Source organism: Bradyrhizobium nivariense (assembly GCF_029846695.2).
In the GTDB taxonomy this organism is placed as follows: domain Bacteria; phylum Pseudomonadota; class Alphaproteobacteria; order Rhizobiales; family Xanthobacteraceae; genus Bradyrhizobium.
In genome coordinates, this window is the sequence record NZ_JARWCR020000003.1 from 237,823 (window position 1) to 287,850 (window position 50,028).

At 64.7% G+C, this 50,028-nt stretch carries 43 protein-coding genes and 1 pseudogene (1 of these 44 only partly in view); 23 read left to right on the top strand and 21 right to left on the bottom strand.

Annotation, left to right across the window (positions count from 1 at the left end):
• Positions 1-482, top strand: the 3' portion of a protein-coding gene (locus tag QCM77_RS04625) for a hypothetical protein (protein ID WP_279665600.1). 100 nt of this gene lie to the left of the window's left edge; 482 of the gene's 582 nt are visible here — the last part of the coding sequence; the start codon falls outside the window, past its left edge; it ends in the stop codon at positions 480-482.
• 247 nt (positions 483-729) lie between these two features.
• Here QCM77_RS04625 and QCM77_RS04630 read toward each other — a convergent pair whose 3' ends face one another.
• The 5 genes from QCM77_RS04630 to QCM77_RS04650 all read right to left on the bottom strand — a co-directional run bounded on the left by QCM77_RS04630 (position 730) and on the right by QCM77_RS04650 (position 5,211).
• Positions 730-1,497, bottom strand: a complete 768-nt coding sequence (locus tag QCM77_RS04630) for an amino acid ABC transporter ATP-binding protein (protein WP_279684806.1) — start codon at positions 1,495-1,497, stop codon at positions 730-732.
• A 40-nt stretch (positions 1,498-1,537) separates the two neighbouring features.
• Positions 1,538-2,230 carry an amino acid ABC transporter permease gene (locus QCM77_RS04635; protein ID WP_279665598.1) on the bottom strand — a complete coding sequence of 231 codons (693 nt, stop codon included), beginning with the start codon at positions 2,228-2,230 and terminating at the stop codon, positions 1,538-1,540.
• Positions 2,227-3,063 (bottom strand): amino acid ABC transporter permease, encoded by an 837-nt coding sequence (locus QCM77_RS04640; protein ID WP_279665597.1) that lies wholly within the window; start codon positions 3,061-3,063, stop codon positions 2,227-2,229. The genes QCM77_RS04635 and QCM77_RS04640 overlap by 4 nt, the downstream gene beginning before the upstream one ends.
• A gap of 62 nt (positions 3,064-3,125) precedes the next feature.
• The gene (locus QCM77_RS04645) at positions 3,126-4,022 is read right to left on the bottom strand and encodes an amino acid ABC transporter substrate-binding protein (RefSeq protein WP_279665596.1); all 897 of its coding nucleotides are present in this window, start codon (positions 4,020-4,022) and stop codon (positions 3,126-3,128) included.
• Between the two features lie 28 nt (positions 4,023-4,050).
• Entirely contained in the window at positions 4,051-5,211 is a 1,161-nt protein-coding gene (locus QCM77_RS04650) for an aminotransferase class V-fold PLP-dependent enzyme (protein ID WP_279665595.1), read from the bottom strand.
• Positions 5,212-5,447: 236 nt separating this feature from the next.
• Between QCM77_RS04650 and QCM77_RS04655 the strand changes: the two genes are divergently transcribed.
• Both QCM77_RS04655 and QCM77_RS04660 read left to right on the top strand, forming a co-directional pair.
• Positions 5,448-6,242 (top strand): IclR family transcriptional regulator, encoded by a 795-nt coding sequence (locus tag QCM77_RS04655; RefSeq protein ID WP_279665594.1) that lies wholly within the window; start codon positions 5,448-5,450, stop codon positions 6,240-6,242.
• A complete protein-coding gene (locus QCM77_RS04660; protein ID WP_279665592.1) occupies positions 6,223-6,723 on the top strand; it encodes a hypothetical protein in 501 nt (166 codons plus the stop codon). Before QCM77_RS04655 ends, QCM77_RS04660 begins: the two co-directional genes overlap by 20 nt.
• Positions 6,724-7,095: 372 nt before the next feature.
• Here the strand turns inward: QCM77_RS04660 and QCM77_RS04665 are convergent, their stop codons facing one another.
• Complete coding sequence (locus tag QCM77_RS04665) at positions 7,096-8,259, bottom strand: patatin-like phospholipase family protein (RefSeq protein ID WP_279665590.1); 1,164 nt, start codon at positions 8,257-8,259, stop codon at positions 7,096-7,098.
• Positions 8,260-8,489: 230 nt separating this feature from the next.
• Between QCM77_RS04665 and QCM77_RS04670 the strand changes: the two genes are divergently transcribed.
• From QCM77_RS04670 to QCM77_RS04680, 3 genes are all read left to right on the top strand, one after another.
• On the top strand, positions 8,490-9,272 hold the full coding sequence (locus QCM77_RS04670; protein WP_279665588.1) for an acetoacetate decarboxylase: 783 nt from the start codon (positions 8,490-8,492) through the stop codon (positions 9,270-9,272).
• A gap of 109 nt (positions 9,273-9,381) precedes the next feature.
• The gene (locus tag QCM77_RS04675; RefSeq protein WP_279665587.1) at positions 9,382-10,398 is read left to right on the top strand and encodes a transporter; all 1,017 of its coding nucleotides are present in this window, start codon (positions 9,382-9,384) and stop codon (positions 10,396-10,398) included.
• A 22-nt stretch (positions 10,399-10,420) separates the two neighbouring features.
• Positions 10,421-11,824, top strand: a complete 1,404-nt coding sequence (locus QCM77_RS04680) for a carbohydrate porin (protein WP_279665586.1) — start codon at positions 10,421-10,423, stop codon at positions 11,822-11,824.
• Here QCM77_RS04680 and QCM77_RS04685 read toward each other — a convergent pair.
• From QCM77_RS04685 to QCM77_RS04695, 3 genes are all read right to left on the bottom strand, one after another.
• Positions 11,821-13,116: an MFS transporter gene (locus QCM77_RS04685; RefSeq protein ID WP_279665584.1), complete on the bottom strand. Its 1,296-nt coding sequence runs from the start codon at positions 13,114-13,116 to the stop codon at positions 11,821-11,823. The genes QCM77_RS04680 and QCM77_RS04685 overlap by 4 nt on opposite strands.
• 125 nt (positions 13,117-13,241) lie before the next feature.
• On the bottom strand, positions 13,242-14,438 hold the full coding sequence (locus QCM77_RS04690; protein ID WP_279665583.1) for an acetyl-CoA C-acyltransferase: 1,197 nt from the start codon (positions 14,436-14,438) through the stop codon (positions 13,242-13,244).
• 262 nt (positions 14,439-14,700) lie between these two features.
• Positions 14,701-15,471 (bottom strand): enoyl-CoA hydratase, encoded by a 771-nt coding sequence (locus tag QCM77_RS04695; protein ID WP_279665692.1) that lies wholly within the window; start codon positions 15,469-15,471, stop codon positions 14,701-14,703.
• 155 nt (positions 15,472-15,626) lie between these two features.
• Between QCM77_RS04695 and QCM77_RS04700 the strand changes: the two genes are divergently transcribed.
• Both QCM77_RS04700 and QCM77_RS04705 read left to right on the top strand, forming a co-directional pair.
• Complete coding sequence (locus QCM77_RS04700; RefSeq protein WP_279665581.1) at positions 15,627-16,160, top strand: PaaI family thioesterase; 534 nt, start codon at positions 15,627-15,629, stop codon at positions 16,158-16,160.
• Between the two features lie 64 nt (positions 16,161-16,224).
• Positions 16,225-16,845, top strand: a complete 621-nt coding sequence (locus QCM77_RS04705) for a TetR/AcrR family transcriptional regulator (protein ID WP_279665580.1) — start codon at positions 16,225-16,227, stop codon at positions 16,843-16,845.
• Between the two features lie 164 nt (positions 16,846-17,009).
• On the opposite strand, the gene QCM77_RS04710 is transcribed toward QCM77_RS04705, so the two are convergent.
• Positions 17,010-17,918 carry a LysR family transcriptional regulator gene (locus QCM77_RS04710; protein WP_279665579.1) on the bottom strand — a complete coding sequence of 303 codons (909 nt, stop codon included), beginning with the start codon at positions 17,916-17,918 and terminating at the stop codon, positions 17,010-17,012.
• A gap of 103 nt (positions 17,919-18,021) precedes the next feature.
• Here QCM77_RS04710 and QCM77_RS04715 point away from each other — a divergent pair, with 103 nt between their 5' ends.
• From QCM77_RS04715 to QCM77_RS04750, 8 genes and pseudogenes are all read left to right on the top strand, one after another.
• Entirely contained in the window at positions 18,022-19,518 is a 1,497-nt protein-coding gene (locus QCM77_RS04715; RefSeq protein ID WP_279665578.1) for a CoA-acylating methylmalonate-semialdehyde dehydrogenase, read from the top strand.
• A gap of 124 nt (positions 19,519-19,642) precedes the next feature.
• Positions 19,643-20,788, top strand: coding sequence for an isobutyryl-CoA dehydrogenase (locus QCM77_RS04720; RefSeq protein ID WP_279665577.1), 1,146 nt, complete (start codon positions 19,643-19,645; stop codon positions 20,786-20,788).
• A complete protein-coding gene (locus tag QCM77_RS04725; RefSeq protein ID WP_279665576.1) occupies positions 20,785-21,852 on the top strand; it encodes an enoyl-CoA hydratase/isomerase family protein in 1,068 nt (355 codons plus the stop codon). The genes QCM77_RS04720 and QCM77_RS04725 overlap by 4 nt, the downstream gene beginning before the upstream one ends.
• A 13-nt stretch (positions 21,853-21,865) precedes the next feature.
• A pseudogene (mmsB, locus tag QCM77_RS04730) lies at positions 21,866-22,774 on the top strand (3-hydroxyisobutyrate dehydrogenase); the annotation flags it as partial.
• Positions 22,774-24,492, top strand: a complete 1,719-nt coding sequence (locus QCM77_RS04735; RefSeq protein ID WP_279665575.1) for an AMP-binding protein — start codon at positions 22,774-22,776, stop codon at positions 24,490-24,492. The pseudogene mmsB and the gene QCM77_RS04735, both read left to right, overlap by 1 nt.
• Entirely contained in the window at positions 24,493-24,972 is a 480-nt protein-coding gene (locus QCM77_RS04740; RefSeq protein ID WP_279665574.1) for a MaoC family dehydratase, read from the top strand.
• Between the two features lie 119 nt (positions 24,973-25,091).
• Positions 25,092-26,009: an SDR family NAD(P)-dependent oxidoreductase gene (locus QCM77_RS04745; protein ID WP_279665573.1), complete on the top strand. Its 918-nt coding sequence runs from the start codon at positions 25,092-25,094 to the stop codon at positions 26,007-26,009.
• The gene (locus QCM77_RS04750) at positions 26,006-27,226 is read left to right on the top strand and encodes a BaiN/RdsA family NAD(P)/FAD-dependent oxidoreductase (RefSeq protein WP_279665691.1); all 1,221 of its coding nucleotides are present in this window, start codon (positions 26,006-26,008) and stop codon (positions 27,224-27,226) included. Before QCM77_RS04745 ends, QCM77_RS04750 begins: the two co-directional genes overlap by 4 nt.
• Before the next feature lie 31 nt (positions 27,227-27,257).
• Here QCM77_RS04750 and QCM77_RS04755 read toward each other — a convergent pair whose 3' ends face one another.
• Entirely contained in the window at positions 27,258-28,475 is a 1,218-nt protein-coding gene (locus QCM77_RS04755) for an MFS transporter (protein ID WP_279665572.1), read from the bottom strand.
• A gap of 91 nt (positions 28,476-28,566) precedes the next feature.
• Here QCM77_RS04755 and QCM77_RS04760 point away from each other — a divergent pair, with 91 nt between their 5' ends.
• Positions 28,567-29,469 (top strand): LysR family transcriptional regulator, encoded by a 903-nt coding sequence (locus QCM77_RS04760; protein ID WP_279665571.1) that lies wholly within the window; start codon positions 28,567-28,569, stop codon positions 29,467-29,469.
• Here the strand turns inward: QCM77_RS04760 and QCM77_RS04765 are convergent.
• From QCM77_RS04765 to QCM77_RS04775, 3 genes are all read right to left on the bottom strand, one after another.
• Entirely contained in the window at positions 29,466-30,545 is a 1,080-nt protein-coding gene (locus tag QCM77_RS04765) for a D-TA family PLP-dependent enzyme (protein ID WP_279665569.1), read from the bottom strand. The two genes, QCM77_RS04760 and QCM77_RS04765, sit on opposite strands and share 4 nt — an antisense overlap.
• Before the next feature lie 64 nt (positions 30,546-30,609).
• Positions 30,610-32,415 carry an ABC-F family ATP-binding cassette domain-containing protein gene (locus tag QCM77_RS04770; RefSeq protein ID WP_279665567.1) on the bottom strand — a complete coding sequence of 602 codons (1,806 nt, stop codon included), beginning with the start codon at positions 32,413-32,415 and terminating at the stop codon, positions 30,610-30,612.
• Between the two features lie 8 nt (positions 32,416-32,423).
• On the bottom strand, positions 32,424-32,915 hold the full coding sequence (locus QCM77_RS04775; RefSeq protein WP_279665565.1) for a YaiI/YqxD family protein: 492 nt from the start codon (positions 32,913-32,915) through the stop codon (positions 32,424-32,426).
• Between the two features lie 106 nt (positions 32,916-33,021).
• On the opposite strand from QCM77_RS04775, the gene QCM77_RS04780 reads away from it, so the two are divergent.
• Complete coding sequence (locus QCM77_RS04780) at positions 33,022-33,822, top strand: MaoC family dehydratase N-terminal domain-containing protein (protein ID WP_279665564.1); 801 nt, start codon at positions 33,022-33,024, stop codon at positions 33,820-33,822.
• A gap of 163 nt (positions 33,823-33,985) precedes the next feature.
• Here QCM77_RS04780 and QCM77_RS04785 read toward each other — a convergent pair whose 3' ends face one another.
• Positions 33,986-36,358, bottom strand: coding sequence for a xanthine dehydrogenase family protein molybdopterin-binding subunit (locus QCM77_RS04785; protein WP_279684809.1), 2,373 nt, complete (start codon positions 36,356-36,358; stop codon positions 33,986-33,988).
• 209 nt (positions 36,359-36,567) lie between these two features.
• Between QCM77_RS04785 and QCM77_RS04790 the strand changes: the two genes are divergently transcribed.
• Both QCM77_RS04790 and QCM77_RS04795 read left to right on the top strand, forming a co-directional pair.
• Positions 36,568-37,638 carry a Ppx/GppA phosphatase family protein gene (locus QCM77_RS04790; protein ID WP_279684810.1) on the top strand — a complete coding sequence of 357 codons (1,071 nt, stop codon included), beginning with the start codon at positions 36,568-36,570 and terminating at the stop codon, positions 37,636-37,638.
• A gap of 1 nt (position 37,639) precedes the next feature.
• Entirely contained in the window at positions 37,640-38,350 is a 711-nt protein-coding gene (locus QCM77_RS04795; protein ID WP_279684811.1) for an RlmE family RNA methyltransferase, read from the top strand.
• A 324-nt stretch (positions 38,351-38,674) separates the two neighbouring features.
• Here the strand turns inward: QCM77_RS04795 and QCM77_RS04800 are convergent, their stop codons facing one another.
• The 3 genes from QCM77_RS04800 to QCM77_RS04810 form a co-directional block, all read right to left on the bottom strand.
• The gene (locus QCM77_RS04800; protein ID WP_279684813.1) at positions 38,675-40,168 is read right to left on the bottom strand and encodes a peptidoglycan-binding domain-containing protein; all 1,494 of its coding nucleotides are present in this window, start codon (positions 40,166-40,168) and stop codon (positions 38,675-38,677) included.
• A 534-nt stretch (positions 40,169-40,702) separates the two neighbouring features.
• Positions 40,703-41,110 (bottom strand): hypothetical protein, encoded by a 408-nt coding sequence (locus QCM77_RS04805; protein ID WP_279684814.1) that lies wholly within the window; start codon positions 41,108-41,110, stop codon positions 40,703-40,705.
• 391 nt (positions 41,111-41,501) lie between these two features.
• Positions 41,502-42,992, bottom strand: coding sequence for an MFS transporter (locus QCM77_RS04810; protein ID WP_279684815.1), 1,491 nt, complete (start codon positions 42,990-42,992; stop codon positions 41,502-41,504).
• Positions 42,993-43,384: 392 nt separating this feature from the next.
• On the opposite strand from QCM77_RS04810, the gene guaB reads away from it, so the two are divergent.
• Entirely contained in the window at positions 43,385-44,875 is a 1,491-nt protein-coding gene (guaB, locus tag QCM77_RS04815; protein WP_279665552.1) for an IMP dehydrogenase, read from the top strand.
• 67 nt (positions 44,876-44,942) lie between these two features.
• On the opposite strand, the gene QCM77_RS04820 is transcribed toward guaB, so the two are convergent.
• Entirely contained in the window at positions 44,943-47,072 is a 2,130-nt protein-coding gene (locus QCM77_RS04820; protein WP_279665551.1) for a methyl-accepting chemotaxis protein, read from the bottom strand.
• Between the two features lie 137 nt (positions 47,073-47,209).
• On the opposite strand from QCM77_RS04820, the gene curA reads away from it, so the two are divergent.
• Both curA and QCM77_RS04830 read left to right on the top strand, forming a co-directional pair.
• Complete coding sequence (gene curA, locus QCM77_RS04825) at positions 47,210-48,232, top strand: NADPH-dependent curcumin/dihydrocurcumin reductase (RefSeq protein WP_279665549.1); 1,023 nt, start codon at positions 47,210-47,212, stop codon at positions 48,230-48,232.
• A gap of 151 nt (positions 48,233-48,383) precedes the next feature.
• On the top strand, positions 48,384-48,680 hold the full coding sequence (locus QCM77_RS04830; protein WP_279665547.1) for a hypothetical protein: 297 nt from the start codon (positions 48,384-48,386) through the stop codon (positions 48,678-48,680).
• 9 nt (positions 48,681-48,689) lie between these two features.
• Here QCM77_RS04830 and QCM77_RS04835 read toward each other — a convergent pair whose 3' ends face one another.
• Both QCM77_RS04835 and QCM77_RS04840 read right to left on the bottom strand, forming a co-directional pair.
• A complete protein-coding gene (locus tag QCM77_RS04835) occupies positions 48,690-49,754 on the bottom strand; it encodes a LacI family DNA-binding transcriptional regulator (protein ID WP_279665546.1) in 1,065 nt (354 codons plus the stop codon).
• Positions 49,755-49,931: 177 nt separating this feature from the next.
• Positions 49,932-50,028 (bottom strand): IS3 family transposase (locus tag QCM77_RS04840; RefSeq protein ID WP_279663917.1); only part of this gene is annotated, 97 nt, incomplete at its 5' end.

The window sequence follows — 50,028 nt, forward strand, 5'->3', positions numbered from 1 at the left end:
TCACGATGCCCTGCGACTTCTCGTATTCGCAAACGCGCCGCGAGCGGACTTCCAGGTTCTCACTCACTTCCAGATCCTCACTAACTTCAAAGTCCTCACTACAAGCCTATCGCGCGACGCAACTGACAGTGACCGACGCAGGTGGCGCCGCGACGGCGAGCATCTCCGGCGCTCGCATCGTCGGTGGTCGTCCGGCAGGTTGCCCGTCCTCCTTCTGCGGCTGCGGCGCGGCCTTGCGCGTGTTCGGCCGTATCGTGCCGGAATTGAATCTTGCGGCCAACTGGCTGCGCTTCCCGCGGACATCACCCGCACCGGGCATGGTCGCAGCGCGACGCGGACATGTGTTCGTCCTCGAGCAGCACCTGGGAGGAGATACCTGGATGGCGTACGACGCCAACTCGGGCGGACGCGCGACGCGAATGCATGTGCGTTCATTGCGTGGCTATACGATCGTCAACCCGCGCGGCGGCTCGGTCGCTTGAGAGACCAGCCGGCATAATTGCCGATGCATGAACATCCGCAAGGCGCCTGTTGACGGGTACGGCAGGTCCGCCTTGCGGATTTTCGATCTGCGCGGGGCAATCCAAAGCCTCGCCGCGGAGAAAGCAATGACGAGATTTCGACCCTTAGTTCGTTTTCGAGCGACGTGGATACCGGTTCGCGTGAAGAAAACGCGACGAAACAAGAATCTAGGGATTCGGTTCTGATTCAATCAGAACCGATAATGTTCTAGTGAATGATCTGGTTCAAAAAACCCTTCGCCCGTTCCGTGCGAGGAGCCCGGAAGAATGTTTCCGGATCAGCTTCCTCAATGATGCTCCCCCGATCCATGAAGACGACCCGGTCGGCGACCTCGCGGGCGAAGCCCATCTCGTGCGTCACGCACACCATCGTCATTCCCTCTTTCGCCAGCTCGACCATGGTTTCCAGTACCTCCTTGACCATCTCGGGGTCGAGAGCCGATGTCGGTTCGTCGAACAGCATGATCTTGGGCTGCATGCACAGCGCTCGCGCGATGGCGACGCGTTGCTGCTGACCACCCGACAATTGCGCGGGATACTTGTCTGCCTGATCCTGAATGCGGACCTTCCGCAGCAGGCCGAGTGCGCGATCGCGCGCCTCAGACTGCGAAATTCCGCGAACCTTGATCGGAGCCAGCATGCAGTTTTCGGCGACGGTGAGGTGCGGAAAAAGGTTGAAGCTCTGAAACACCATCCCGACTTCACAGCGTACGCTGTTGATGTCGGCGATGCGGTTGGTCAGCTCGACACCATCGACGATGATCCTGCCTCCGTCGTGCTTCTCGATATGGTTGATGCACCGGATGAGCGTTGACTTGCCGGAGCCTGATGGTCCGCAGAGCACGATCTTCTCGCCCTTGTCGACCTTGAGGGTGACGTCGTTCAGCGCGGTGAATGCGCCGAACCGCTTCATTACGTTCTCGACGACCACGATCTCGGCGGGCCGTGTGGCATTGCTGACAGTCGCTTGAGGCATGTTCGTCTCCCAAATGCGAGGCCGTCCGGTACCCCGATGGTCAGCGGGCCGCGGCAACAGCATATCGCTTGCGAAGGGTGGCGACGCACTGGGACGCCGCAGAGCTGATGACGAGATAGACTACTGCTATGACGAGGTACATTTCGACGAGGCGGCCGTTGAGCTGCGCGAGCTTGGAGGCGGCACCGAGAAGATCCGTCAACGACAGGACATAGACGAGAGAGGTGTCCTGAAACAGGATGATCGTTTGGCTCAGGATGATCGGACTGGCCACGCGCAGGACCTGCGGGAGGACAATATGGCGGTAGGTGTCGTAGGTGGACAGCGCGAGGGCCTGGCAGGCCTCGAACTGGCCCTTGTTCACGGCCCGCAGTCCAACTCGGATGATCTCGGAATAGTAGGCTGCCTCAAACAAGCCGAAGGTGATGAAGGCCGTATAGGTCGCGCCGATCGGGATCGGGCGGCCGTTGCCGCCGAGGTGCCCAAGCACGATCGGCACCAGGAAGAAAAACCAGAACAGAACGAGGATCAGCGGGATCGACCGGATGATCGCAACGTAGCCGCGGATGATCTGGGCAAACACAGGAATCTCGAAGTGCTGCACGAGCGCAAGGCAGGTTCCGAAGAGCATGCCGACGGCGAAGGCGGCCGCCGTGAGCGAAAGCGAGAAGAGGAGGCCCGACCAGAGATAGGGCGAGGATTGCGCGACGATGGAGAAATCGAGGGTATTCATTTCACCACCTCCATGGCGCCAGGCAGAGCGCCGCCTTGCTGCACGTCGGCGGCCAAGTCTTGGGCGGCCAGGTCTTGGGCGGCCAAGTCTTGGACGGCCAGGTCTTGTCCAGCAAGCTTTACCGGAGCGCTCCCCGGAATGCGGACGGCCTTGTCGATGAACGTCATGGCTTGATAGGCAACCAGCGCCAGACAAAGATAGATGATCGTCGCCGCGCCAAATGCTGAGAAGGTCTGGAAGGTGGCTTCGCTGATCTGGCGCGCCTGAGCGGTCAACTCCATCAAGCCGATCGTGAGCGCGACGGACGTGTTCTTGTAGATGCCCATCACCTCGCTGGTGAGGCTCGGCACGATGAGGCGCAAGGCCTGCGGCACGATGACATATCGATAGGTGAGGTAGCCGCTGAGGCCTAAGGCGTTGGCCGCCTCGACCTGTCCCTTCGGGAGCGCCTCGATGCCCGCGCGGACCTGCTCGGCTATGCGAGAGGCCGTGTAGAGTCCGAGACAGAGGAGTGCCGGGAAGAACGATGCCCAAGGCGGCGGGATCTGCTTGATTGCATCTCCGAGCGCGCTCGGCACCACCTCCGGGACAACAAAATACCAGAGGAACATCTGCACCAGCACAGGGATGTTTCGGAATATCTCGACATAGAGCCGGGCCAGGAGCGCGAAGAAGCGATTCTGGACCGTGCGGCCGACGCCGACGACGACTCCGATGCCAAAGGCTATCCACCAGCCGAAGAAAGCCAGGGCCAGGGTCCAGCCGAGACCCGACAGGAGCCAGTCGATATAGCGCTGGCCATCCGCGGCCTGTTCAAAAAGCACTCCGAACATCGCGAGCCCTCAGGTTACAGGTGCAAACGAGGATCACCTTGCGAGACGATCAGCTCCATCAATTAGTCGACGGCATCGCTGGGATGCGCGATCCGCTCCATCAACTCGTCGGTGGGCGGAAATGCGAGGTTCTCACCCTTGGGCGGGATCGGCCTGGTGAACCATTTCGCGTAGGTCTTCTCGAATTGGCCTGATGCCATTTGCTTGGAGAGAACGTCATCGACGAGCGCCTTGAAGCCGGCATCACCCTTCGTGAACATCAGCCCATAGTAGATCTTCGCGTAGCCCTCGGGAAGGAACAAGAGCGCGTCCGGATTCGGCGCCGCAGCCTTGAGCCCGGCAAGGAGGATATCGTCCTCCATGAAGGCGGCGGCTCGGCCGGTGTTCAGCATGAGGAAGGATTCCGCATGGTCCTTGGCCTGGACGATGCTGAGGCCGAGCTGCTCCTTGGCGTTGACGCTCTGTGCGAAACCGACTGCGTTGGAGCCCTGCGTGACGACAACCGTCTTGCCTTTCAGGTCGCCGGCGGTCTTGACGCCACTGGCGGCCTTGACCAGCCATCGCGGCTGGCTGACGAACGTTGCGACCGAAAACGAGACCTGTTCCTGCCGCTTCTTGTCGTTCGCGGTGCCGCCGCATTCGATGTCGACGGTCCCGCTCTGGATCAGCGGTATCCGGTTCGAGGAGTTCACCGGGGTGAAGCTGACCTTGAGATTGGGCAACTTCAGCTCCTCCTTGACGCGATCGACGATCGCCGCGCAGAGATCGAGCGAGAAACCGACGGGCTTCTGGTCGGGCCCGAGGTACGAGAACGGTATCGAGGCCTCACGGTGGCCGATCGTAATCGAACCGCTGGATTTGATCTTGTCCAGCGTCGGGCTATCCGCCGCCGCGGAGGGGCTTGCGTTGATAGCTAAGAGCGCCGGGAGAAGTCCCAATACCTGAACGAGCTTCTTCATGGTTTTGCCTTCCCATCCTTTGTCAAATTCAAGCTGCGACCGAGGGGCGTCCGAGCCCTCGCCGGCGGATGACGTCGATCAGGCGATCGATATCCGTCGCGGTGTTGAACATGCCGAGCGAGACGCGGATGCCGTCACGTTCGGGCGAAACGCGCACGCCGTTCTCCTCGAAATGCCCGAGCCAGTCCGCTGCGGGCAGGGCGATGACGTAGATATGCGGGGCGCGGTGCTTTCGATCGCGCGGGCCAACCAGGCGGACGCCGAGCTCGTCCAGGCGCGCGATCAGGTGATCGCCGAGGTCGAAGCAGTGGTTCTGGATGTTCTGCACCCCGATCTGCTCGATCATGTCGAGGGAAGCACCCAGAGCATGGACCGCGGGCAGATTGAAGTTGCCAAGTTCGAAGCGCCTGGCGGCCGGAGAGGGTGCCATTTTGTCGGGACGCGCGATGAGGTCGCTGGGAACATCGGCGAGGCTCGCAGCCGCCATATAGGCCGGTTCCAGCTCTCCAAGGGATTTGTCCCAATAGAGAAGCCCGAGCCCTTGCGGAACGAGCAATCCCTTGTGGCTGCCGGAGCCGATGAAGCTGGCGCCGATCGCCTTCGCGTCAACAGGTACGACGCCGATCGCCTGCATCACGTCGACGACGAAGTAGAGCTTCTTCCTGGCGCACATCGCGCCGACGCTTTCGATGTCGAAGCAGTGACCGGCATGGAAGGTCACATGCGACATCGAGATCGCACGCGTCTTGTTGTCAATGAAGGGAGCAAAGCTGTCGGCATCGACGATATCCGTCATCGGAACGAAGCGGATTTCGACGCCCTTCCGTTGCAGATTGAGGAACGCGTAGGCGTTGTTCGGATGATCGCCGTGGATCATCAGGACATTGTCACCGGCCTGGAGCGGCAGTGCGTTTGCCGCGATGTTCATGCTTTCCGACGTGTTTTTCGTGAAGGCGATCTCATCCGCTGTCACGCCGAGAAAGCGAGCGACCTTGACGCGGGTCTGCTCCACCCGATCGAGCCAGACGCTCTTCGGGCCAGCCGTCTCGAAGCTCTCGCGAAGGAAGAGCTCGATGGCGGCCTTCACCGGACTCGCGAGTGGGGTTTGAAACCCGGAGTCCAGATAGACCATCCGTTCGACGGCGGGGAATTCCTTCCTCACAGCGTCCACGTCGTAGTGGCGAGACATGCACATCTCCAGTTGGGCGCCGACGGGACTTGGCTCTCGGCCAAGAGGCGGAGCGAGATTTTCGGAGCGGGCGAGACTGCGTTGCACAATTTCTAGTCATTCACCGGCAGCGCTGAGAGTATGAGCTTTCCTGCCTGCGACAAACAAAATTGTCGTATTTCAATATGTTTTTTTCCGAAAAATGATATAAATTGGCGTTGGTCTTGATTTTGCTGCTGATTTTGGCCGGGTGAGAAATGACGAAGCGAATTGAGAAGGAGGGTCCTTTGGATCGTGCTCTTGCGATCGTTCGGCACGTTGCCGACCAGCGCAAAGCCGTCTCAGCGGCAGAGATCGCAAAGGCTCTTTCGCTGCCTCTTCCGACGGCACACAGGTTGATCGGAAATCTCGAGGACCGTGGACTGCTTCAGAAGGCGTTGGGGACCAAGCGCTACGTTGTGGGAAACCAGCTCGTCACCCTGTCCGCCACTGTCATCGGCGCGGCGTTTCGTACCGCGCGACGGCACGCGGTGCTTCGGGCGGTCGTTGGCGAAATCGGCGAACAGTGCGAGATCGGCATCGTACGCGATAATTTCGTCGCCTATGTCGACAGTGTCCGCGTTTCGGAGCCGCAAGGTCTTCAGTTCAATCCGGGAGAAGCGGCGCCGTTACACTGCACGTCCACGGGGAAGATCTACATGAGCAGATTGCCCGAGCGGACCCGGGCGCAGCTGTGCCGCGCACTCCCCCTGACCAAATTCACGGAAACGACGATCGTCGATGTCCACGCGCTGATGAAGGTTCTCGATGATACGCGGCAAAGGGGCTGGGCCAAGACGAACGAAGAGTACGTGAAGGGGGTGGTGGGATGTGCCGTCCCCATTCTGTCGCCGGATCGAGAACTGATTGCTTGCCTGGGGGTCTCCGTGCCGGTGGCGCGCGTCAGCTTCGTCGAGTTGGACCGGTTCATAGCGCCGCTTCAAAAAGCTGCCGCTCTGCTGTCAGAGACCATTCTGCAAGTTGAAGACGACGATGGCGCTGATGCTCAATGATGGCATGGTGCCGGCGGTTATTGCGAGCTGCCGCCCGTCGGGCAAAACACCCTGTCAATCCCTCCCTGCAAAAATATTCCTATTTACCGAATTTCGGATATGGCGCATATTCCGTGCATCCCGCCCGCTACAAGGGCGTTTCGCGATCGTCACGAGACGCGGGTCGGGAGGCGGTGGCCGCGACTGCGTCGGCGCGCTGGGCAAGCTGCAGGGCGGGTTTTCCCGTGAGCAGCTGCACACGCGGTACGACACGGCGCTGACAGTCTCCTCGTTCGGTCTCGATGGCGAGCGCACGCCAGCCATCGGGGACAGGGGCGGGGAGGTGCGCGGACGGCAAAATCGTGTGGTCCTGACGCCCGGGGTCTGTGCGTCAAGTTTTGTGGTGATGCTGCTGCCCAACCGGGTCAGCACATCAGCCATCCGCAAGGCGACGGGGGCAATAGTGCATCGCTCCCCGGGGAGAGCGCGTCATAAGCCGTAAAACCATTCGTGCAGGGAAGGCCGGTTGCTCGGCGTCACCTGTTGTCCACCCCGTGCGCGTCTTTTTCGCACGCGGGACTGCGGGTGCCAGCCGGCGCCCGGCCTTCCCTGCGCCCTTTCTTGCGAGAGCGGCGAAGAAGAGAGCAAAGCTCGGGCGAAATGAGCCGCGAGAATGCAAAGCCGTGTGTTCTGAATGGAAGGTGTTTATGCCGCAGTCTCGTGCCCCGGACGCAGCGCAGCGTCTCTTCGACGGTGCGCTGCAGAGCCGGGGCCCATATCACTGCGACGCACCGTGTCGCCATCTCGGTCCCGGCTCTGCGCGGCAACGCTTGGGCGTTGCTGCGCGTCCGGGACACGAGAGCTTCGATCCCCCTTACGCGCTCTCCGTCTCCCGGTGCACGTCGTGCACCACCAGCCCCATGCCTTCGTCCGGCATCTTGATCCAGTCGCGGCGCTTGAGGGTGCGCTTGGTGTCCTCGTAGCCGCTCGCCCAGTGCTCGCGCATCGAGGTGCCCGAGAATTCGTGGTCCTTGGCGTCGCCCTCATAGGCCTTCTGCTGATAGATCAGATGCAGGATCGCGATCTCTGGCATGTCGCGCAGGCTCGCCTTGAGCTTGCGCTCCTCGTCGGACAGTTGCTCGTCGGGAAGCTTGGCCAGCGCCTTGTAGAGTTGGACCTTGAGATTGTGGGTGCGGCGGTAGACGTCGGTGTTGTGGCGGGTGCGCGAGGAATACATGATGTCCTTGTGGCGGGCCATCACGTCCTGGATCGAGCGCGGAAGCACGCCGCGTGCGCTGAACAGGTCGACCTGGAACACCAGCGAATTGAGCGCGTCTTCCTGCTCGAGCAGGTGCTGCAGTGGGGTGTTGGAGACGATGCCGCCGTCCCAGAAATGATCGGTGCCGATCCGTACCATCGGCAGTGCCGGGGGCAGGGCGCCGGAAGCCATGATGTGCTCCGGCTCGATCTCGTCATGGGAATTGTCGAAATAGATGAAATTGCCGGAGAGCACGTTCACGGCGCCGACCGCGAAGCGAACCTTCTTCTCGTTGATGAGGTCGAAGTCGACGAACTCGAGCAGGCTCTCCTTCAGCGGCATCGTGTCGTAATAGCTGGTGGCGGTCCGGGCGCCGACCGGGCTGAACCAGGGATTGACCTGATGCGGGCTGAAGAAGCCCGGCTGGCCCATCGCCGACGTCATCCACGCGCTGGTGAGATTGCGCCACTGGCGGAAGATGTCTCCGTCAGGCGTGTAGTGCCAGATCTTGCGGTTGGTGATGCGCTCCCAGAAGATGCGCAGCGCCTCGAGCCGCTTCTCCGGCTTGTTGCCGGCGATGATGGCGGAGTTGATCGCGCCGATCGAGACGCCGCAGACCCAGTCGGGCTCGATACCGGCCTCGTGCAGCGCCTGGTAGACGCCGGCCTGGTAGGCGCCGAGCGCGCCGCCGCCTTGCAGCACCAGCGCGACGCGGTCGCAGCGCTCGGGCCGCCAGCCTCGTGAGGGAGGCTGATGTGTCTGATATGTGCGGGCGTCCATGGTGTGCCTCCCTGCGTGAACCAAAACGATTGCGTTCCGCGGTGACGGCGTGATGACAATTTGGCGCCGATGCATCGCTTGCATGCACCATGGCCGCCTTGGGAATGGTTGCGGTCGTGCGCCTGACGGAAATCCTTCACATCGCAGTCAATGACGGCGGCTAGCAATTTGCATCGCCGCCTGACGCTGCCGGGCGGGCATCACATCAGCATCACGAGAGGAGACCAGCGATGCGCAGGGAAGATTTGCTGAGACTTCCGTCCATGCCGGCCGCCGGGCCGAGCTATCCGGCCGGGCCCTATCGCTTCGTCAACCGCGAATTCCTGGTCATCACCTACGAGACCGATCCGGACCTGATCCGCGCCGGCCTGCCTGACCCGCTGGAGCCGATCGACCAGCCGATCGTGCATTACGAATGGATCAAGATGCCGGACTCTTCCGGCTTCGGCAGCTACACCGAGTCCGGCCTAGTCATCCCAGCGCGCCTGCACGGCGAGGATGTCAACTTCGTCTCGCAGATGTATCTGGACGATGATCCGCCGATCGCGGCCGGCCGCGAGATCTGGGGCTTTCCCAAGAAATACGCCCATCCGAAACTCGAGATCGTCAAGGACACGCTGACGGGCACGCTGGAATATGCCGGCCAGCTCGTCGCCATGGGCACGATGGGCTACAAGCACGAGAGCATGGCCGGCAACGGCGATCTGACCCGAGCGACGCTGTCGAAGACGCAGATCAATCTGAAGATGATCCCCGGCGTCGACGGCCGTCTCGAGATCTGCCAGCTCGTCGCGATCAACCTCATCGACATCGTGCCGAAGGGCTCCTGGATCGGGCCCGGCCGGCTGCATCTCGTGCCGCATGTCAACGCGCCCGTCGCCGATTTCCCGGTCCGCCGCTGCCTCGGCGCGCATCATTACATCGCCGACCTGACGCTGCCGTTCGGCCGCGTCGTGCACGACTACATCGGGGAAGCCGAGGCGGCGGCCGCGACCGGGCTGGCGGCCGAGTAGGGCGCCATCATCAAACTGTAACAATGCCGTAATTGAGTACCCGCGTGGGTCCGGAAGATGCCGTCAGCCATCTCTAGGACGGGGCATTCGTTGACGGTTGGGGTTGGTCATGGCTGAGCCGGCAAAGCTTGTCAGCGCGATATCGGATTCCGTGCCTGCCATTCCCGGCCTGGTGTGGGCGTTCCGCCTCCACAGCGACGGCGGTGCCGAGGCGCTGCCGATCGACCAGCCGATCGAGTTCAGTCATGACGGCCGGCTCTGGCTGCATTTCAACCTCACGGACACGCGCGCACGGCCGTGGATCGCCGCGTCCCAGCTGCCGCCGCTCGCGCGCGAGCTCTTGCTGTCCAACGACACCTTCCAGCAGCTTCACGTCATCGACCACTGCGTCTACGGCGTGTTCTCCGACCTCGTGCGCGACATCGACAGCGCGACGGAGGAGACCGCGTTCCTGCGCTTCGCCATGACCGAGCGGCTCCTGATCAGTGGCCGCCATCAGGCGCTGTGCTCGGCGGATGCGACGCGCCGGGTGCTCGAAGGCGGCTACCGCGTCGACAACGTCGCCCATCTCCTCGAAAAGATCGTCGACGAGGTCGCCGACACGCTGGACCGGATGGCCGACAAGCTCGGCCAGGAGATCGACGACATCGAGGAGCGGATTTTGGCCGACGACGCCAGGCCGGAGATGCGCCGCAATCTCGGCCGGCTGCGCCGGACCTGCGTCAGGCTGCATCGCCAGCTCACCGGCCTGCGTACGCTGTTCCACCGCCTCGACCAGAAGAACACCGACCACCTGTCGCCCGACTTGCGAATCCAGGCCGGCAAGCTGGCGCAGCGGCTGGACGGCCTCGACCACGATATCGTCGAGCTGCGCGAGCGCAGTCGCCTGCTCGAGGAGGAACTGCGTTTCAAGAACGAGGAGGAGAGCAACCATCACCTCCACACGCTCTCGATCGTGACCTCGCTGCTGCTGCCGCCGACGCTGATCACCGGCATCTTCGGCATGAACACCAAGGGCCTGCCGCTGACCGACGTCGAGAGCGGATTTGTCTGGGCGGCTCTCCTGATGGCCTCGTCGGTCGGTGCGGCCTATCTCTTCATGCGGCGCACGGGCATCTTCAAGTAGCGTGCGCCAGCCGGTATCAGCCGTGATCGCGGCTGCTCATCAATTTCCGCTGCGACATGCGGCTGCCGTTGCGCTGGCCTCGACAGTGGCAGGCACGAGCGCGTTCGCCGGCGCCAAGGACGAAAGCGTGGCGGGGTGGCTGGCTCCGAAATGGTTCAACGAGTGGCATGACGGCCTCGCCGACAAGGGCCTGAATTTCGGCGCCACCTATATCGCCGACAACATCGGCAATGTGTCGGGTGGCGTCAAGCGCGGCGCCATCCATTTCGGCCGGCTCGATCTGTCGGTCGATGCCGATCTCGACAAGCTGGTCGGCTGGACCGGCGGCCGCTTCTACGCCAATGCCTTCGTGATCTACGGGCGCGGGCTCTCCCGCAACTACGTCATGAATCTCGCCACCATCAGCGAGATCGAGGCGCTGCCGGACCAGCGGCTCTACAACGCCTATTTCGAGCAGAGCCTGTTCAATGACAGGCTGAACATCAGGGCCGGCCAGCAGGCGGCCGATGTCGAGTTCTTCGACAGCCAGACCGACGACCTCTTCATCAACGGCACGTTCGGCTGGCCCGCGATCAAGGCGAGCAACCTTCCGGCCGGCGGCCCGGCGCCGCCGATCGCGGTCCCCGGCATTCGCATCAAGGCCGCGCTGACGGATCAGATCACGGCATTCGGTGCTGTCTTCAACGGCGATCCGTCAGGACCAGGCGATGCCGATCCGCAGATTCGCGACCATCATGGTCTCGCCTTCCGCGTCAACGACCCGCCGTGGGTGATCGGGCAGGTTCGCTTCAACTACGACATCGATATCGGCGGCCGCCCGCTCGCCGGCAATATCACGCCGGGTGCCTGGAAGCATTATGGCTCGTTCGACAGCCAGCGCTTCACGGCGGACGGGCTATCGATCGCGGATCCCAGCGGAAGCGGCGTTCCGGCAAAGCTTCGCGGCAATTACGGTATCTTTGCAGTCATCGAGCAGGTGCTCTACCGCCCGCCGGAGGTCAAGGACAACACCACCTCGGCCTCGATCCCGGGCGTCACCGCGTTCGGCCGCATCGCCTACAGCCCGCCGGACCGCAATCTGATCGATCTTTATCTGGACGGCGGCATCGGCTTCGTCGGCTTCGTACCCGGTCGTCCGCTCGACCGGTTCGGCGTGGCGGCGGCCTATATGCGCATCTCGAACACTGCGCGCAACCTCGATCTCGACACCCAGTTCTACACCGGCATCCAGAGCCCGGTGCGCAGCAACGAGACGCTGATCGAGATGATCTACGAGGCGCACATCAAGCCGGGCTGGCTGATCGCGCCGTACTTCCAATATGTGTTCCGCCCCTCCGGCGGCATTCCAAATCCGAACGACCCGACCGCTGTCGCGCGGATCGGTGACGCCGCAGTCCTCGGCGTCACCACCACGATCAGGTACTAAGCCATCGCGGCTTGCGGCTTTGGCTTCGGTTGTCGCGACAGCGTCAGCACGATCAGCGAGGCGAACACGCAGAGTGCGCCCGCGATGAAGAATGCGGGCAGATAGCTCTGATAGACCGTCCGTGAGAAACCGGCGCCGAAGGCGGCGGTGCCCGCGCCGAGCTGATGGCCGGCGAAGATCCAGCCGAACACCAGATTGGCGCGCTCGGGCCCGAATTTCTGCGCGGTGAGGCGCACCGTGGGCGGCACGGTTGCGATCCAGTCGAGCCCGTAGAACATCGCGAAGATCGAGAGCCCATAGAACGAGAAATCGCTGAACGGGAGGAAGATCAGCGAGAGCCCGCGCAGGCCGTAATACCAGAACAGCAAATAGCGGTTGTCGTAGCGGTCCGACAGCCAGCCCGACATGATGGTGCCGAAGAAGTCGAAGATGCCCATCGCAGCCAGCAGGCCCGCGGCCTGCACCTGCGGGATGCCGAAATCGAGACACATCGGGATCAGATGCACCTGCACGAGGCCATTGGTGGATGCGCCGCAGACGAAGAACGTCGCAAACAAGACCCAGAATGCGCTGCTCTTCGAGGCGTCGCGCAGCGTGCCAAGCGCGACGCCGGTGATCGAGCCATGGCTGACCGGCGGCGCGGGCAGGGGCTCGGTGCCTTCGTCGCCGAACGGGCGCAGGCCCAAATCGCTCGGACGGTCGCGCATCGCGAGCAGGACCGCGAGGGCGGAAACGCCAAGCGCGATGCAGACGAAGCCGAGTGCAAGCCGCCAGCCGAAACGTTCGGTCAGGCTTGCGAGCAGCGGCAGGAACACGAGCTGGCCGGTGGCGACGCTCGCGGTCATGATGCCGACGACGAGGCCCCGCCGCGCCGCGAACCAGCGCGTCGCGATGGTGGCGCCCAGCACCAGCGCGGTCATGCCGGTGCCGATCCCGATCACCACGCCCCACAGGGCCACGAGCTGCCAGACCTCGGTCATGCCGAGCGAGAGCACCAGCGCGGAGACGACGATGAGCTGCGCGGTCAGCGTGACGTTGCGCAGGCCATAGCGGTTGAGCAGGGCAGCTGCGAACGGCGCCATCAGCCCGAACAGGATGAAGCGGATCGACAGCGCGGATGAGATCTCCGCCGTGCTCCAGCCGAACTCCTTCTGAAGGGGAACGATGAACACGCCGGGCGCGCCGACCGTGCCGGCGCTGATCAGCGCGGTGAGGAAGGTCACGCCGACCATCACCCAGCCGTAGTGGATATTGCGGCGGCCGAGTGTTGCCGCGAGCCAGTTCGAGATCATTGGGCCTCAATCTTGGTGGGCAGGTTTTGAAACACTTGCTCTTGAAACACCTGCGCGAGCTTGCAGAATGGCACGGGACTCGTCTGTCGGAAATGACAGAGTTCCCTCATTTCCGGACTTCTATGTCAGTGCGTCAAGCGCTCCACCGCGATCGCTGTGGCTTCGCCGCCGCCAATGCAGAGCGCCGCCACGCCGCGCTTGAGGTTTTGCGCCTCGAGCGCATGCAGCAGCGTCACGATCAGCCGTGCGCCGGTGGCGCCGATGGGATGGCCGAGCGCGCAGGCGCCGCCGTTGATATTGAGCTTCTCGCGGGGAATGCCGAGATCGCGCTGCGCCGCCATCGCCACCACGGCGAAGGCCTCGTTGATCTCGAACAGATCGACATCGCCGGCACTCCAGCCGACCTTGTCCAAGAGCTTGCGGATCGCCGGGATCGGCGCCGTGGTGAACCATTGCGGCTCCTGGCTATGGGTGGCGTGGCCCTTGATCTCGGCCAGCGCAGGCAGCCCATTGCGATCGGCGAGCGACCGCTTCGTCAGCACCAGCGCAGCGGCGCCGTCAGCGTTCGCAGAGGAGGCTGCCGGCGTGATGGTGCCGTTGGCGCGGAAGGCCGGCTTCAGCCCGGGGATCTTTGCGGGATCGACCTTCAACGGATGCTCGTCATTGGCGACGATGCGGGGGCCTGCTTTCTCGGTGAGCGTGATCGGCGCGATCTCGGCCTTGAACGCACCGCCCTCGACCGCCTTGCGCGCGCGGCTCAGCGTCTCCATCGCATAGGCGTCCTGGTCCTTGCGGGTGAACTGATAGGATTCCGCAGTCGCTTCACCGAAATCGCCCATGGAGCGGCCGGTCTCGTAAGCGTCTTCCAGCCCGTCCATCATCATGTGGTCGATGATGCGGTCGTGGCCGGCGCGATAGCCGCCGCGCGCCTTCGCCAAGAGATACGGCGCGTTGCTCATGCTCTCCATGCCGCCGGAGACGACGATGTCGGCCGAGCCCGCGCGGATGATGTCGTGCGCCAGCATGGTCGCCTTCATCCCGGAGCCGCAGACCTTGTTCACCGTGGTGGCACCGGTGGCGTCAGGAAGTCCGGCCGCACGGGCGGCCTGCCGCGCCGGCGCCTGGCCTTGTCCGGCCGGCAGCACGCAGCCCATGAAGACCTCGTCGACCTTCTCCGGCGCGAGTTGTGCCCGCTCCAGCGCAGCTCCAATCACGTGCGATCCGAGCTTGTGTGCGGCGAGCGGCGACAGCTCGCCCATGAAGCGGCCGAGCGGAGTGCGGACGGCGGAGACGATGACGACGGGATCGGCGGCTTCGGCCATGGGGGACTCCCTGCGATGATCGGTGAATAAGATTACACACATCATATGATGCGGCGCAAAAAATGCAACGGCGCCCGGCATGAGAAATTGTCGTGGTTCGGATGAGATTTGCTGATGTTTGGAAGGTCTCTTCCTACAGGCCCTGTCATCGTCCGCGAAGGCGGACGATCCAGTATTCCAGAGGCAGCGCGGGGATACGGAGAGGCTGCGGCGTACTGGATGCCCCGCCTTCGCGGAGCATGACACTGTGGTTGCGGCTCGCCTACCGCTTCCTGTTCACGAACGCCTGCATCAGCCGCGTCGGCTCGTCGGTCAGGAACGACTCGCCGAACACCTTCACGCTGAGGTTCACCGACTCCGTCAGCGGCAATTCCTCCCACTGCCGCAGCAACGCCTTCTGCGACCGCAGCGCTTCAGGCCCGCATTCGAGCAGCGCTTTCACGAGGTGCTCGATCTCGGCATCCAGTCCACCCTCCGGCGCGACCTTGTCGACCAGGCCCCAGGCCAGCGCCGTCGGCGCGTCGATGTTCTCGGCGGTCATCACCAGCCAGCGGGCGCGGGCCCAGCCGATCAGGCGCGGCAGCAGCGCGGCATGGATCACCGAGGGAATGCCGACGCGCACCTCCGGCATGCCGAAATGCGCATCATGCGCGGCGATCCGGAAGTCGCAGGCCGCGGCCACCTCGAGCCCGCCGCCGAGGCACCAGCCCGGCATGCGCGCGATCATGGGGGCCGGGAAGGCGCGCACGGCCTCGCAGAGATCGCGCAGGCGGCTGATGAAGGCCTCGGCCGATCTCTGGTCGAGCTTGGCCATCTCCTTGATGTCGGCGCCGCCGATCATGCTCTTCTCGCTCTGGCCGCGCAGCACCGCCACGCGAATGCTGCGGTCGGAGCCAAGCTGTTGCAAGCCTTGGCGCACCGCGTCGGTCACGGGCGAGCCGAGGATGTTGAGTGAACCTGCATTACAGATCGTGACATGAACGACGCCGCGCGCATCGCGCGTCACGCCGCAGTGGGTGTTGAGCATTTCCATGGCGAGATCTCTGATTTTTGTGGACATGCGCCGACGCGCGGGTCGGGGCTTACTTCCGAGCCGAAACGCTCGGCTTGTCAAGCGGGCAGGAGAGGCGGAGTTGCCAGCGTGAAGTCCGCGGCATAGTATGATGTATATCATCCAAAGGGGCGGCCATGACTGAGATCAATCAACTCGACCTGTTTTCGCCCGCGCAGCGACGCGAGCGCGTGGTGGACTGGCAGGTTCCGGCCCCGGTTGCGAAAGCCGCCATGGGGCTCTCCGGCATGGACGCGATGTTGGGCATCCGCGACGGCCGCTTGCCGCCGCCACCCTTCGCAAAACTGATCGGTTTCACCATGGCCGTGGTCGAACCGGGCCGGATCGTCATGGAACTGGAGCCGCGCGAAGATCTCGAAAATACCATCGGCTTGCTGCACGGGGCGACCGCGGCGGCGTTGATCGACACCGCGATGGGCTGTGCGATCTCGACCAGGTTGGAAGCTGGGCAGAGCTCAGTGACTCTCGACCTGAAAATGACCTTCCTGCGTCCGCTCTCGGTTCGTTCCGGGCTGATCTCAGCCGAAGGTAAAGTGATCAAGCTGGGACGCCAGAGCAGCTACACCGAGGGATTTGTGCGCGACGGCAAGGGGGCGCTCGCGGTCCATGCAACTGCAACCTTTTCGATGATCGGCAATGTCTTAACATGAATTAATGCACCGCCTGGTCCATTTCTGTGTTATAAAATGATCTTCGACATTCAATGAGACCCGCATGCGCTATTCCCGGGAACACAAACAGGAAACCCACGACCGTATCGTGAAGAAGGCCTCGGTGCGGCTGCGCGAGAAGGGTGCCCACGGCATTGGCGTCGCCGACCTCATGAAGGAAGCGGGCCTGACCCATGGCGGCTTCTACGCCCATTTCGATTCCCGCGAGGCGCTGGTGATCGAGGCGTTTGGCTACGCCATGGATCGCGGGATGGAGCACTGGCGCAGGCAATCCGATCAGGTCGCGCCGGAGAAGCAGCTCACCCAGATCGTCGAGACCTATCTCTCGACGGTGCATCGCGACAACCCCGGTCACGGCTGCTCGATCCCCGCGCTCGGCGCCGAGATCGCCCGCGAGAGCCCGAAGACGCGAAGAGCCTTTGCCGGCAAGCTCGAGGAGATGATCGAGATGATGACCGACTTCATCCCGAACCTGCCGCGCAAGGCGGCGCGCAAGCAGGCGATCGCGTCGCTGGCGACCATGGCCGGCACCATGCTGCTCGCGCGCATCGCCGGCTCGAGCGAGCTGTCGGACGAGGTGCTGAAGACGGGCAGGGACAGCGCGCTGGATGGCGCGCGGCGTGAGCCGAAGGTAACGGCGGTCAAGAAGCCGAAGCAGAGTTAGCGACTAGCGACAGCCATGGGCTCCGGACCTCATCCTGAGGAGACCGCGAAGCGGTCGTCTCGAAGGATGGCCGCGGGTGAGATGTTGGCCTGCATGGTTCGAGACGGCGCTTCGCGCCTCCTCACCATGAGGGTGTGGCAGTCGTGCTCCTCTCCCTGTAAATTCTACCTTCCCGCGAACAGCGCCCGCTCGCGCTCCACGATCTCGCTGATGTAATCCGCCACAGCCCTGATCCGCGCCAGGTCCTTGCTGTCGGCGTGCATCAGCATCCAGAAGGTGCGGGTGATCGAGACCTCTTGCGTTAGCACCGCAACAAGCTGCGGATAGTCGGCCGCCATGAAGTGCGGCAGCACGGCGATACCGAAGCCGGCGAGCGTGGCATTGAGTTGCGCGATCAGATTGGCGCTGCGCAGGCGCGCGGAGATCTTCGGCGACACCTGCGGCAGATAGTCGAGCTCGGGCGTGAACAGCAACTCCTCGATGTAACCGACAAAACGATGCTGCGGCAGCACTTCGCGTGAGGTGATTGTCGGAAAGCGGTCGAGATAGGCGGGTGCGGCATAAAGCCCGAGCTTGTAGTCGAGCAGCTTGCGTCCGACGATCCGGCCCTCCTTCGGCATGGTCAGGCTGATGGCGATGTCGGCCTCACGCTTGGAGAGACTGAACAGCCGCGCCGTCGCGACAAGTTGCAGGTCGAGATCGGGATACCGGTCGGCGAAGGCTCCGAGCCGTGGCGCCAGGAAGGTGGTGCCAAACCCGTCGGGGGCACCGATCCGCACCGTGCCGGTCAGCCGCGCGACCGAGCCGCCGACCTGTTCCTGGTTGGCGACGATGGTCGATTCCATCGCCTCCGCGCTGTCGGCGACGCGCTGGCCGGCCTCGGTCAGGAGATAGCCGGTCTTGCGGCGGTCAAACAGCTTTGCCGAGAGGTGCTTTTCCAGCCGATCGACCCGGCGGATCACCGTGGCATGGTCCACCCCGAGCTGTTTTGCGGCAGCCGACACCGAGCCGCCCCGCACGATGGCCAGCACGAAGCGGAAGTCGTCCCAGTCGATCGCGCCTTGATCCAGCATTTTCGCACATCTATGGTGCATTATCTCAGACTTGAATCCTATAAAATGCAGGTTGATAGGATTTGTCAAAGCGATCGGGCTCGACTTCCAAGGAGATTATTCCATGCGTTCAATCGGACATTTCATCGGTGGCAAGGAGGTCAAGGGCACCTCGGGCCGCACCGCCGACGTTTTCGAGCCGATGACCGGTGACGTCCAGGCCAAGGTGGCGCTGGCGTCCAAGGCCGAGGTCCGCGCCGCCGTGGAAAACGCCCGCGCCGCACAGCCGGAATGGGCCGCGACCAATCCGCAGCGCCGCGCCCGCGTCATGATGAAGTTCGTCGAGCTGGTGCAGCGCGACTACGACAAGCTCGCCGAGCTGCTCGCCCGCGAGCACGGCAAGACCGTTCCCGACGCCAAGGGCGACATCCAGCGCGGCCTCGAGGTCGCGGAATTCGCCTGCGGCATCCCGCATCTGATGAAGGGCGAGTACACCGAAGGCGCCGGCCCCGGCATCGACATCTACTCCATGCGCCAGGCGCTCGGCGTCGTTGCCGGCATCACGCCGTTCAATTTCCCGGCGATGATCCCGATGTGGAAGTTTGCGCCCGCGATCGCCTGCGGCAACGCCTTCATCCTGAAGCCGTCGGAGCGCGATCCCGGCGTGCCGATGATGCTCGCCGAGCTGATGATCGAGGCGGGCTTGCCGGCTGGCATCCTCAATGTCGTCAACGGCGACAAGGAAGCAGTCGACGCCATCCTCGACGATCCCGATATCAAGGCCGTCGGCTTCGTCGGCTCCACGCCGATCGCGCAATACATCTACGAGCGCGCCGCGCAGACCGGCAAGCGCTGCCAGTGCTTTGGCGGCGCCAAGAACCACGCCATCATCATGCCCGACGCCGACATGGATCAGGCGGTCGACGCACTGATCGGTGCCGGCTACGGTTCGGCCGGCGAACGCTGCATGGCCGTGTCTGTCGCGGTCCCGGTCGGCAAGTCCACCGCCGACCGCCTGATGGAAAAGCTGGTCCCGCGCGTCGAGTCGCTCAAGATCGGCACCTCGATCGATCCGTCCGCCGACTACGGTCCGCTGGTGACGCGCGAGGCAGTCGAGAAGGTCAAGGGCTACATCGACATCGGCATCAAGGAAGGCGCGACGCTTGCCGTCGACGGCCGCGGCTTCAAGATGCAGGGCTACGAGAACGGCTTCTATCTCGGCGGCTCGCTGTTCGACAACGTCACCAAGGACATGCGGATCTACAAGGAAGAGATTTTTGGCCCGGTGCTCTCGGTCGTGCGCGCGCACGACTACAAGGAAGCGCTGGCGCTGCCGTCGGAGCATGATTATGGCAACGGCGTTGCCATCTTCACCCGCGACGGCGACGCGGCGCGCGATTTCGCGGCCAAGGTCAACGTCGGCATGGTCGGGATCAACGTACCGATCCCGGTGCCGATCGCCTATTACACCTTCGGCGGCTGGAAGAAGTCGGGCTTTGGCGATCTCAACCAGCACGGCCCGGACTCGGTCCGCTTCTACACCAAGACCAAGACGGTGACCTCGCGCTGGCCGTCCGGCGTCAAGGAAGGCGCGGAGTTCTCGATCCCGCTGATGAAGTGATTTCGTCCACCGTCATTGCGAGGAGCTCTTGCGACGAAGCAATCCAGACTGTCTCCGCGGAGGGATGCTGGATTGCTTCGCTGCGCTCGCAATGACGAACGGATAAAGGCGACAGGCGGCAACGATGCAGTTCGCTCTGAACGAGGATCAGGTCGCGGTTCGCGACATGGCGTTGGCGTTTGCGGCTTCGAGGATCGCGCCGCACGCGTTGCGCTGGGACGAGGAGAAGCATTTCCCCGTCGAAGTCATGCGCGCGGCCGCCGCACTCGGTATGGGCGGCATCTACATCCGCGAGGATGTCGGCGGCTCCGCCATGACGCGGTTCGACGCGGCGCTGATTTTCGAGGCGCTGGCGACGGGCTGTCCGACCACCTCGGCCTTCATCTCCATCCACAACATGGCGTCCTGGATGATCGATGCCTATGGCAGCGATACCCAGCGCCAGAAGTGGCTGCCAAAACTCTGCACCATGGAGCTGATCGCGAGCTACTGCCTGACCGAGCCGGGCGCCGGCTCGGACGCGGCTGCGCTGCGCACCCGCGCGGTGCGCGATGGCGATCAATACATCCTCAACGGCCAGAAGCAGTTTATCTCAGGTGCCGGCGGCACCGATCTCCTGGTCGCAATGGTTCGCACTGGCGCCGACGGCCCCGGCGGCATCTCGACGCTTGTGATCGACGGCAAGACGCCGGGTGTCTCCTTCGGCGCCAATGAGCGCAAGATGGGCTGGAACGCGCAGCCGACCCGCGCGGTGATCTTCGAGAACGCCCGCGTGCCGGTCGCCAACCGGCTGAGCGAGGAGGGCGTCGGATTCAAGATCGCGATGGCGGGCCTCGACGGCGGGCGTCTCAACATCACGGCCTGCTCGCTCGGCGGGGCGCAGACCGCGCTCGACAAGGCGCGCGCCTACATGAAGGAACGCAAGGCTTTTGGAAAGCGCCTCGACGAATTCCAGGCGCTGCAATTTAAGCTCGCCGACATGGCGATCGAGCTCGAGGCCGCGCGCACCTTTTTGTGGCGCGCCGCGGCGGCGCTGGACCGTAAGGACCCCGATGCCACGATGCTCTGTGCGATGGCCAAGCGTTTTGGCACGGATGCCGGCTTCGAGGTCGCCAACCAGGCGCTCCAGCTTCATGGCGGCTACGGCTATCTCAGCGAATACGGCATCGAGAAGATCGTGCGCGATTTGCGCGTGCACCAGATTCTCGAAGGCACCAATGAAATCATGCGGCTGATCGTGGCGCGCAAATTGATCGAGGGCGCCCGATGAGTGGTATGGAAGAGGGCGATCTGGTCGCTCGGGTCGAGGGCTCGGCCGGCGTTATCAGGCTCAACCGCCCCAAGGCGATCAACGCCGTGACGCTGGAGATGTTTCGCGACATCGACAAGGCGCTCGACGGCTTCGAGGCCGACCCCGCGGTTGCCGTGATCCTGCTGGAAGGTGCCGGCGAGCGCGGCCTGTGTGCCGGCGGCGACATCCGCGCGCTCTGGGAGAGCTCGAAGGTCGACGGCGACCTCGGCAAGATCCTGTGGCGGGAAGAGTACATCCTCAACGCCCGGATCAAGAAGCTGCCAAAACCCTATGTCGCCTTCATGGACGGCATCGTGATGGGCGGCGGCGTCGGACTCTCGGCCCATGCGAGCCATCGCGTCGTCACCGACCGCACCAGGCTCGCGATGCCCGAGGTCGGGCTTGGCTTCTTCCCCGATGTCGGCGGCACCTGGCTACTCTCGCGTTCGCCCGGCGAGATCGGCACTTATTTCGGCCTGACCGGCCAGACCATGAATGGGCCGGATGCTACCCACGCGAAATTCGCTGATGCCGTCGTGCCGGCGGCCAAATGGCCGGGGCTGCGCGAGGCGTTGACGAAAGTTAGCTCCGGTGCGGACGCGGCCGATGTCAGCAAGCTCGTCAACGGTTTTGCGACCGGCGAGGCTGCGGGGCCGGTGGCAGCCAAGCAGGCGACGATCGACGCATTGTTCGGTTTCGACCGCATGGAGGACATTTTCGCTGCGCTCAAGCGCGACGGCTCGGAGTTCGCCCATGCGACATTGAAGACGCTCAATGAGAAGTCGCCGCGCGGCATGGTGGTGACGCTGAAGCTTTTGCGGCTGGCGCGCACGGCGTCGAGCCTGGAGGAGTGCCTCGTGCGCGAATATCGCGCCGCGCTGGAGGTCTTCCGCAGCGACGATTTTCGCGAGGGCGTACGCGCGGCCGTGATCGACAAGGATCGCAATCCGACCTGGTCGCCGCCGCGGATCGAGGACGTCACGCCGGACATGCTTGCGCCGTACCTCGCCGAGATCGGCGCCGACGAATTGAAGTTCAACTAATCAACGAGACGCATCACGGGAGGACATTGAGATGGCCACGATCGCATTCATCGGTCTCGGCAACATGGGCGGCCCGATGGCGGCCAATCTCGTCAAGGCCGGCCACAAGGTCGTCGCTTTCGACCTCGCCGAGGCCTCCCGCAACCAGGCCAAGGCCGACGGCGCCGGCATCGCCGACAGCGCAGCGGGCGCGGTGAAGGGTGCCGACGTCGTCGTCACCATGCTGCCGGCCGGCAAGCATGTGCTCGGCGTCTGGAACGAGGTCGTTCCCGCCATGACCAAGGGCGCGCTGATCATCGATTCTTCCACCATCGACGTCGAAAGTGCGCGCCAGGCGCATGCGCTGGCCGCCAACAACGGCGTGCTTTCGGTCGACGCGCCGGTCTCCGGCGGCACGGGCGGTGCCAAGGGTGCGACGCTGACCTTCATGTGCGGCGGCGATGACGCCGCGTTTGCGGCGGCAAAGCCCGTGCTGGAGAACATGGGCAAGAAGATCGTGCATTGCGGCGGCGCCGGCGCGGGCCAGGCGGCAAAAATCTGCAACAACATGATCCTCGGCATTTCCATGATCGCGGTGAGCGAGGCGTTTGCGTTGGCTGAGAAGCTCGGGCTCTCGCATCAGGCGCTGTTCGACGTCGCCTCGACCTCGTCGGGCCAGTGCTGGTCGCTCACGACCTATTGTCCGGTTCCGGGCCCGGTGCCGACCTCGCCGGCCAACAACGATTACAAGCCGGGTTTTGCCTCGGCGCTGATGGTCAAGGATCTGACGCTGGCGCAGGACGCCGCCAAGGCCGCGGGTGCGGCGACGCCGCTCGGCAAGCATGCGCAGGAACTCTATCAGTCCTTCGACGCAGCCGGCCAGGGCGGGGTGGATTTTTCCGGAATTATCAAGCACGTTAGGGGGCTGGCCGGGAAAACTTGATGACGACATTTCAGGAAGCGCGTGCGTTTCTGCTTCACAACCGTACGGATTACGAGACAGCGGTCAAAGGCTTCCGCTGGCCCGATCCGGTTCCTTTCAACTGGGCGCTCGACTGGTTCGACGCCGAGCTGGCGGCGAATGCGGACAGCAAGGATCGTCCTGCGCTCTGGATCGTCGATGCTGCGCAGGACCGGCAGACCAAGCTTTCGTTCGGGGCGTTGTCGCGCCGCTCCAACCAGGTCGCGAACTTCCTCCGCGCGCAGGGCCTGAAGCGCGGCGATCATCTGTTGCTGCTGCTCGGCAATGTGGTTCCGCTGTGGGAGACGATGCTGGCCGCGATGAAACTCGGCGTCGTTGTGATCCCCGCGACCACGTTGCTCACCGCCGACGAACTGCGCGACCGGCTCGATCGCGGCAAGGCGAAGGCCGTGGTGGCCGCGCAGGATCAGATCGCAAAATTCACCAGCCTTGGTGCGGAGAACATCGTCCGCATCGTCGTTGGCGTTGAGTCCGATGGCTGGCTTTCGTACGACGATGCGGCGAAGGCTTCGGAGAGTTTTGCGCCCGATGGTCCGACCCACGCCGACGACGCGATGCTGCTCTATTTCACCTCGGGCACGACCGCAAAGCCAAAACTGGTGCGGCATAGCCAGCGCAGCTATCCCGTCGGTCATCTCTCGACCATGTACTGGATTGGGTTGAAACCCGGCGACGTCCATCTCAACATCTCCTCGCCCGGCTGGGCCAAGCACGCCTGGAGCTGCTTCTTCGCGCCGTGGAACGCGGGCGCGACCGTTTTCGTGGTCAACCAGTCACGCTTCGACGCCAAGGGCCTGCTCGCCACCATCGGCCGCTGCGGCGTCACCACGCTGTGCGCGCCGCCGACGGTGTGGCGCCTGTTCATTCAGGAGAACCTTGCGTCGTTCAAGGTGGCGCTGCGCGAGGTCTGCGGTGCCGGCGAGCCGCTCAATCCGGAGGTGATCGATCAGGTGCGGGCCGCCTGGGGGCTCACCATCCGCGACGGTTACGGCCAGACTGAAACGACCGCGCTCGCCGGCAACTCGCCGGGGCAACAGATCAAGGTCGGCTCGATGGGCCGGCCGCTTCCGGGCTACCGCGTGCAGGTCAGCGACGCCGACGGCAACCCTGCCAAGGAGGGTGAGGTGACGCTGCTGTTGGGCACTCAGCATCCCGCCGGTCTGATGCAGGGCTATCAGGGCGACGACGGTACGCTGTCCGGCGCCGAAGGCGAGCTCTATCGCAGCGGCGACGTCGTGTTCGAAGACGACGATGGCTATCTCACCTTCGTCGGCCGGTCCGACGATGTCTTCAAATCGTCCGACTATCGGATCAGCCCGTTCGAGCTCGAGAGCGTGTTGCTCGAGCATGAACTGGTCGCAGAAGCCGCCGTGGTGCCGAGCCCGGATCCGATCCGGTTGGCGATCCCCAAGGCCTTCGTGCTGCTGATTTCCGGCGCGGAGCGTTCGCCGGCGACGGCGCTCTCCATCTTCCAACATTTGCACACGCGCCTTGCGCCGTTCAAGCGCATCCGCCGCCTCGAAATCGTCACCGAGCTGCCGAAGACGATCTCGGGAAAGATCCGCCGCGTCCAGCTCCGACGGCTGGAGCGCGACGACGACCGCAATGATCCCCTGCGCGGCCGCGAATTCCGCGAAGAGGATTTTCCGGAGCTGCCGAAAACACGGAGTGAGACCTAAGTGAACGAAGTCTGGAAGAAGCCGCCGATCACGCTTCAGGCCTATCAGGCCATGGTCGGCAAAGAGATCGGCGTATCGTCGTGGCACCTGATCGACCAGCCCCGCATCGATACCTATGCCGACGTGATCGAGGATCATCAGTTCATTCACGTCGACCCTGAAAGAGCCAGGAAGGAAACCGCGTTCGGCACCACCATCGCGCACGGTTTCCTGACGATGTCGCTGCTGTCGATCATGTCCTATGAAGTGATGCCCGTCATCGCGGGCACCACGATGGGTGTCAACTACGGTTTCGACAAGCTGCGCTTCATCTCGCCGGTGCGTTCGGGAAAACGCGTCCGCGGCCGTTTCGTGCTGGCGGAAGCCAAGCTGCGCAAGCCGAACGAGCTGCAGTCGCGCACCAACGTCACGGTGGAGATCGAAGGCGAGGACAAGCCTGCGCTGGTCGCGGAGTGGCTTGGGTTGATCTATTTCGCCTGACGCTGCCCGTCATTGCCGGGCTTGACCCGGCAATCCATCGCTGCTCAAAAAGCCTGTCGATTTGATGGATGGCGGGGTCAAGCCCGGCCATGACGATCTAACATCCGGGAAGCACACTCATGGCAATCAGGTTCGACGGACGAGTCGCCATCGTCACCGGCGCGGGCAATGGCCTCGGACGGGCGCATGCGCTGGGATTGGCGAGCCGCGGCGCGAAAGTCGTGGTCAACGATTTCGGCGGCGCGCGCGACGGCAGCGGCGGTTCGCTCTCGCCCGCGGAAGCCGTGGTCGAGGAAATCCGCAAGGCCGGCGGCATCGCCATGGCCGACGGCGCCGACGTCTCCAATTTCGAGCAGGTCACCGCGATGGTCGAGCGCGCCACCAGGGAGTGGGGCAGCGTCGATCTCTTGTGCGCCAATGCCGGCATTTTGCGCGACAAGTCGTTCGGCAAGATGGAAGCGGCCGATTTCCAGAAGGTGCTCGACGTCCACCTCGTCGGCACCTTCTACTGCTGCAAGGCGGCCTGGGCCGGCATGCGCGACCGCAACTACGGCCGCATCGTGCTGACCACGTCGTCGTCCGGCCTCTACGGCAATTTCGGCCAGGCCAATTACGGTGCGGCCAAGTCCGGCATGGTCGGCCTGATGAACGTGCTGGCGGAAGAGGGCCGCAAGACCGATATCCGCGTCAACATCATCTCGCCGACGGCGGCAACCCGCATGACGGAAGAGCTACTGCCGCCGCAGGCGCTGCAGTTGATGAAGCCGAACGCGATCACGCCGGCGGTCGAGTACATGCTGAGCGAGGACGCGCCGACCCGCACCATCATGGGCGCTGGCGCCGGCTCGTTCGCGGTGATCAAGATCGTCGAGAGCGAAGGCGTCAACCTGCCGGAGTCCGAGTGGACCCCGGACGCGGTCGCGGCGCATTTCGCCGAGATCAGCGACATGTCGAAGGCGAAGGCGCTGACGGGGGCGTTCGAGCAGACGCAGAAATACGTGGCGCAGGCCGCGGCGCGAGCCGGGGTAAAACTCTGACAGCCGTCGCCGTCATCGGTGCCGGCCCTGCCGGGCTGATGGCGGCCGAAGTGCTGGCGCAGGGCGGCGCCCGCGTTACCGTCTATGACGCGATGCCGTCCGCGGGCCGCAAATTGTTGATGGCCGGCCGCGGCGGGCTCAATCTCACCCACAGCGAACCGCTGCCCCAATTCATGGCGCGATACCGCGAGGCGGCGCCGAGGTTGCAGGCGGCGATCGAAGCGTTTCCGCCTGACCGGCTGCGTGCCTGGAGCGAGGCGCTGGGCGAACCGACTTTTGTCGGCTCCAGCGGGCGTGTGTTTCCGAAAGCGTTCAAGGCCTCGCCCTTGCTGCGCGCCTGGCTGCGACGCCTCGATGCCGCCGGCGTGCGCTTTGCCTTTCGCCAGCGCTGGATCGGCTGGGACGGGGAAGGACGATTGCTGTTTCGCACCATGGGGGGGCAACGGGCGATCGAAGCCAAGGCAACGGTGCTTGCACTCGGCGGCGCCAGCTGGCCGCGGCTCGGGTCGGACGGTGGCTGGGTCGATATCTTCGCGGCAAAGGGCATTGCCGTTTCGAAGCTGCGGCCGGCCAATTCCGGCTTCACCGTCGCATGGTCGGACGTTTTCCGTGATCGTTTCGAAGGGCAGCCGCTCAAGGGCGTGGCGCTGACGATCGGTGCGCACACGGTGCGCGGCGAAGCGATGATCACCCGCAGTGGCATCGAGGGTGGCGCGATCTATGCGCTGTCGTCGGAGTTGCGCGAGGCGGTGCTGGGTCTCGGGCAGGTGACGCTTACGATTGCATTGCGGCCCGACCTCGACGCCGCCGCGCTGACCACGCGGCTGTCGGGCACGCGCGGCAAGCAATCGCTCGCAAATTTCCTGCGCAAGGCGGCGCAAGTATCGCCGGTCGGCATCGGCCTGATGCAGGAGGCCGCCATCGCATCCGGTCGGCCATTGGCCTCGTTCTCGCCAGCCGATCTCGCACGGCTAATCAACGGAATTCCGGTTCAGCTCACTGGCGTCGCCCCGATCGATCGCGCGATCTCGACCGCAGGCGGAGTAACTTTTGAGGAGCTCGACGAGCACTTCATGCTGCGCCGTCTGCCCGGTACCTTTGCCGCCGGCGAGATGCTGGACTGGGAGGCGCCGACCGGTGGCTATCTGCTGCAAGCCTCATTCGCGACCGGCGGCGCCGCGGGTAGGGGCGTTCTGGAGTGGCTGAAGCGCCCGTAAAACGCCGGCGCCCTTCGAGCCTCCGCGGTACTCATGATGTCCCTGTTCGGGTCACGAGATCCGTAATCAGACCGAGCACGCCAAAGCTCGCCGCCACCACGCAGACCATCGTCCAGCCGCCAAAACTCCAGGCCAGCGATGCCGCCGCGGCGCCGACGCCACCTCCAATAAAGAACAGCGCGACGAACAGGCCGTTGATGCGACCGCGGGCCTCGGGGCGCAAAAGATTGATCGCGCGGCGGCCCAGGGTCTGGTCGGTGGTGATGCCGACGTCGAGCAGGATCGTGCCGAGGCTCAGTACCAGCAGACCGGCGATCTGGGATTCCAGCACGCCGGCCCAGGCACAGAGTGCGAGCGAGCCGATGATGAGCAGATGGGCCGCAAGAAACATCGGACGCGCCCGGCCCTTGTCGCCCCAGCGGCCGGCCATCGGTGTCGCCGCGGCGCCCGCTACGCCGATCAGTGCGAACGCGGCAATTCCCTTGGCATCGAGGTCGAACGGCGCCTCCGGCAGCCGCAGCGCGACCGCCGACCAGAACGCTGTGAAGGAGGCCATGACAAGCGATGCGGTCCAGGCGCGCACACGCAGCACGGGCTCTTCGCGCAGCAGCCTTGGAAAGGACAGCAGCAATTCGGCGTAGCTCGCGCGTGCCGTCGGTTGAAGGGTCGGAAGGTAACGGGCGAGCGCGCCGGCGAGCAGAGCCATCAGAGCGGCCGAGACGACGTAATAGGCGCGCCAGCTCCAGAGATCGGCGATCAGGCTCGCCGCAGGTCGTGACAGCAGGATGCCGATCATCAATCCGCTCATCACCTCGCCAATCGCCTGCCCGCGACGATCCGGCGCCACCATGGATGCGACCAGCGGAACCATCATCTGGATCGCCGCGCAGCAGGCGCCGAGGATGAAGGTGGCGAGCAGCAGGAGCGAGGGCGTCGGCGCGAGCGCCGTCGCGAGGGCGGCGAGGATGGCGCAGCCGAGCGTGCGGAGGATGACACGCCGGTTCTCGACGAGATCGACCAGAGGCACGAGCAGCAACAGGCCGAGTGCATAGCCGAGCAAGGTCAGCGTGCTGATCAGGCCGGCCTGCCACGCGGGCATGGACAATGACCGGCCGATCAGGCCGAGCAGGATCTGCGCCGCGAACAAATTGGTGACGACGACACCGGCGGTGATCGCGCCGAGCCAGATCAGGGGCCGCTCGGCGAGCTGGTTTCGGGACGCAGGCCTGGTGGTTTCGGAGATAGTCATGGGACCTCGCAGCTGTGGCGCGGGATCCTTTAAGCCGGGCGATCAATATGCTACAATTCAAATAAGCCTATAAAGAATATGCGAGTTTATTATGAATACCCATGACCTTGTCGCCTTCGTCGCCGTGGTCGAGACCGGATCGATCGTCGCGGCTTCGGCGCGTCTCAATCTCACCCAGCCCGGCGTGACCCGGCGTATCCAGAATCTCGAGGAGATGCTGGGGGCGCAGCTTCTGGATCGCCTCTCGAAGCCGCTGAAGCCGACGGCCGCGGGCCATGAGGCCTACGAGCAGGGCAGGCGCCTGCTCAGGATGCTGGACGACCTCAAGTCGGGCGTCGCCAATGACGGAATGGTGCGCGGCGAGTTCAGGCTCGGTCTGACGCCGTTCCTCTCCGAGGCGGGCTTGACCGCACCGCTCGATGCGGTGCGCGCCGAATTTCCCGCGCTGGCGGTGCGGGTCGTTTCCGGTTGGTCGCCGAACCAGCTCGAGCGTGTCTGCCGCAACGAACTCGATGCAGCCGCGATCTGCCTGCCCGACGGCGCGGTGCCACCGGCCGATCTCGCGACCGACGATCTCGGCGCACAGCCCGTCGTGTTCGTCGTCGCACGCGACATGAAGATCCCGCGCACCGTCGACCTGGAACGGCTGTCCCAGCTGTCGTGGGTGATCAATCAGGACGGCTGTGGATTTCGCGATATGCTGAAGCGAAAATTCGATGCCTCGCATCTGCCGTTCAACATCGCCGTCGAGGCACTGGACAGTGAGCTTCGGCTGTCGCTGGTGTCGCGCGGCCTCGGCGTCGGGCTGGTCACCCCGATCGCCCTGAAACGCAGCGCGTTTCGCGACAAGCTCAAGCCGGTCGCTGCGCGCGACTTCAAACCCGCCGTTCGCGCATGGGTGGTGCATCGCGCGCCCGCGGGGCGGCTGGAGCGGCCGATCAAACTCTTCCGCGATGGACTGGTCCGGGAACTTCAGGCGCTGATCGGGGGCTAGCGCAGCTTCCCCCGCGCCGCTACCGGCAGCGTGCCGATGATCTCCTCGCCGCGCACCATCACGACCTCGTCCATCATGTTGACGACGACGCAAACATGATTGGGCACGATCCGCACGACGTCGCCGACATTAGGCCGGGTGTTGCTGCGGGAGAGGTCCAGGAAACCGTGCTCCTCGGCGAAGCGCGCGATCTTCGCTTCGGGGTGCTCCAGGATGAGGCCGTGGCCGTCGAGGCCGCCGGTGTCCGTCGTCAGCGTCTTGGAGCCGGCGTCCAGAATGCCGCGCTCGGGCGCGGCGCGGCTGACCACCGTCGAATAGATGTGCAGCGCGCAGTCGTCCCAGGTGGCGGAGCCGGCGGCGACCTGCATGCGGTCGTTGTAGATGTAGGTGCCGAAGCGGTGCTCGGTGCCGCCCTTGAGCTTGCCAATATTCTTGAGGTTCGGAGTGCCGCCGGTCGAGACGATTTTTGCATCCAGCCCGTGCGCTCGCACGCCGGCCAGCGCCTCGTCGAAAAACTTCTGTGCGTCGGCCCAGCCGGTCTCGGTCGGATACATCATGAAGCCGGCGAATTGCAGCCCTTTGGATGCAGCGATCTCCTGCGCCAGCGCAATCGCCTCGGCGGGCGTCTCGACGCCGGCGCGCTTGCGTCCCGTGTCGCATTCGACCACGACCGACAGCGGTCGGCCTGAGGCCGCAGCGGCCTTGGGCAAGCCGGCGACGACGGTCGAATTGTCGGCGGCGACCGTCATGTTGGCCTTCGCCTGCAGCGCCCCTAACCGCGCCATCTTCTCGTCGCCGAGCAGATTGTAGCTGATCAGGATGTCGTCGATGCCGGCATTGGCCATGATCTCGGCCTCACCGAGCTTCTGGCAGGTGATGCCCTTGGCGCCAGCAGCGATTTGCATCCTGGCGATCGTCGGGTTCTTGTGCGTCTTGATATGCGGACGGTTGGCGACACCCGCGTCATCGCAGGCCTTCTGGATGCGCGCGATGTTGCGCTCGACCCTGTCCATGTCGATGACGGCGCAGGGCGTGCCGTATTCGCGGGCGATTTTGGCGGCAAGGGTCGTTGTCATGGCAGTCTCTGAGTTGGCGCGCACTCTGTTTGCAAAAGCGGTGCCCACTTTCGCGGAATGCACGCTAGGCCTGTTCAATCTCTTCGCGCCGCACTTCGAGCTCCAGCCATTTGTCCTCGGCCTCGGCCAGTTCCTCTTGCGCCTTCGTCAGAGCGTCAGAGGCCTGGTCGAAGCGCTTGCGATCCTTGCGGAAGAGATCGGGGTCGTCAAGGAAGCGCTGCTGCTTGGCGATTTCGGCCTGCAGCTTGGCGATGGACTTGGGCAGCGTCTCCAGCGCGTGTTGCTCGTTGAATGTCAACCGTCGTTTCGTGACAGCGGAAGGCGCGACTGACCGTTGCTCTCTCTTCTCTTCGGCGGCTTTCGCCGTCGCGCGCTTCAAGTCGACGCCACGCTGGGCCAGCATGTCGGTGTAACCGCCCGCATATTCGAGCCAGCGTCCATTGCCCTCGGGCACGATCACCGACGTCACCACGCGATCGAGGAAATCGCGATCATGGCTGATCAGAATCACGGTGCCCTCGTAGTCACCGAGCATTTCCTCGAGGACGTCGAGGGTCTCGAGGTCGAGGTCGTTGGTCGGTTCGTCCAGCACCAGGAGATTGGAGGGCTTCGCCAGCGCGCGTGCCAGCATCAGCCGGCCGCGCTCGCCCCCGGAAAGCACCTCCAGTGGCGTGCGCATTTGTTCCTGGGCGAACAGGAAGTCCTTCATGTAGCTGACGACATGCTTCGGCTTGCCGCCGACCATGACGTGGTCGCCGCGGCCGCCGGTCAGCGCCTCGGCCAGCGTCGATTTGGGATCGAGACTTTCGCGGTGCTGGTCGAGCGTCGCCATCTCGATGTTGGCGCCGAGCCGCAAGCTGCCGCTGTCGGGTGCGCTGCCGCCGGTCAGCATCTCGATCAGCGTGGTCTTGCCGACGCCGTTTGGTCCGACGATGCCGATACGGTCGCCGCGCTGGACGCGGATCGAGAAGCCGTCGACGATCTTTCGCTCGCCATAGGACCGGCTGATATTCTTGGCCTCGATGACGAGCTTGCCGGACTTGTCGGCTTCGGCGGCCGCGAGGTTGGCATTGCCCGTCGCGCCGCGATGGGTGCGGCGCTGGTCGCGCAGCGCGTGCAGGTTCCCAAGCCGCTTGACGTTGCGCTTGCGGCGGCCCGAGACGCCGTACCGCAACCAGTGCTCCTCGTTGACGATCTTGCGGTCGAGCTTGTGCTGGTCGCGCTCTTCCTCCGCGAGCACCTCGTCGCGCCAGGCCTCAAAGGCACTGAAGCCGCGGTCGATCTGCCGGATCTGGCCGCGGTCGAGCCAGGCGGTGCTGCGCGAGAGATTGCTCAGGAAGCGCCGATCGTGGCTGATGATCACCAGCGCGCAGCGGCGGCTCTCCAGTTCGCCCTCCAACCATTCGATGGTCGTAAGATCCAGATGGTTGGTCGGCTCGTCGAGCAGAAGGATATCGGGCGAGGGCGCCAGCACGCGCGCCAGCGCGGCGCGGCGCGCTTCGCCGCCGGAGACATGCGCCGGATCTTCTTCGCCGCTGAGCCCGAGCTGCTCGACCAGATAACGCGCCTGATAGTGGTCGTCGCCGGCATTGAGGCCGGCCTCGACGTAGGCCAGCGTGGTGGAGAAACCGGAAAAATCCGGCTCCTGCGGCAGGTAGCGGATGGTGGCGCCGGGCTGCACGAAACGGCTGCCGCCATCCGGTTCGACCAGGCCGGCCGCGATCTTGAGCAGCGTCGATTTGCCCGAACCGTTGCGGCCGATCAGGCAGACGCGCTCGCCGGTCGAAACCGACAGTTCGACGCCCGCCAGGAGCGGTGTGCCGCCAAAGGTCAGCTTGATATCGCGCAGTTGAATTAGCGGTGGCGCCATGCGGTGTCTCAGCCCTGACTCGTTGCGGCCTGGTCGACGCGGCGGCGCTGGATCCGGCGCAGCGTCTGGTCGAGCGCCGAGAGGAATGTGGAGCGATCGCGCGGTGCGAACGATCGCGGGCCGCCCGTAACTTCGCCCGCCGAGCGCAAATCCGTCATCAAATTGCGCACAGCGAGCGTCATGCCGATGGATTCTTCGGTGAACGGCTTTCCGTTCGGTGCGATCACATCCGCGCCCGCCTTCACGCAGCGGCTCGCCAGCGGAATGTCGGAGGTCACGACCACGTCACCAGGGCCGGCGCGTTCGGCGATCCAGTCGTCGGCCGCGTCCATGCCGGCGCCAGCCGCGATGCGTTCGATCATCGGATCGTGCGGCACGCGGATGAAATTGCCGGCGACCACGCTCACAGGCACGCCGTGCCGGAGCGCGACGCGATAGATCTCGTCCTTCACCGGACAGGCGTCGGCGTCGACATAGATGCGGGTGGGGGTGTCGGTCATTCGCCGCGTGGTACCCCATTCGGCCCCTAAAGGCGAGGGGATTGACCGGTGTTCCCTGGGGCCTACGATCGGCCCTGAAACAACAAGAATTTTGGGGAAGCCCACCATGCCGAACCGGCTCGAAACCTATCGCGTCGAGGCTTACAACACGGCCAAGCAGTCCGAAAACAAGATGCATGACGACACGGAGGCGCGCCGTTTCGGCTTCTCCGGCGGGCTGGTTCCGGGCGTCGATGTGTTCGCCTACATGATGCATGTGCCGGTGGCGCGCTGGGGCCGCGATTTCCTGTCGCGCGGGCTGGTCGAGGCGCGCTTCATCAAGCCGGTCTATGACGGCGAGACCGCCGATGTCGACGCGACCGAGCACAATGGCCTGCTCACGATCGAGGTGTTCAGCCGCACCGAGCTCTGCGCCACGGGGACGGCATCGCTGCCGGCGGCCGCGACTGCGGTGTCGTTGAACGACTATATCGCAGTGCCCGTGGTGGCCGAGCGAAAGCCGGTCAGCGCGGCGACGTTCGAAACCGGAAAATGGCTGGGCACAACGCCGCGGCGCTGGGCCGGGCAGGATGCGGCCGACTATCTCGCGGACATCAGGGAGCCCGATCCGATCTTCGCGCGCGAGGGGCTCGGTCATCCCGGCCTGATCCAGCGCGTCATGAATCGCGTGCTGGTCGACAACACCATTCTGGGCCCGTGGATCCATGCCGGCAGCCGCATGCAGCTGCTGTCAGCCGCACGCGCCGGTGACGAGATCACCGCGCGGGCAAAAGTCACCGCGAACTACGAGAAGAAGGGCCACCGCTTCGTCGAGCTCGACGCGCTGGTGGTCGCCAACGGCAAGACGCCGCTCGCGCATTGCCAGCACACCGCGATCTACCAGCCGCGCGAGCAGGCGGCGGCGTAGGCGGGAAGGGGCCCAGCGCGTCCTCACATTCGCTGTCATTCCCCGCGACGGCGGGGACTCCAGTACGCTGCGGCTTCTCCGTGAATCACTGCTGCCTCGGAGTACTGGTTCGCCCGGTCGAGCCGGCCGATGACAGTGTGCGTGTGAAAGCACAAGGGCAGCTTTACGCCGCCTTGCCCTTCGCATCCTGGATCGCGCGCCACACCCGCTCCGGGGTCAGCGGCATGTCGATGTGCTTGATGCCGTGGTCGGAGAGCGCGTCGATCACCGCGTTCACGACCGTCGACAGGCTGCCGGCGCAGCCGGCTTCGCCGCAGCCCTTGCTGCCGAGTGGATTGGTCGTGGCCGGCACCGGGTGATCGCCGACGGTCATGAACGGAACGTCCTCGGCGCGCGGCAGCGCGTAGTCCATCAGCGAGCCCGTGATCGGCTGGCCGCTCTCGTCGTAGCGGATGTGCTCCATCAGCGCCTGTCCAATGCCCTGGACGACGCCGCCATGGAGCTGGCCCGCGACCAGCAGCGGGTTGATCACCGTGCCGAAATCGTTGACGGCGCTGTACTGGACGATCTGCACCACGCCGGTGTCAGGGTCGATCTCGACCTCGGCGACATGGCAGCCGTTCGGGAAGGCTGAGGGCACCGGTTCGCTGGTATGGTCGACGTCGAGGCTATCAGGCACGCCGTCCGGCACCTTGCCGTCATGCAGGCGTTTTGCCAGCTCCATGATGTCGATGCTGCGGTCGGTGCCGGCGATCGTGAAACTGCCGTCGGCGAATTCGATGTCGGCTTCGGATGCTTCCAGCATGTGCGCGGCGGCGCGCTTGCCCTTTTCGATCACGAGCTTGGCGGCACCCACGATGGCCATTCCGCTCGCGGTGATCGAGCGCGAACCGCCGGTGCCGTTGCCGGTATGCACGATGTCGCTGTCGCCCTGCACCAGCTTGACGCTCTCGAAGGGCACGCCGAGCTGCTCGCACAGCACCTGCGCGAACGGGGTGGCGTGGCCCTGGCCGTAATCGAGCGTCCCGGTGATGAGCTGCACGGAGCCATCGGGATCGAACACGATCTTGCCGAGCTCGGGGCTCGGCGGCGCGGTGACCTCGAGATAGGAGCCGACCGCGATGCCGCGCAGCTTGCCGGCCTTCTTGCTTTCTTTCCTGCGCTTGGCGAAATTCTCGTGGTCGGAGATTTCGAGCGCCTTGTTGAACACAGCCTGGAAGTCGCCGCTGTCATAGGTGACGCCGGAGGAGGCCGGGAACGGCATCTGGTTCGGCTTGATGAAGTTGCGCTTGCGCAAGGTCAGCCGGTTGATGCCCATCTCGTCGGCGGCACGGTCGATCAGCCGCTCCATGTAATAGTTCGCCTCGGGCCGGCCGGCGCCGCGATAGGCGCCCATCAGCGTGGTGTTGGTCAGGACCGTCTTGATGTCGACCGCCATCAGCGGCGTACGGTAGACGCTGGAGAAATTCTTGCCGGTGTTGAGCGAAAGCGGGCCGGGCGCAACGCCGGTGATATAGGCGCCGAGATTGCCGTAGCCTTCGAGCTTTGCCGCAAGGAAATGTCCCTCGGCGTCGAGCGCGAGCTCGGCATGGATCTTTTGCGCGCGTCCGTGGCTGTCCGACAGGAAGCTGGTCGAGCGCTCGTCGAGCCATTTCACCGGGCGACCAAGCGCCTTTGCCGCGTACAGGATGCACATGTATTCGGGATAGTTGATGTTCTTCATGCCGAAGGAGCCGCCGACATTGGCGGTGAGAATGCGCACCTTTTCGTTCGGCACTTTCAGGTTCTTGGCGAGATTGGCGCGGTTGCCGGCGACGCCCTGCGTCGGCACCTGGAGGGTGTAGCGCTCGGTGTTCTTGTCGTAGGAGGCGAGCCCCACGCGCGGCTCCATCGAGACCACGGCGACGCGGGTGTTCTCGATGTCGACCTTGGTGACGTGCGCGGCGCTGGCGAAGGCCGCGTTGACCTTGTCCACGTCGCCATAATGGTAGTCGAGCGCGACATTGTTCGGGATGTGATCGTAGAGTTGCGGTGCGCCGGGCTGCGCGGCTTCCTCGGGATCCGTCACCGCCGGCAGCGGCTCGATATCGAGCTCGACCGCTTCAGCGGCGTCGCGTGCCTGCGCCAGCGTCTCGGCCACCACGAAGGCAACGGGATCGCCGACGAAGCGGACCTTGTCGGTCGCCAGCGGCTGGCGGTTGGTCTGGCGCAGGGGCGAGCCGTCGCGGCTCTTCAGCGGCAGGCCGCAGGTGAAGGGGCCGTAGCCGGCCGCATCGAGGTCCGTGCCGGTCCAGACTCCCAGCACGCCCGGCAGCGCCTTGGCGGCATCGGTGCCGATGCCGCGGATGATTCCATGGGCATGCGTGGAACGGACAACGACGGCATGGGCCTGGCCGGGCAGGTTGAAATCGTCGGTGTAGCGGCCCTTGCCGCGCACCAGCGTGTCGTCCTCCTTGCGGCGGACGGGCTGCCCGACGCCATATTTTTGCAGTGCAATGGCGTTGTCGAGCGTGGAGGATTTGGTGTGTTCTTGCATGGAAATGACCTGAAAAGCCGGCATTTGCGCATTTTCGCGGCAGCGGGGGACCGGATCCTGCTGAGATAACCCACCGGCCCGTTCACGACAACGCACGAATGGGCATGGTCCCATGTGATGCGTTGTTGCGCAGGACTGACGCGCTGCTAATGTTTCAGGCGAAAAAGCAATTCTAGCTCGGCCCACCCGGCCGCGGAAAGACAGTCTGTATGAATGACCACACGCGGCTCCGCGACGGCCTTGCGCCGCACGGTGAGCTGGGGTCGATGGCGGCGGTGGCGTTTGCCACGGAACCGGCCGTCGGCGCGCAGGCGCCGGGAACCGGCGTCTACGCGGCGCTGGACCTCGGCACCAACAATTGCAGGCTCCTGATCGCCTGTCCGACCCACGACGGCTTTCGCGTGGTCGATTCCTTCTCGCGCATCATCCGGCTCGGCGAGGGCGTCTCGGCAACCGGCTGCATCAGCGAGGCTGCGATCGAGCGCGCCGTCGTGGCGCTCGGCATCTGCCGCGACAAGATCAATCTGCGCAAAGCCAAGCGATTGCGGTTGATTGCCACCGAAGCCTGCCGCGCGGCCTCGAATGCGGAGGGTTTTCGCAGCCGCGTCGCGGCCGAGACCGGCATCGAGCTCGAGGTGATCGACCGCGAGACCGAGGCGGCGCTCGCCGTGCTCGGCTGCTCGCCGCTGGTCGATCCCAGGGGGCGCGGCGCGATTCTGTTCGACATCGGCGGCGGCTCGACCGAGCTGGTGCGGATCGAGCGCAACGCCGCAAATCCGGAACCGCGCATCAAAGCCTGGATGTCGATTCCGTTCGGTGTGGTCACGCTTGCCGAGCAGTTCGGCGGGCGCGACGTCACGCCGGAGATCTACGCCGCGATGGAGCGCGAGGTCGCCCATCATATCACGCCGTTCGCCGAACAGCATGGCGGCGATCTCACTGATATGCATCTGCTCGGCACGTCAGGCACGGTGACGACGCTCGCCGGCATCCATCTCAATCTCGCGCGCTACGACCGCCGCCGCATCGACAGCGTCTGGATGAACGATACCGACGTCACCGCGACCATCAGCAAGCTGCTCGGCATGAGCTACGAGGAGCGCGCGGCGAACAGCTGCATCAGCGTCGAGCGCGCCGATCTCGTGCTGGCCGGCTGCGCCATCCTCGACGCGATCCGCCGCGCCTTTCCGCTGCCACGCCTGCGCGTCGCCGACCGGGGCCTGCGAGAGGGCATGCTGGTCGAGATGATGCGTGAAGACGGCGCGCTCAGGAGCTGGTGAGATGGCCAAGGACACCACCGGCCGCTTGCACGTCCAGGTCAAGACCCACGGCAAGCGCAAATTGTCGTCGAAGCTGTGGCTGGAGCGGCAGCTCAATGATCCCTATGTGGTGAAGGCGAAGGCGCTGGGCTATCGCTCGCGCGCCGCGTTCAAGCTCTTGGAGATCGACGACAAATATCGGCTGCTCAAGCACGGCATGGCGGTGGTCGATCTCGGCGCTGCGCCGGGCGGCTGGAGCCAGCTCGCCGCCAAGCGCGTCGGCTCGGTCGACGGCAAGGGCAAGGTCATCGCGATCGACCTGCTGGAAATTCCCGAGATTGCCGGCGTCGAGTTCGCACAGCTCGACTTCATGGACAATGACGCGCCGGACAAGCTCAAGGCCATGCTCGACGGCGGCGCCGACGTCGTGATGTCCGACATGGCCGCCAACACCACCGGCCACCGCAAGACCGACCAGCTCCGCATCGTCGGCCTGATCGAGACCGCCGCCGCGTTCGCCTGCGACGTGCTGAAACCGGGCGGGACCTTCCTGGCGAAGGCGTTCCAGAGCGGGGCCGATGCCGAGCTGCTCGCCCAGCTCAAGCGCGATTTTGCCACGGTGCGTCACGTCAAGCCGGCCGCGAGCCGGCAGGATTCCTCCGAGCGCTACGTGCTCGCGATGGGATTTCGGGGGGCACCTGATCGTCGTCCCGGCGAAGGCCGGGACCCATAACCACCGAATTGAATTTGGCGAAGACTGCCAATTGCCATCTCGCGCCGAACTGCCGTCTCGGCGTATGGGTCCCGGCCTGCGCCGGAACGACATCGAGTGAGAGTTGATCCCGCACGTCCTGCGTATCCTCGGTCGCCGCCTTGATGGCCGCCTTACAGTGAAGAGCGCACAGGCGGCGTGGAAAACTGTACTGATGATCGCGTTCACCGTCATCAGATTGCGGAAGCCGAAGGTGCGGATGATCCGCGCGGCCAGCGTCTTCAGGCCATAGCGCCGTACTGACCGCAAAAAAGAGCCCCGCCGGAGGCGGGGCTTGGGGGCGTCTTACCGGCTGGGTTGATTCTGAGCCGGCTGACCCGACGTCGAAGGCGGCGGGGCATTATTTTGGTTGGTTTGCCCAGACGGCGTGTTGCTGGGCTGGTTGGTGGACTGACTGTTGGTTTGGGCCGGCGCCTGTCCAGTGGTCTGACCAGCAGGCGGTTGTGTGCCTGCCTGGCCCGACGTCGCCGGTTGATTCTGCTGAGCCTGGCCGGTTGTGGACGGCTGGTTCTCACCAGCCTGGCCGGTGGTCTGGTTCTGCTGCGCCGGCGCATTCGTCTGACCGGTGCTTTGCCCGGTCGTGTTCTGCTGCGTCGACTGGCCGGTCGCCCCCTGACCAACGGTCGTCGATTGGCCCTGCGTGGTGCGGATCTGGTTGGAGACGCCTAGTGCAGCGACCGTCCGGGTATCGATCGAGCCGGTGATCTGGAAGCCTTCCTGTCTCTGGAAGGTGATCAGCGCTTCGCGCGTAGTGGGCCCGAGGATGCCGTCTGCTTGGCCAGACATCAGGCCACGTTCAATCAGCACCCGTTGAACAACGCGGATCTCGTCGGAGCTGAGATCCAGCGCGGCGATGTTGCCACCGCCACCGCTCATGCTGCCGCGCCGGGCAAAGTGCGTCCTCGGTCCGGCGGGAATGGCGTCGACAATCCTGTGGCTTCGGTCGACGACGACGATCTCGTCATCCACGACGAAGAAGCTGTCGTCCCGATAGGCCGGATAGATGTCGATCAGCGCCGGGAATGCCGAGACGGCGACCACGGAGATGTTCCGCGGCACTACCACGCCGGCATTGATGCCGAAGTTGATGGAATTGACGTTGACCCGCGCGCGATCCACATTGCGTGAGCTCAACACCGACTGCTGCAGCGTTGTCTGCTGCTGCGCGCTCACCTGCACGCGGCCGGACATGCTCTGAGTAGTGCCACCCTGGGCTTGCGCTTGGGTGTTGACCTGTCCCTGAGTGTTGGCGCCGGTCGTGGTGCCCTGGCCCTGCTGGGCGCTCGGGGCTTGCGCGTTGTTGGTGTTCGCGCCAGTCGTTGTCGTGCTCTGACCCTGCGCGTTCTTGCCCTGGACGTTGTCCTTGGTGTTCGCGCCGGTCGTTGTGGTGCTCTGACCCTGCGCGTTCTTGCCCTGGGCGTTGTCCTTGGTGTTCGCGCCGGTCGTTGTCGTGCTCTGACCCTGCGCGTTCTTGCCTCGGACATTGTCCTTGGTGTTAGGGCCTGTGGTCGTGCTCTTACCCTGTTCTGCGCCTTGCGACTGACGCGTAGCGTCGCGGTCGCTGCGGCCCTTACCGATGGTTTGGTCCTTCATTCCGCTCTTGTCGCGCTCGGACCTGGACTGGCGCGTTTGGTCGGGTTCGCTTCGGCTCTGACCGACGGTTTGGTCCTTGCCACGCTTCTCGCCTTCAGATCGGGACTGAGGAGCATTGTCGCGGCCGCCGCGGCCCTGATCGATGGTCTGACGGTCGCTCCTGTCGGCCTTGCCGCTATCACGCATTCCTTCACTGCGCTCAGAACGCGATGGCGCCGCAGAGGGACCCTCGGCTCGGCCGCCTGCGCGGCCCTGTGTCACTCTTTCGCTGTGGGAAGCACCACCTGCACCTTGCGGCATTCCGCCGCCTGATCGGCCGGATTCCGCAGCGCCGGCGCCTGCGCCTCCGCTCATCCCGCTGCCGGCGCCTTCACGCATGCCTTGAGCCGACGCCAGGCTGACGCCGGCGAGCAGCACTGCTGTGGTCAATAGGAACCTGTTCTTTCTCGTGTTCACCTGAACCTCCTCCATTTGCTTTGCAGCATCCGTTGACGGGAACCTTCGAAGCTCGGGCTCGAGACAAAGAGCCCTCATTCGAGTTTTCCGATGTCTGTGAACGGTGCGCCGACGTCATCGTTCCTATCATGCGGGAGAGTCGCGCGGTTCCATCTCGGTGCCACCGCGCGCGCGGGACTCTCTGGATCGAAGCGAAAAGACATCGACCAAAAATCCACTTTGTAGGCTAGCGCCTCGCGCCAGCCCTTCTCTTGCGGCGTCGCTTCACCAGTAATGGTGCCAGCGATGGTGATAGAAATCCCGCCGCGGGAACGGTCCGCCGTAATGGGCGAAGGCCGGACGCACGACACGGCGATGGCGGTAGCCGTAGTAGGCCGGAGCGTAACTGGTGCTGTAGTAAGTCCTGGTGTAGCCGCCCCACGGATAGTAACCGCCGTAGTACGCCGGTGCGTAGTAGTCGTCATAATAGCCCGGATACCCGTAGTAGCCGTAGCCCGGACCGTAGGCGTAAGCGGACGAGGCGAGGCCACCGATCAGGGCACCTGCGAGCAATCCGCCTGCCAGCGCCGGTCCAAAACCGCCGCGCCAGCGGGCCTCCGCCGGCGTTGGTGCCGCCACCGCGCTCACGCCGAGCGCGCCGACGGTTGCCAGGACAAGTGCGGTCTTTTTCATGCGCGTCCCTCCTTCGTTGGTGTTTCGACATCGTGCCAACATTGCCGACGGGCAAAAGTTGCAAGCGCGCGCCGGCGAGGAACAGGGAGTCCCGAACATAAACGAGCGTTGATCTTGGTGAACTCGCGCCCTCTGATGGGCAGGTCTGACTGATCGCGTTGGTTGGAGATTCGCATGCCCACTGTTCCGCGGGCGTTCGTTCGATCTGGCGCCGCGGGGTATACGCGCGGGAGCAAGAAGCCGCTCGGCGACCTCGCCTCGGACCATCCTTTTTCGCGTGGTCCGCGAGGGTCAGGTCAAAGCCAATTTCGGAAAAATGCAAATGATCGGCTGCTGTGCATAGGGCTGTTTCGGACTGTTGTCCGGGGGAGAGCCGGCATCTTGCTTTCCGCTACCCCAGCCGCTGATCCCGCACGTCCTGGGTATCCTCGGTCGCCGCCTTGACGGCCGCCTTGGCCGCGCCCTTGCCTGCACCCTTGCGGCTCGCGATCTCGACCGCCTTGCGGCCGGAGACTTCGTGGCCGGCATCATCGGGCATCTGCCAGAAGAACCAGCTCGACGCCGCCGAGGTCAGTGCGATCACGACGAAGGCCGGCGCGAACACGGTGGCGTTGAGCTCGCTGACGTGGCCGAACCACATCGTCGTCTCCACAGAAGCTGCGCCGACGGCGACGCCGGCCGAGACCGCGAGCTGCTGGTTGACGCTGACGAGCGTGGTGGCGCGGCTCATCTGCGCGTTCTCGACCTCGGCATAGGCAACCGTGTTGATCGCGGTGAACTCGAGCGAACGGAAGAAGCCGCCGACCACCAGGATGATCATGATGATCAGCAGCGGCGTCGTCACCGTGAAGAGCGCACAGGCGGCGAGGAAAACTGCACTGATGATTGCGTTCACCGTCATCAGATTGCGGAAGCCGAAGGCGCGGATGATGCGTGCGGCCAGCGCTTTCATGCCCATGGCGCCGAGCGACGAGCCAAACGTGACGAGGCCGGATTTGAACGGGGAGAGGCCGAAGCCGATCTGCATCAGGAGCGGCAACAGGAACGGCAGCGCGCCGATGCCGAGCCGGAACATGAAACCGCCGAGAATGGCCGCGCGCAGCGTCGGCAGCTTCAGCAGCGTAAAGTCGAGCACCGGCGATCCCGTTCGCCGCGCGTGAAGGACGTACAGCGTCATCGAGATCGATCCGCCGACGACCAGGGCGGCAATCGTGCTCCACGGCAGCAGATTGAGTCCGGCAACCGACAGCCCGAAGGCAATGCCGGCGAGCCCGAGGCCCGCGAGCACCATGCCGTAGAGGTCGAACGGCTCTCGTTCTTCGCTCTTGATGGGATCGATGAAGCGCAAGGCCATGAAGATGCCGAGCAGCCCGATCGGGATGTTGATCAGGAAGATCCAGTGCCACGACGCATAGGTGGTGATGAAGCCGCCGAGCGGCGGCCCGATCACGGGGCCGATCAGGGCAGGAACCGTCACCCACGCCATGGCATTGACCAGCGCGCTCTTGTCGACCGACCGCAACAGCACGAGGCGCCCGACCGGCGTCATCATCGCCCCGCCCATGCCCTGCAGGATGCGCGCGAACACGAAATTGGTGACCGAGGTCGAGAGCGCGCAGCCGACCGAGCCGACCATGAACACGCCGACGGCAATCGCGAACACCATGCGCGCGCCGAACCGGTCGGCGGTCCAGCCGCTCGCCGGGATGAACACCGCAAGCGACAGCAGATAGGAGGTGATCGCGAGCTTGAGCGTCAGTGGGCTCGTGCCGATGTCAGCCGCGATCGCGGGCAGCGATGTGGCGATGACCGTCGAGTCCATGTTCTCCATGAAGAGAGCAGTGGCCACGATCAGCGGAATGACGCGTTGCTTGTCGACCATGACGGATTGGTAATGAAAAATCGGAGGGAGGGGCGAACTTGCGGCTTATCACTGCCGCTGGGCCGCGACCATTGCGGATCAACGCATAGCACCTAAATCCCGCATAACAACGATGTGAGCCCCGATGGACCCGCGCCGCCGGGAGGTGGTCGATCCGCCAGCACGGGCCGCCCAGCCGTCTGCGCTGAACCGGCTATCCCCGCTGAATTTGCCTAAAAGGCCCGTGCATGGCTGGCCGGCGGTCCGATTTGCTTTGATTCGTCACCCACCCGTGCTATCGACCCGCGTCAACCCCACCGATGGGCTCCGATTCTCCGGCGATGCCGCAAGGTACGCCGAGGGCGGCGCTCATCCATAGCTATTTGCGGCAGGGCCGCGGAAGGAGTTGGCACATGGCCACGGTGCAACAAGGCATTCGCGAAGCCCTCACGTTCGACGACGTGCTGTTGAAGCCGGGCCTGTCGGACGTCATGCCGGGCGAGGTCGACATCCGCTCCCGTGTCACCCGCGTCATTCCGCTCAACATCCCGATCATGGCCTCTGCCATGGACACGGTCACCGAAGCCCGCATGGCGATCGCCATGGCGCAGGCCGGCGGCATCGGCGTCATTCACCGCAATTTCGATCCCGAAGGGCAGGCCGCCCAGGTGCGGCAGGTCAAGCGCTACGAGTCCGGCATGGTGGTGAACCCGCTCACCATCAGCCCCGACGCCACGCTGGACGACGCGCTCAAGCTGATGAGCGATCACGGCATCTCGGGCATTCCCGTCGTCACCGGTGCGGGCAAGTCCACGCCGGGCAAGCTGGTCGGCATTCTCACCAACCGCGACGTCCGCTTTGCCACCGACCGCCAGCAAAAGATCTCCGAGCTGATGACGCATGAAGGTCTCGTCACGGTGCGCGAGAATGTCGGCCAGGACGAGGCGCGGCGGATGCTGCACCAGCATCGCATCGAGAAGCTGCTCGTGGTCGACGAGCAATATCGCTGCGTCGGGCTGATCACCGTGAAGGACATGGAGAAGGCGGTCGCCCATCCGCTGGCCTGCAAGGACGCGCAGGGGCGCCTGCGCGTCGCCGCCGCCACCACGGTCGGCGACAGCGGCTTCGAGCGCACCGAGCGGCTGATCGATGCCGGCGTCGATCTCGTCGTGGTCGACACCGCGCACGGCCATTCCCGTCACGTGCTCCATGCGGTCAACCGCATCAAGCGTCTGTCCAACTCGGTGCAGGTCGTTGCCGGCAACGTCGCGACCTCTGAGGGCGCACAGGCGCTGATCGATGCGGGCGCGGACTGCATCAAGGTCGGCATCGGCCCGGGCTCGATCTGCACCACCCGCATCGTCGCCGGCGTCGGCGTGCCGCAGCTCACCGCGATCATGGATGCGGTGGAAGCTGCGAAGAAGTCCGACATCCCCGTCATCGCCGACGGCGGCATCAAGTTCTCCGGCGACCTTGCCAAGGCGCTCGCCGCCGGTGCCGACATCGCGATGGTCGGCTCGCTGCTCGCCGGCACCGACGAGACGCCCGGCGAAGTGTTCTTGTGGCAGGGCCGCTCCTACAAGGCCTATCGCGGCATGGGCTCGGTCGGCGCGATGGCGCGCGGCTCGGCCGATCGCTATTTCCAGCAGGACATCAAGGACACGCTCAAGCTCGTGCCCGAAGGCATCGAGGGCCAGGTGCCTTACAAGGGCCCGGTCGGCAACGTCATGCACCAGCTCGCCGGGGGCTTGCGTGCCGCGATGGGTTATGTCGGTGCAGGCAACCTCCAGGACTTGCACGACAAGGCGCAGTTCGTGCGCATCACCGGAGCGGGCCTGCGCGAAAGCCACGTCCACGACGTCACCATCACGCGCGAGGCGCCGAACTATCCGGGCGGGGGTTAGGCACCGCGCGGTCGTTCCGGAACGATGCAACCCATCGAACCGGCCCGAGCTCGCTGATTGGCGTGGCCTATGCTGCGCGCACGGCTTCGAGAAATTTCCCGACCTCGAGCTTGAGGCGGCTCGAGTCCGAGGCGAGCAATTGGGCGGCGGTCAGCACCTGGGACGAGGCCGAGCCGGTCTGGCTGGCGCCCTGCTGCACGTCGTTGATGTTGGCGGAGACCTGCTGGGTGCCGTGCGCTGCCTGCTGAACGTTTCGCGCAATTTCCTGCGTGGCAGCTCCCTGCTCCTCGACGGCTGCGGCAATCGTCGAGGAGATTTCCGACAGTCGCTCGATCGTCTCGCTGATCGCCCTGATGGCGCCGACGGACTCCTGCGTCGCCGTTTGGACACTTCCGATCTGTCGATGGATTTCCTCGGTCGCCTTCGCGGTCTGCTGTGCCAGCGCTTTTACCTCTGAAGCGACCACCGCGAAGCCGCGGCCGGCATCGCCGGCGCGCGCGGCCTCGATGGTCGCGTTCAGCGCCAGCAGATTTGTCTGGCCTGCAATCGAGTTGATGAGCTCGATGACGTCGCCGATCCGGCTTGCCGCCTGCGACAATTCGCCGACGCGTTCATTGGTGCGGCGAGCTTGCTCGACGGCATCGCCGGCCACGCGCGCGGATTCCTGGACCTGCCGGCTGATCTCGTTGACCGACGATGTGAGCTCTTCAGTCGCGGAAGCGACCGATTGCACGTTGGCGGATGCCTCCTCGGACGCAGTCGCGACTGCCGTCGTCAGCGACTGCGAGCGATCTGCTGTCGTGTTCAAGGTGCCTGCCGAACCCTCAAGCTCGGTCGCGGCCGACGACACCGTGCTCACGATCTCGCCAATCACGGCCTCGAAATCGCGCGTGATGGCGTTGACGCGGCGGCCGCGCTCGATCTGCGCTTCAGCGTTGCGTGCAGCATCCTCGTCGGCGGACTTTTTCGCAATCAGCGCGTCCTTGAAGATCTGTAGCGCGTTTGCCATGGTGCCGATCTCGTCCTTGCGATGCCCGTCGGGGATCGCAACGTCGAGTTGGCGGTCGGCAAGCCGCAGCGTCACTCCGGTCAGCCGTACCAGCGGGCCGATCACCTGGCGCATCACCGCGATCACGACGGCGATCGAGGCGATGAGCACCACCAGCAGAGCCGCGAGAGCCCAGGTCAGCCGCATCTGCGCCTGTGCTATCGCAGCGTCGTTGGCCTCGTGAGCAAAGGCCAAGGCGGCGTCCCGCAGACCCAGCACGCTGTTCAGGACACGACTGATCCAGCCGGGCCACTCGGCCTCGCTGACCGGGCAGGGGCGGCCCTCGCGGGCTGCTGCGACCACCTCCCGGAACCGCGGCTCCGCTTCAGTGATCATTGTCGTGCGCACCTGGCTGAAGACGTTCACCAGCGCCGGCGCATCTCCGGTATTGTGAACTCCCTGCTCGATCTGCTTCCAGATCAGCGCGATCTGGCCGGTCAACTCGGTCAAGTCGACGCGCTGGGCCGGCGACAAGGGCTGATTGCGGGCGAACAGGCCGAGCACGGCGGCGCGTGCGCCATTGATGGCGCGCATGCTTTGTGCACTTTGCGCCAGCTCCGCCGAAGGCAGGAGATTCTCGATGTCGCTGCCGGTGTGCGACAGGCTGATCAATACTTCGCTTGTCGCCGCAGTGAGGGCGTCGACGGCGCGCGCAAGTCCATCCACGATCGCCGTCTGGCTGTCGGCGGGGCGTTGCTGCCTGGGCAGGACCACCGCCTGGCGTGCGGCGCTGCGAGTCTGCAGCAACGCCTGTTCGGCTGCTTCGATCGACTTGGCTGGCAGCTCCGCCGCGCGAACCGCCGCCTTGGCCGCGCCGATGGCGGCATCCGTGTTGGCGATGGTCTTGTCGAGGGCGGACAGCTTCTCGGGTGTGGCTGGGTCGGCCGGGGTCGCAACTGCGAACCAGGCGGTGCGTTCGACCGGAATGAGGCTGTTGGCCTTCATGACCAGCTCGAAGGCGGTCAGCGAGCGCGCGGCCGCCTCTCGCTTGCGCAGATCGCCCCATCCGCCCCAGGCCACCGCCCCGGCGAAGGCTACGGCCAGGAGGCTCGTGATCAGATTGCCTGCCAGGACGCGCCAGCGCAGGCTGATGCCGCCGTTCGCGCCGATCTTGGAGGAATGTTCAGACGGCAGCGAAAGCTCTGGCACGGATAGGCTCTTTGGTCGTGGAATCGCTGCGTAATTTTAGTTCGCAATCGCGACCAAAGCCTTAATTGACCGAGAGTTTGCTTCGGCGCGACGCTCCTCCTAAATGACTGCGACAAGCCAATCAGGAGGAAGCCATCATGTCCCAAGGCAAACGCATCGTTCTCGCCGCGCGTCCCGTCGGTGAGCCAAAGCCGTCCGATTTCCGCATCGAGGAATTCGCGATCCCGACGCCCGCGGCGGGTGAAGTCCTGCTGCGCACGATCTGGCTGTCGCTCGATCCCTATATGCGCGGGCGCATGAGTGAGGGTCCGTCCTACGCGGCGCCGGTGCCGGTGAACGGGGTGATGGAAGCCGGCACGGTCTGCGAGGTCGCCGCCTCCAACAATTCGGGCTTCGCCAAGGGCGACATCGTGCTTTCGCGCGCGGGCTGGCAGACGCATGCGATCTCGGACGGCAAGGGGCTCGCGAAGGTCGATCCAAAACTCGCGCCGATCTCGACGGCCGTCGGCGTGCTCGGCATGCCCGGGATGACGGCGTATACGGGGCTGCTCGAGATCGGCAAGCCGCAGGAAGGCGAGACCGTCGTCGTCGCCGGCGCCTCCGGCGCGGTCGGCTCGGCCGTGGGCCAGATCGCGAAGATCAAGGGCGCACGCGCGGTTGGAATCGCCGGCGGCAAGGACAAATGCGACTACGTCGTGAAGGAGCTCGGCTTCGACGCCTGCCTCGATCACCGCGATCCTGATCTGGCCGCGAAGCTGAAGGATTCCTGCCCGAAAGGCATCGACGTCTATTTCGAGAATGTCGGCGGCGCCGTGTTCGAAGCGGTCTTCCCGCTGCTCAACCCGTTCGCGCGCGTGCCGGTCTGCGGCCTCATCGCCCACTACAACGACACCGAGGCAAAGCCGCCGAAATGGGCCGCCAGCATGATGCGCGCGACCCTGACCAAGCGGCTGACGTTCCGCGGCTTCATCGTCTCGGACTTCGCCTCCCGCCATGGCGACTTCCTGCGCGATATGTCCGGCTGGGTCCGCGACGGCAAGGTCAAGTACAAGGAGTTCGTCACCGAGGGCCTGGAGAGCGCCCCCGGGGCCTTCATGGGGCTTCTGAAGGGCGCCAATTTCGGCAAGCAGCTCGTCCGGGTCGGGCCGGACAAAGCTTGATCCGCCGCTCTCGGCCCCCTCGGGGGCCGGGTATGGTTAACAAAGAGTGACCGATCGGCCACACCCGCCCGCAAAAGCAGCAGGTGTGACCGTCGGTTCATTGACGGGTCCGCGAAGGCATTGAATCATCGCGCATATTTTAGGTGCTGCGATGTTAGAGATCGGTATTTTCTGCGTAATCCTGCTGGCTGCCGGCTATTGGATGGCCATGTTCGTCATGGGCCGCCACGACGACGTCATCCATGGCAAGTTCGTTCACACCGAGGACGCGAGCGCGTTCGCGCAATCCGCGATGCCCAGCCCCGCGCCGCCATTCCCGAAGCGTCCAGTCAAAGCCGCGCGGCCTGCCAATGTTCAGCCTGCCAATACCGGGGCCAAGCCGGTGAACAGCGAGGCGCTGCAGTCCCTGCTTGCCGCGATCCAGCAGGATCTCAAGAGCGTCGCCTGATCCGCGCGTTCAGACGCTGCCGCGCTCGACCATGAACAGATCGACCGCAAGTCGCTGTTCGGGGCGTGGCGTGCCAGTCAGGCGCGCCAGAAGCAGTTCGCCTGCGATACGCCCCACAGCCGCGGCATCGAACGAGATCGTGGTGAGGCCGGGCGTGATCTGATCGGCGACGTCGTTGTCGCCGAAGCCGAGCACAGCGAGATCGCGCGGCACCGACAGGCCCCGGCCGCGGGCCTCGATCAGTGCGCCGGTCGCGAGCAGATCGTTGGCGCAGAACACGGCATCGACGCGGTCGCCGCGGTCGAGCAGCGCGGTGAAGGCGGCGCGGCCGTCGACGAGCCCCGTAATTTCGCGGACGCCGATCTCGTGGATGATCTCGAGCCCGAGCTCTGCCGCGGCCGCGCGAAAACCGTCGCGGCGCAGCGCACCGCGCCCAACGCTGCGGCCGATGAAACCGACGCGGCGATGTCCGGCTTCAGCCAGCCTTCGTGCCGCCATCGCACCGGCATCCGCATTGGGAAGGCCGACCAGCATGTCGATGGGATCGCGCGGAAACGCCCAGGTCTCGATCACGGGAATGCCGAGTTCTTCGAGCGCGGCGCGATTCTCCTCGAGCTCGATCACGCCGGTGAACATCACGGCCGCAGGCCGGATGCCGCGCAGCGACTGGATCATCGCGACCTCCTTGGCATAGGAGTAGGAGGTCTGGCCGATCAGCACTTCAAAGCCTTCCGGCTCCAGCGTGGCCGCGAAGCTGCGCACCGCCAGCCCAAACTGCTGGCTAAGGATGTTGGAGACGAAAGCCATGACCACGTTTGATCGCCCCGAGCGCAGCGCGCGCGCGTGCGGGTTGGACGCATAGCCGGTCGCCTCGATCACTTCGAGGATACGCTCGCGGGTCTCGCGATTGACCTTCTCGGGATGGCGCAGCACCCGCGACACCGTGATCGGCGCAACGCCCGCGCGCTCCGCCACCTCCGCGATGCGCGGCGGCCGTCCGGTCGCGCTGCTGCGGCCGGGCGGCGCCGGAATGCGCACCACGTCGTCATAGGTCGGCTTTGCCGGATCGGTCATCGAATCCCTGGGAAGAGCGACGTTAGATTAGAGCATGATGCGATCAGATCGTATTGCAACCAAGATGGCGGTGCGCTCCCTCTCCCGCAGGCGAGAGCTTTGCACAAAGGCGAATGAGGGATTCATTAGGGCCTAGGCTCGGAGGGGTGAGCTGCTGCCGGTTTGATGGACGGCTGGTTAAGCTAATCCCACCTTGCGCTCGAACTCAACAGGGCTGAGATATCCGATCGTCGAATGACGGCGGATGGCATTGTAGAACCGCTCGATATAGTCG

Bases quoted from the DNA above. Each gene is read 5' to 3' on its own strand.
- QCM77_RS04630 (WP_279684806.1), bottom strand. From the start codon at position 1,497: ATGCCTCAAGCGACTGTCAGCAATGCCACACGGCCCGCCGAGATCGTG.
- QCM77_RS04635 (WP_279665598.1), bottom strand. From the start codon at position 2,230: ATGAATACCCTCGATTTCTCCATCGTCGCGCAATCCTCGCCCTATCTC.
- QCM77_RS04640 (WP_279665597.1), bottom strand. From the start codon at position 3,063: ATGTTCGGAGTGCTTTTTGAACAGGCCGCGGATGGCCAGCGCTATATC.
- QCM77_RS04645 (WP_279665596.1), bottom strand. From the start codon at position 4,022: ATGAAGAAGCTCGTTCAGGTATTGGGACTTCTCCCGGCGCTCTTAGCT.
- QCM77_RS04650 (WP_279665595.1), bottom strand. From the start codon at position 5,211: ATGTCTCGCCACTACGACGTGGACGCTGTGAGGAAGGAATTCCCCGCC.
- QCM77_RS04655 (WP_279665594.1), top strand. From the start codon at position 5,448: ATGACGAAGCGAATTGAGAAGGAGGGTCCTTTGGATCGTGCTCTTGCG.
- QCM77_RS04660 (WP_279665592.1), top strand. From the start codon at position 6,223: ATGGCGCTGATGCTCAATGATGGCATGGTGCCGGCGGTTATTGCGAGC.
- QCM77_RS04665 (WP_279665590.1), bottom strand. From the start codon at position 8,259: ATGGACGCCCGCACATATCAGACACATCAGCCTCCCTCACGAGGCTGG.
- QCM77_RS04670 (WP_279665588.1), top strand. From the start codon at position 8,490: ATGCGCAGGGAAGATTTGCTGAGACTTCCGTCCATGCCGGCCGCCGGG.
- QCM77_RS04675 (WP_279665587.1), top strand. From the start codon at position 9,382: ATGGCTGAGCCGGCAAAGCTTGTCAGCGCGATATCGGATTCCGTGCCT.
- QCM77_RS04685 (WP_279665584.1), bottom strand. From the start codon at position 13,116: ATGATCTCGAACTGGCTCGCGGCAACACTCGGCCGCCGCAATATCCAC.
- QCM77_RS04690 (WP_279665583.1), bottom strand. From the start codon at position 14,438: ATGGCCGAAGCCGCCGATCCCGTCGTCATCGTCTCCGCCGTCCGCACT.
- QCM77_RS04695 (WP_279665692.1), bottom strand. From the start codon at position 15,471: ATGGAAATGCTCAACACCCACTGCGGCGTGACGCGCGATGCGCGCGGC.
- QCM77_RS04700 (WP_279665581.1), top strand. From the start codon at position 15,627: ATGACTGAGATCAATCAACTCGACCTGTTTTCGCCCGCGCAGCGACGC.
- QCM77_RS04705 (WP_279665580.1), top strand. From the start codon at position 16,225: ATGCGCTATTCCCGGGAACACAAACAGGAAACCCACGACCGTATCGTG.
- QCM77_RS04710 (WP_279665579.1), bottom strand. From the start codon at position 17,918: ATGCTGGATCAAGGCGCGATCGACTGGGACGACTTCCGCTTCGTGCTG.
- QCM77_RS04715 (WP_279665578.1), top strand. From the start codon at position 18,022: ATGCGTTCAATCGGACATTTCATCGGTGGCAAGGAGGTCAAGGGCACC.
- QCM77_RS04720 (WP_279665577.1), top strand. From the start codon at position 19,643: ATGCAGTTCGCTCTGAACGAGGATCAGGTCGCGGTTCGCGACATGGCG.
- QCM77_RS04725 (WP_279665576.1), top strand. From the start codon at position 20,785: ATGAGTGGTATGGAAGAGGGCGATCTGGTCGCTCGGGTCGAGGGCTCG.
- QCM77_RS04735 (WP_279665575.1), top strand. From the start codon at position 22,774: ATGACGACATTTCAGGAAGCGCGTGCGTTTCTGCTTCACAACCGTACG.
- QCM77_RS04745 (WP_279665573.1), top strand. From the start codon at position 25,092: ATGGCAATCAGGTTCGACGGACGAGTCGCCATCGTCACCGGCGCGGGC.
- QCM77_RS04755 (WP_279665572.1), bottom strand. From the start codon at position 28,475: ATGACTATCTCCGAAACCACCAGGCCTGCGTCCCGAAACCAGCTCGCC.
- QCM77_RS04760 (WP_279665571.1), top strand. From the start codon at position 28,567: ATGAATACCCATGACCTTGTCGCCTTCGTCGCCGTGGTCGAGACCGGA.
- QCM77_RS04765 (WP_279665569.1), bottom strand. From the start codon at position 30,545: ATGACAACGACCCTTGCCGCCAAAATCGCCCGCGAATACGGCACGCCC.
- QCM77_RS04770 (WP_279665567.1), bottom strand. From the start codon at position 32,415: ATGGCGCCACCGCTAATTCAACTGCGCGATATCAAGCTGACCTTTGGC.
- QCM77_RS04775 (WP_279665565.1), bottom strand. From the start codon at position 32,915: ATGACCGACACCCCCACCCGCATCTATGTCGACGCCGACGCCTGTCCG.
- QCM77_RS04780 (WP_279665564.1), top strand. From the start codon at position 33,022: ATGCCGAACCGGCTCGAAACCTATCGCGTCGAGGCTTACAACACGGCC.
- QCM77_RS04785 (WP_279684809.1), bottom strand. From the start codon at position 36,358: ATGCAAGAACACACCAAATCCTCCACGCTCGACAACGCCATTGCACTG.
- QCM77_RS04790 (WP_279684810.1), top strand. From the start codon at position 36,568: ATGAATGACCACACGCGGCTCCGCGACGGCCTTGCGCCGCACGGTGAG.
- QCM77_RS04795 (WP_279684811.1), top strand. From the start codon at position 37,640: ATGGCCAAGGACACCACCGGCCGCTTGCACGTCCAGGTCAAGACCCAC.
- QCM77_RS04800 (WP_279684813.1), bottom strand. From the start codon at position 40,168: ATGCGTGATAGCGGCAAGGCCGACAGGAGCGACCGTCAGACCATCGAT.
- QCM77_RS04805 (WP_279684814.1), bottom strand. From the start codon at position 41,110: ATGAAAAAGACCGCACTTGTCCTGGCAACCGTCGGCGCGCTCGGCGTG.
- QCM77_RS04810 (WP_279684815.1), bottom strand. From the start codon at position 42,992: ATGGTCGACAAGCAACGCGTCATTCCGCTGATCGTGGCCACTGCTCTC.
- guaB (WP_279665552.1), top strand. From the start codon at position 43,385: ATGGCCACGGTGCAACAAGGCATTCGCGAAGCCCTCACGTTCGACGAC.
- curA (WP_279665549.1), top strand. From the start codon at position 47,210: ATGTCCCAAGGCAAACGCATCGTTCTCGCCGCGCGTCCCGTCGGTGAG.
- QCM77_RS04830 (WP_279665547.1), top strand. From the start codon at position 48,384: ATGTTAGAGATCGGTATTTTCTGCGTAATCCTGCTGGCTGCCGGCTAT.
- QCM77_RS04835 (WP_279665546.1), bottom strand. From the start codon at position 49,754: ATGACCGATCCGGCAAAGCCGACCTATGACGACGTGGTGCGCATTCCG.